General features: G+C 69.9%; 51 protein-coding genes and 1 pseudogene. 30 read left to right on the forward strand and 22 right to left on the reverse strand.

All coding sequences use genetic code 11. The features are described 5' to 3' along the window. A pseudogene (locus tag OQF71_RS01265) lies at nt 1-461 on the forward strand (dihydropteroate synthase); the annotation flags it as partial. 201 nt (nt 462-662) lie between these two features. Next, nucleotides 663-1367: a 6-hydroxymethylpterin diphosphokinase MptE-like protein gene (locus OQF71_RS01270; RefSeq protein ID WP_280585268.1), complete on the forward strand. Its 705-nt coding sequence runs from the start codon at nt 663-665 to the stop codon at nt 1365-1367. An 8-nt stretch (nt 1368-1375) separates the two neighbouring features. Here the strand turns inward: OQF71_RS01270 and OQF71_RS01275 are convergent, their stop codons facing one another. Beyond that, the gene (locus tag OQF71_RS01275) at nt 1376-2158 is read right to left on the reverse strand and encodes a creatininase family protein (RefSeq protein WP_280585269.1); all 783 of its coding nucleotides are present in this window, start codon (nt 2156-2158) and stop codon (nt 1376-1378) included. Between the two features lie 166 nt (nt 2159-2324). On the opposite strand from OQF71_RS01275, the gene OQF71_RS01280 reads away from it, so the two are divergent. From OQF71_RS01280 to OQF71_RS01310, 7 genes are all read left to right on the forward strand, one after another. Further along, nucleotides 2325-2720 (forward strand): nascent polypeptide-associated complex protein, encoded by a 396-nt coding sequence (locus OQF71_RS01280; RefSeq protein WP_280585270.1) that lies wholly within the window; start codon nt 2325-2327, stop codon nt 2718-2720. Between the two features lie 10 nt (nt 2721-2730). Then, nucleotides 2731-3471: a tRNA (adenine-N1)-methyltransferase gene (locus tag OQF71_RS01285; RefSeq protein WP_280585271.1), complete on the forward strand. Its 741-nt coding sequence runs from the start codon at nt 2731-2733 to the stop codon at nt 3469-3471. A 41-nt stretch (nt 3472-3512) separates the two neighbouring features. Continuing rightward, nucleotides 3513-4586 carry a DUF5821 family protein gene (locus OQF71_RS01290; protein WP_280585272.1) on the forward strand — a complete coding sequence of 358 codons (1074 nt, stop codon included), beginning with the start codon at nt 3513-3515 and terminating at the stop codon, nt 4584-4586. Between the two features lie 60 nt (nt 4587-4646). Next, on the forward strand, nt 4647-5768 hold the full coding sequence (locus OQF71_RS01295; protein WP_280585273.1) for a pyridoxal phosphate-dependent aminotransferase: 1122 nt from the start codon (nt 4647-4649) through the stop codon (nt 5766-5768). A 205-nt stretch (nt 5769-5973) separates the two neighbouring features. Further along, complete coding sequence (locus tag OQF71_RS01300) at nt 5974-7176, forward strand: methionine adenosyltransferase (RefSeq protein ID WP_280585274.1); 1203 nt, start codon at nt 5974-5976, stop codon at nt 7174-7176. 81 nt (nt 7177-7257) lie between these two features. After that, the gene (locus OQF71_RS01305) at nt 7258-7710 is read left to right on the forward strand and encodes a DUF5804 family protein (protein WP_280585275.1); all 453 of its coding nucleotides are present in this window, start codon (nt 7258-7260) and stop codon (nt 7708-7710) included. A gap of 420 nt (nt 7711-8130) precedes the next feature. Continuing rightward, the gene (locus tag OQF71_RS01310; protein ID WP_280585276.1) at nt 8131-8874 is read left to right on the forward strand and encodes a ThuA domain-containing protein; all 744 of its coding nucleotides are present in this window, start codon (nt 8131-8133) and stop codon (nt 8872-8874) included. Between the two features lie 261 nt (nt 8875-9135). On the opposite strand, the gene OQF71_RS01315 is transcribed toward OQF71_RS01310, so the two are convergent. The 3 genes from OQF71_RS01315 to pyrB all read right to left on the reverse strand — a co-directional run bounded on the left by OQF71_RS01315 (nt 9136) and on the right by pyrB (nt 11675). After that, entirely contained in the window at nt 9136-9996 is an 861-nt protein-coding gene (locus tag OQF71_RS01315; RefSeq protein ID WP_280585277.1) for a hypothetical protein, read from the reverse strand. A 282-nt stretch (nt 9997-10278) separates the two neighbouring features. Further along, nucleotides 10279-10737, reverse strand: a complete 459-nt coding sequence (gene pyrI, locus OQF71_RS01320; RefSeq protein WP_050026268.1) for an aspartate carbamoyltransferase regulatory subunit — start codon at nt 10735-10737, stop codon at nt 10279-10281. After that, nucleotides 10734-11675, reverse strand: coding sequence for an aspartate carbamoyltransferase (gene pyrB / locus OQF71_RS01325; protein WP_280585281.1), 942 nt, complete (start codon nt 11673-11675; stop codon nt 10734-10736). The genes pyrI and pyrB overlap by 4 nt, the downstream gene beginning before the upstream one ends. A gap of 187 nt (nt 11676-11862) precedes the next feature. On the opposite strand from pyrB, the gene OQF71_RS01330 reads away from it, so the two are divergent. Continuing rightward, complete coding sequence (locus OQF71_RS01330) at nt 11863-12183, forward strand: ASCH domain-containing protein (protein ID WP_280585283.1); 321 nt, start codon at nt 11863-11865, stop codon at nt 12181-12183. 34 nt (nt 12184-12217) lie between these two features. Here the strand turns inward: OQF71_RS01330 and OQF71_RS01335 are convergent, their stop codons facing one another. Continuing rightward, nucleotides 12218-12562 (reverse strand): 2Fe-2S iron-sulfur cluster-binding protein, encoded by a 345-nt coding sequence (locus OQF71_RS01335; RefSeq protein ID WP_280585284.1) that lies wholly within the window; start codon nt 12560-12562, stop codon nt 12218-12220. A gap of 278 nt (nt 12563-12840) precedes the next feature. Here OQF71_RS01335 and OQF71_RS01340 point away from each other — a divergent pair, with 278 nt between their 5' ends. Next, nucleotides 12841-13206: a hypothetical protein gene (locus tag OQF71_RS01340; RefSeq protein WP_280585285.1), complete on the forward strand. Its 366-nt coding sequence runs from the start codon at nt 12841-12843 to the stop codon at nt 13204-13206. A gap of 100 nt (nt 13207-13306) precedes the next feature. After that, complete coding sequence (mvaD, locus tag OQF71_RS01345; protein ID WP_280585286.1) at nt 13307-14305, forward strand: phosphomevalonate decarboxylase MvaD; 999 nt, start codon at nt 13307-13309, stop codon at nt 14303-14305. A gap of 367 nt (nt 14306-14672) precedes the next feature. Here the strand turns inward: mvaD and OQF71_RS01350 are convergent, their stop codons facing one another. The 8 genes from OQF71_RS01350 to dacZ form a co-directional block, all read right to left on the reverse strand. Continuing rightward, nucleotides 14673-16244: a deoxyribodipyrimidine photo-lyase gene (locus tag OQF71_RS01350; RefSeq protein ID WP_280585288.1), complete on the reverse strand. Its 1572-nt coding sequence runs from the start codon at nt 16242-16244 to the stop codon at nt 14673-14675. A gap of 159 nt (nt 16245-16403) precedes the next feature. After that, a complete protein-coding gene (locus tag OQF71_RS01355; RefSeq protein ID WP_280585290.1) occupies nt 16404-16850 on the reverse strand; it encodes a phosphate-starvation-inducible PsiE family protein in 447 nt (148 codons plus the stop codon). 37 nt (nt 16851-16887) lie between these two features. Then, nucleotides 16888-19335, reverse strand: a complete 2448-nt coding sequence (locus OQF71_RS01360) for a DEAD/DEAH box helicase (protein WP_280585292.1) — start codon at nt 19333-19335, stop codon at nt 16888-16890. 99 nt (nt 19336-19434) lie between these two features. Beyond that, nucleotides 19435-22341 (reverse strand): PAS domain S-box protein, encoded by a 2907-nt coding sequence (locus OQF71_RS01365; protein WP_280585293.1) that lies wholly within the window; start codon nt 22339-22341, stop codon nt 19435-19437. Between the two features lie 352 nt (nt 22342-22693). Then, complete coding sequence (locus OQF71_RS01370; RefSeq protein ID WP_280585338.1) at nt 22694-23296, reverse strand: methyl-accepting chemotaxis protein; 603 nt, start codon at nt 23294-23296, stop codon at nt 22694-22696. Between the two features lie 21 nt (nt 23297-23317). Further along, nucleotides 23318-23983, reverse strand: coding sequence for a GNAT family N-acetyltransferase (locus OQF71_RS01375; RefSeq protein ID WP_280585295.1), 666 nt, complete (start codon nt 23981-23983; stop codon nt 23318-23320). A 120-nt stretch (nt 23984-24103) separates the two neighbouring features. Further along, nucleotides 24104-24892: a mechanosensitive ion channel domain-containing protein gene (locus tag OQF71_RS01380; protein ID WP_280585297.1), complete on the reverse strand. Its 789-nt coding sequence runs from the start codon at nt 24890-24892 to the stop codon at nt 24104-24106. Nucleotides 24893-24898: 6 nt separating this feature from the next. After that, entirely contained in the window at nt 24899-25708 is an 810-nt protein-coding gene (dacZ, locus tag OQF71_RS01385; protein WP_280585299.1) for a diadenylate cyclase DacZ, read from the reverse strand. 179 nt (nt 25709-25887) lie between these two features. Between dacZ and OQF71_RS01390 the strand changes: the two genes are divergently transcribed. Continuing rightward, nucleotides 25888-27012 (forward strand): aldo/keto reductase, encoded by a 1125-nt coding sequence (locus tag OQF71_RS01390; RefSeq protein WP_280585300.1) that lies wholly within the window; start codon nt 25888-25890, stop codon nt 27010-27012. Between the two features lie 188 nt (nt 27013-27200). Here the strand turns inward: OQF71_RS01390 and OQF71_RS01395 are convergent, their stop codons facing one another. After that, complete coding sequence (locus OQF71_RS01395; protein ID WP_280585301.1) at nt 27201-27371, reverse strand: HVO_0758 family zinc finger protein; 171 nt, start codon at nt 27369-27371, stop codon at nt 27201-27203. 206 nt (nt 27372-27577) lie between these two features. On the opposite strand from OQF71_RS01395, the gene OQF71_RS01400 reads away from it, so the two are divergent. From OQF71_RS01400 to OQF71_RS01410, 3 genes are all read left to right on the forward strand, one after another. Continuing rightward, nucleotides 27578-28762 (forward strand): MFS transporter, encoded by a 1185-nt coding sequence (locus tag OQF71_RS01400; RefSeq protein ID WP_280585302.1) that lies wholly within the window; start codon nt 27578-27580, stop codon nt 28760-28762. Between the two features lie 92 nt (nt 28763-28854). Further along, on the forward strand, nt 28855-30096 hold the full coding sequence (locus tag OQF71_RS01405; protein WP_280585303.1) for a glycosyl transferase family 2: 1242 nt from the start codon (nt 28855-28857) through the stop codon (nt 30094-30096). A gap of 3 nt (nt 30097-30099) precedes the next feature. Continuing rightward, on the forward strand, nt 30100-30729 hold the full coding sequence (locus tag OQF71_RS01410) for a hypothetical protein (protein ID WP_280585304.1): 630 nt from the start codon (nt 30100-30102) through the stop codon (nt 30727-30729). 30 nt (nt 30730-30759) lie between these two features. On the opposite strand, the gene OQF71_RS01415 is transcribed toward OQF71_RS01410, so the two are convergent. Then, complete coding sequence (locus OQF71_RS01415; RefSeq protein WP_280585306.1) at nt 30760-31143, reverse strand: thioredoxin; 384 nt, start codon at nt 31141-31143, stop codon at nt 30760-30762. Nucleotides 31144-31291: 148 nt separating this feature from the next. On the opposite strand from OQF71_RS01415, the gene OQF71_RS01420 reads away from it, so the two are divergent. The 7 genes from OQF71_RS01420 (at nt 31292) to OQF71_RS01450 (ending at nt 37266) form a co-directional block, all read left to right on the forward strand. Then, complete coding sequence (locus tag OQF71_RS01420) at nt 31292-32209, forward strand: PLP-dependent cysteine synthase family protein (RefSeq protein WP_280585307.1); 918 nt, start codon at nt 31292-31294, stop codon at nt 32207-32209. A gap of 45 nt (nt 32210-32254) precedes the next feature. Beyond that, complete coding sequence (locus OQF71_RS01425) at nt 32255-32650, forward strand: hypothetical protein (protein WP_280585308.1); 396 nt, start codon at nt 32255-32257, stop codon at nt 32648-32650. Continuing rightward, on the forward strand, nt 32647-33204 hold the full coding sequence (locus tag OQF71_RS01430) for an MOSC domain-containing protein (RefSeq protein ID WP_280585309.1): 558 nt from the start codon (nt 32647-32649) through the stop codon (nt 33202-33204). The genes OQF71_RS01425 and OQF71_RS01430 overlap by 4 nt, the downstream gene beginning before the upstream one ends. Nucleotides 33205-33283: 79 nt before the next feature. After that, complete coding sequence (locus tag OQF71_RS01435) at nt 33284-34474, forward strand: DUF3179 domain-containing protein (protein WP_280585311.1); 1191 nt, start codon at nt 33284-33286, stop codon at nt 34472-34474. After that, on the forward strand, nt 34464-35102 hold the full coding sequence (locus tag OQF71_RS01440; RefSeq protein ID WP_280585312.1) for a hypothetical protein: 639 nt from the start codon (nt 34464-34466) through the stop codon (nt 35100-35102). The genes OQF71_RS01435 and OQF71_RS01440 overlap by 11 nt, the downstream gene beginning before the upstream one ends. 108 nt (nt 35103-35210) lie before the next feature. Then, on the forward strand, nt 35211-36383 hold the full coding sequence (locus tag OQF71_RS01445; protein ID WP_280585313.1) for an MFS transporter: 1173 nt from the start codon (nt 35211-35213) through the stop codon (nt 36381-36383). 97 nt (nt 36384-36480) lie between these two features. Then, nucleotides 36481-37266: a PHP domain-containing protein gene (locus tag OQF71_RS01450; RefSeq protein ID WP_280585315.1), complete on the forward strand. Its 786-nt coding sequence runs from the start codon at nt 36481-36483 to the stop codon at nt 37264-37266. A gap of 106 nt (nt 37267-37372) precedes the next feature. Here the strand turns inward: OQF71_RS01450 and OQF71_RS01455 are convergent, their stop codons facing one another. Then, a complete protein-coding gene (locus tag OQF71_RS01455; RefSeq protein WP_280585316.1) occupies nt 37373-38611 on the reverse strand; it encodes a mandelate racemase/muconate lactonizing enzyme family protein in 1239 nt (412 codons plus the stop codon). Nucleotides 38612-38759: 148 nt separating this feature from the next. Here OQF71_RS01455 and OQF71_RS01460 point away from each other — a divergent pair, with 148 nt between their 5' ends. Further along, a complete protein-coding gene (locus OQF71_RS01460; protein ID WP_280585318.1) occupies nt 38760-39221 on the forward strand; it encodes a TRAM domain-containing protein in 462 nt (153 codons plus the stop codon). A 33-nt stretch (nt 39222-39254) separates the two neighbouring features. Here OQF71_RS01460 and OQF71_RS01465 read toward each other — a convergent pair whose 3' ends face one another. From OQF71_RS01465 to OQF71_RS01475, 3 genes are read right to left on the reverse strand one after another with little or no spacing between them, the layout of a single operon-like run. Beyond that, the gene (locus OQF71_RS01465) at nt 39255-40355 is read right to left on the reverse strand and encodes a geranylgeranyl reductase family protein (RefSeq protein ID WP_280585320.1); all 1101 of its coding nucleotides are present in this window, start codon (nt 40353-40355) and stop codon (nt 39255-39257) included. 41 nt (nt 40356-40396) lie between these two features. Further along, on the reverse strand, nt 40397-41737 hold the full coding sequence (locus OQF71_RS01470) for an HAD family hydrolase (RefSeq protein WP_280585321.1): 1341 nt from the start codon (nt 41735-41737) through the stop codon (nt 40397-40399). Between the two features lie 54 nt (nt 41738-41791). Beyond that, nucleotides 41792-44023, reverse strand: coding sequence for a thioredoxin domain-containing protein (locus OQF71_RS01475; protein WP_280585323.1), 2232 nt, complete (start codon nt 44021-44023; stop codon nt 41792-41794). A gap of 143 nt (nt 44024-44166) precedes the next feature. Here OQF71_RS01475 and purD point away from each other — a divergent pair, with 143 nt between their 5' ends. Continuing rightward, nucleotides 44167-45450, forward strand: a complete 1284-nt coding sequence (purD, locus tag OQF71_RS01480) for a phosphoribosylamine--glycine ligase (RefSeq protein WP_280585325.1) — start codon at nt 44167-44169, stop codon at nt 45448-45450. A gap of 326 nt (nt 45451-45776) precedes the next feature. Next, nucleotides 45777-46367, forward strand: a complete 591-nt coding sequence (locus OQF71_RS01485; protein WP_280585340.1) for an acyltransferase — start codon at nt 45777-45779, stop codon at nt 46365-46367. A gap of 3 nt (nt 46368-46370) precedes the next feature. Here OQF71_RS01485 and OQF71_RS01490 read toward each other — a convergent pair whose 3' ends face one another. Continuing rightward, a complete protein-coding gene (locus OQF71_RS01490; protein WP_280585327.1) occupies nt 46371-46673 on the reverse strand; it encodes a DUF5798 family protein in 303 nt (100 codons plus the stop codon). Nucleotides 46674-46783: 110 nt separating this feature from the next. Between OQF71_RS01490 and OQF71_RS01495 the strand changes: the two genes are divergently transcribed. Next, nucleotides 46784-47662, forward strand: coding sequence for a 5'/3'-nucleotidase SurE (locus OQF71_RS01495; RefSeq protein ID WP_280585329.1), 879 nt, complete (start codon nt 46784-46786; stop codon nt 47660-47662). Between the two features lie 22 nt (nt 47663-47684). Here the strand turns inward: OQF71_RS01495 and OQF71_RS01500 are convergent, their stop codons facing one another. Further along, on the reverse strand, nt 47685-48374 hold the full coding sequence (locus OQF71_RS01500) for a nucleotide exchange factor GrpE (RefSeq protein ID WP_280585330.1): 690 nt from the start codon (nt 48372-48374) through the stop codon (nt 47685-47687). Nucleotides 48375-48515: 141 nt separating this feature from the next. On the opposite strand from OQF71_RS01500, the gene OQF71_RS01505 reads away from it, so the two are divergent. Both OQF71_RS01505 and menD read left to right on the forward strand, forming a co-directional pair. Further along, entirely contained in the window at nt 48516-49481 is a 966-nt protein-coding gene (locus OQF71_RS01505; protein ID WP_280585332.1) for a DUF1028 domain-containing protein, read from the forward strand. Between the two features lie 130 nt (nt 49482-49611). After that, nucleotides 49612-51465, forward strand: coding sequence for a 2-succinyl-5-enolpyruvyl-6-hydroxy-3-cyclohexene-1-carboxylic-acid synthase (menD, locus tag OQF71_RS01510; protein ID WP_280585334.1), 1854 nt, complete (start codon nt 49612-49614; stop codon nt 51463-51465). Nucleotides 51466-51490: 25 nt separating this feature from the next. Here menD and OQF71_RS01515 read toward each other — a convergent pair whose 3' ends face one another. Then, nucleotides 51491-51868, reverse strand: coding sequence for a BsuPI-related putative proteinase inhibitor (locus OQF71_RS01515; RefSeq protein WP_280585335.1), 378 nt, complete (start codon nt 51866-51868; stop codon nt 51491-51493). An 87-nt stretch (nt 51869-51955) separates the two neighbouring features. Here OQF71_RS01515 and OQF71_RS01520 point away from each other — a divergent pair, with 87 nt between their 5' ends. Continuing rightward, nucleotides 51956-52708, forward strand: a complete 753-nt coding sequence (locus tag OQF71_RS01520; RefSeq protein ID WP_280585337.1) for a DUF2797 domain-containing protein — start codon at nt 51956-51958, stop codon at nt 52706-52708. Nucleotides 52709-52712: the final 4 nt, after the last annotated feature.

The following is a 52712-nucleotide window of genomic DNA, read 5'->3' on the forward strand; positions in this document are numbered from 1 at the left end:
CGCGCGCCGCGGCGCTCGCCGGCCCCCTTTTCGCCCGCGTCTGCTCTCGATCGGGCCGCGATCCGGGCGACGTCGCCGTCGAGGAACTCGACGTGACGACCGCGCGCGAGGCCGAGCGCCATCTCGCTCGGCTCGACGCCGACCGCGACGTCGCCGGGAGCGCGGCCGTGCACACGTACGAACTCACGGACCTCCCGGAACCGGCGGTCGGCGCGCTCCGCGCCGCGACCGCGGGGGCGGACGGCGTCCATGGCGCGGCGTTCGCCCTCGCGGGAGCGGCGGCGGAAGCCGCGAACCCGCCCTCCGCGACCGACGGCGGCGCGCCCGGCGCCGACGAGACCGGTTCCGTCGGGCTCTTAGTCTGTACGCCTGCCGGCCGTTCGGCCCTCACAGACGCGGTTTCGGGCGTTTCCGCCCCGCTCGACGCCGCGCTCGAAACGATAGACGCGGGCTTGAGGTAAGAGAAAGTTTATGCCGTCGTACAGACAACCGATCGACCGGACGCCGGAGGGGCATGCGGGTAGGGGTACTCTATGCCACTCCGGTCCATACCATATTCGAACCCGCCAGCGGCGGTGCTGTCGGCCGCCCGCGGGAGGGCGGAACCGCGCCGTCGACGCAGCGAACTCGGGGGGCGAGACGGCGATCGCGGAGGCGATTCCGTGAATTTTCCGACGTTCGAGCCGATGTACGAGGCGATCCTCGCGGATTTCGGCTTCGATCGGGCCGCCGACGAACGCGCCCGGGCCGTCGCCGCCGGACTGGCGACTCCGTTCCCGCTCGACCGGCTCGGCGATTGGCGCGGCGCGACCGTCGCGGTCGCGGGCGCCGCGCCGCGTCTCGCTGACGATATCGACCTCGCCCGCGACTCCGACGTCGTCGTCGCCGCCTCCACCGCCGTCGACGTCCTCCGCGACCGCGGCGTCGCTGTCGACTGCATGGTGACCGACCTCGATAAGAACCCGGAGACCGCGGCCGCGCTGACCCGCGAGGGCGTGCCGGTCGCGGCTCACGCCCACGGCGACAACGTCCCCGCCGTCCGCGAGTGGCTCCCGCGGTTCGCCGACGAGTGGACGCTGGCGACGACGCAGGCGGCGCCGACTGGCCCGGTCGTCAACCCCGGCGGGTTCACCGACGGCGACCGCGCCGCCTTCCTCGCGGACCAGGTCGGCGCCGGCCGGTTGGTCTTTCCGGGGTGGGAGTTCGACGACCCGAATGTGAACCCGATGAAGGCCAGAAAACTCGACTGGGCCGCCCGGCTGCTGCGGTGGCTCGAACGCCGTCGCGGCGAGCGGTTCGGAGTGCTCGACGGCCGGCGGGCGGAGGCCGACGCGGCGCTCGATCTGATTTTGTCCGACAGCGACTAAGGCGACGGTTAGGGTGCCGACTCCACGCGCTCTTTCGGCAACAGCTCTTCGCGGTCGCGCGCCTCCAGCCACTCCACCAGCTGGACGAGCTGATCGGTCGCCGCCTCGAACAACCGCTCGGCCTTCTCCGGGGTCACGTCGGTCGGGTCGCCGAAGGCGCCGTTCGCGGAGTTGTCGACGGAGTCGTAGAAGGTCCGGGCGCCGTGGACCATCGCGTCGGACTCGTCGAGGTGGACCAGCCCGTCGTCGCGGGCGTTCTCGAACTGATCTTCCCGGACGAGCTCGGGGGCGATGTGGGTGATCATCGCGGTCTCTTTCGGTCCCGCGTGCGGGCCGTTATGCTCGAACAGCTCGTCGACGAGCTCCGGGATCGACTCGTCCCACATCCACTCCAAGGCGTACGTCGTCCCGCCCTCGTGGAGCCGCCGCCCGACCTCGCGGAGGTGCTGGACGTTGCCGCCGTGGGCGTTCACGTAGACGACGCGGTCGACCCCGTGGTACGCGAGGTTCCGGGTGAACCCCTCGACGTAGTCCCGGAACTCCGGGGCGTCGACCCACATCGTCCCCGGAAACTGCCGGTGGTGGGGGCTGACGCCGACGTGTATCGTCGGCGTGCGGACGACGCCGGTCTCCTCGGCGGCCGCGCTCGCGAGCGCATCGGCGATGAGGTGGTCGGTCGCCAGCGGGAGGTGCGGGCCGTGCTGCTCAGTGGAGCCGAGCGGGACGAGCGCGACGGACTCGTCAGACAGCTTCGCCCCGAGCTCCGGCCACGTCTGGTCGGCGAGATACATACCCGCAGGTGGGGTTCGGCACGTATGAACCCAGCCGTCCCGGCGCCGTTCGCCGTCTCGTGCGCGCCCCCCGCGGCGCCCGTCGCGACGGCCTCCGTCCGCCGGCCGACGAGGGCGTCGTCCCGTGTCGCCACCCTTTTTGTGTCGTCCGGCCGAACTCGCTCGTATGTTCGGAGGAGGCGGCATGAACCCGCGGAAGATGAAACAGATGATGAAACAGATGGGGATCGACGTCGAGGAGCTCGACGCCGAGCGAGTCGTCATCGAGACGGCCGACGGCGACCTCGTCTTCGACGGCGCCCAAGTCACCAAGATGGACGCGCAGGGCCAGGAGACCTACCAGATCGTCGGCTCCCCCGAGGAGGTCGCCGACGCGGGCGCCGGCGGTCCCTCGGCGGTCGAGACCGCGCCGGATGAGGACGGTGACAGCGACGACGCTGGCATCCCGGACGAGGACGTGGCGCTGGTCGCGGAGCGCGCCGGCGTCCCGCAGTCGACGGCTCGCGAGGCCCTCGAAGACAACGACGGCGACCTCGCTGCCGCGATCGCGGAGCTGGAGTGACTGATTCGGCGTGACGGACGCCGCGTATCTGCTGGTTCACGAGGACCGGGAGTACCTGCTGGAGCCCGGCGAGGAGTTCGGCACCGACCTCGGCGTCCTTGAGGTCCCCGAGGACGTCGCGGGCGGCGACACGGTCGAGACGCACCTCGGCACCGCCTTCGCAGTCCGCGAGCTCCGCGGACCGGATCTCTTCAACCACCTCGAACGCACCGGCGCGCCGATGATGCCCCGCGACGTTGGGCTCGTGATGGGTCACACCGGCGCGTCAGGCGGCGACCGCGTCCTCGACGCCGGTACCGGAACGGGGATCCTCGCCGCCTACCTCGGCCGGGCCGGCGCCGACGTGACCACCTACGAGGTCGACGCCGAGTTCGCCGACGTCGCCCGCGCCAACATGACGACCGCGGGCGTTTCCGACCGCGTCGAGGTCCGGACCGGCGACCTCACCGAGGAGCTGGACGCGCTCGCCGAGGAGGAGCCGTTCGACGCCGTCACGCTCGACACCGGCGACGCGCCGGCCGCCGTCGAGCGCGCCGACGAACTGCTCGTCCCCGGCGGCTGTCTCGCCGTCTACTCTCCGTTCGTCGAGGGCACCCGCGAGGCCGTTTTCGCCGCCCGCGAGGCGGGGCTCGGCGGGATCGAGACGCTGGAGACGATCCAGCGCGAGATGGACTTCTCCGACCGCGGCTCCCGCCCCTCCACCGCGGGCGTCGGCCACACCGGGTACCTCGTCTTCGCGCGGGCCCCCTGAGCCGGCGCAACGTTCTTTCCGGTTCCGCCGCCACTGAGCGTATGGCTCCCCCGACGGGCGAGGACAGCGCTGACAGGGACGACCCCGACGACGACGGCGAGATCGGCGATCTCCCGACCGAACCCTCCGAGGTCTCCGTCGCGATCGACGAGTACGGCGAGGCGCTCGCCGACGCGCTGGAGTCGGCGCTCGCGGGGCGGTCCGGCGTCGTCGCGGTCGGCGTCCCGCTCGGACTCCTTCCGCCGGTCCTCTCGGCTCGGGAGCGAACGACCGACGGCGCGCCGTGGCGGATCGCCTGTCGGCCTGACGCCGTCGATGCGCTCGGACGAGCGTTTTCCCTCGGCACCGCCGTCGCCGAGGCGGTCGCGGAGGGGACGATAGCGCTCCGGACGGTCGCGGGCGACGCGTCGGACGATGCGCCCGCCGACGACTCGGGCGCCGATCCCGCGGCTCGCTCGCTCGTGTTCGCGACGCGGGACCGTGTCGACGCCGTCGCGGGGCCGCGTGCGGACCGAACGCTCGTCTCGGAGACGGGGGACGCGACCGCCGCCGCGACGCTCCGCGCGGCGGCGGCGCGGTTCGAGGCGGCGACGCCCGCGACCCTCGGGATGCCGTCGCGTGACCGCTTACTGAGGGCGGCGAGCGAGACCCTCGACGACCGGTTCGCCGGCGACCTCGCAGCGATCCTCGACGGGCTCGACTACGGGGCGGTCGGACGGACCGGGACGGTCACCGATCAGACTCTGCTGGTCGCGCTGGCCGCCCGCCACGACCACCTGTTCCGGGATCTCAGGCGGTGGGTCGACGGCGAGGGGAGCGACGGTGAGGTCGCTCCCGCCGCCGACCGCGTCGCCGTCGCTCCCGGTCAGGAGCTCACGGCCGACCGACGCGCGCTCGTGGAGCGGGAGCTGATCGAGTCGATCAAAGTCCCGATGGGGCCGGGTCGGCCCAAGTTCCGGCTCAGGGCGGTCGACGAGGCGCTCCTCCGGGCCACGCCGACCGAGATGCTCAGCGTGCTCCGCGGGCGGTTCGCGCTCCCGGTCGACGAGGACGGGAGGCTCCGGCGGGGCCCCGGCGGCGGAGGCCGTCGACCGGTGTGGGACCGGAAGCGGTGACCCCCGAACAGAAGCGCCGACGTGACAAGAACTAACTCCCGGCGGCGCCCCCGAACGGGTATGCCGAACTTCTCCGACAGGGTCGAGCGGATCTCCATCAGCGGGATCCGCGAGGTGTTCGAGGCGGCCGGCGACGACGCGATCAACCTCGGGCTCGGGCAGCCCGACTTCCCGACGCCGGCGCACGCGAGACAAGCTGCGATCGACGCGATCGAGGACGGGAAGGCGGACGCCTATACCGAGAACAAGGGGATACGGTCGCTTCGGGAGGCGATCGCGGAGAAACACCGCGCTGACCAAGGGATCGACCTGGACCCCGGAAACGTGATCGCCACCGCGGGCGGGAGCGAGGCGCTCCACGTCGCGATGGAGGCGCACGTGAGCGAGGGCGACGAGGTCGTGATCCCGGACCCGGGGTTCGTCTCGTACGACGCGCTGACGAAGCTGGCGGGCGGCGAACCCGTCCCCGCCCCGCTGCGCGACGACCTCACGATCGACCCGGCCGCGATCGAGGACGCCATCACTGACGACACCGCGGCGTTCGTGGTGAACTCGCCCGGCAACCCCACCGGCGCCGTCTCCTCCGAGGCCGACGTGCGGGAGTTCGCGCGGATCGCGGACGAGCACGACGCCCTCTGCATCTCCGACGAGGTGTACGAGTACACCGTCTTCGACGGCGAGCACTACTCGCCGATGGAGTTCGCGGAGACGGACAGCGTCGTCGTCGTCAACTCCGCCTCGAAGCTGTTCTCGATGACGGGCTGGCGGCTCGGCTGGGTGTACGGCTCCGACGACCGCGTTGAGCGCATGCTGCGCGTCCACCAGTACGCGCAGGCCTGCGCGTCGGCCCCGGCCCAGTACGCGGCCGAGGGCGCCCTGCGCGGCGACCGCGGGATCGTCGACGAGATGACCGCCTCCTTCGAGCGTCGTCGGGACCTCGTCCTCGACAGCCTCGACGAGATCGGCCTCGACTGCCCCACGCCGCAGGGCGCCTTCTACGCGATGCCGCGGGTCCCCGAGGGGTTCGTCGACGAGTGTCTCGACCGCGGCGTGATCGTCGTCCCGGGCGAGGCGTTCGGCGAGCACGGGCGGGGCCACGCGCGCATCTCGTACGCGACCGACGAGAGCGAGCTCCGCGAGGCGCTGGACGTGATGGGCGAGGCGTACGAGACCGTCCGCTAAGCGCGGACGGTCATAGGGATGACCGGTAAGGCGAGCGAGGGGGCGACCGATAGACGAGCGAGAGGGCGACCGGTAAGACGAGCGGGCGGTCGCGCGGTCGACCGCAGAGTAGCGTCAACTTCTGCCAACCTATAACCTATGAGCATTACCAGCGCTCAGGAGGTTTCCGCAAGTTATACTGCGACCGACGGAGTACCGGGATGTAATGGACCGGAACATTCAGGTCAGCCGCCTCGACCGGCGGGCCGTCGAGGACCAGGAGGTCGAGATCGTCGAGCGGAAGGGTATCGGACACCCTGATTCGATCTGCGACGGTATCGCCGAGTCGGTGTCGCGGGCGCTCTCGCAGCTCTACTTGGACCGCGTCGGGAAGGTGCTCCACTACAACACCGACGAGACCCAGCTCGTCGCCGGGCGCGCCGCGCCAGCCTACGGCGGCGGCGAGGTCGTCGAGCCGATCTACGTGCTCATCGTCGGCCGCGCGACGAAGGAGTACGAGGGCGAGCAGCTCCCGGTCGACTCGACCGCGCTGGCGGCCGCCCGCGACTACCTCAGCGAGGCGATCCCGGAGCTGGAGTACGGCACCGACGTCGTCGTCGACGCCAAGCTCGGCGAGGGCTCCGGCGACCTGCAAGACGTCTTCGGCGAGGAGACCCAGCAGGTGCCGATGGCGAACGACACCTCCTTCGGCGTCGGCCACGCGCCGCTCACGGAGACGGAGACGATCGTTCGCGAGGCCGAGCGCGCGCTCAACGGCCGGTACCACGACGATCACCCCGAGCTGGGCCCCGACGTGAAGATCATGGGCAAACGCGAGGGCGACCGGATCGACATCACCGTCGCGGCCGCGATGGTCGACGCCTACGTCGACGGGATCGAGGCGTACGACGACGCGGTCGAGGACGTGCGCGAGTTCGTCACCGGCCTCGCCGAGGACCACACCGACCGCGAGGTCCACGTCGACGTCAACACCGCCGACGACTACGACGAGGGGTCGGTGTACCTCACCGTCACCGGCACCTCGGCCGAGCAGGGCGACGACGGCTCGGTCGGGCGCGGGAACCGCGCGAACGGGCTCATCACGCCGAATCGACCGATGTCGATGGAGGCGACCTCCGGGAAGAACCCCGTCAACCACATCGGGAAGATATACAACCTCCTGTCGACGCGGATCGCCGAGTCGGTCACCGACGAGGTCGACGGGATCCGCGACCTGCAGGTCCGCCTGCTCTCGCAGATCGGCCGGCCGATCGACGAGCCGCACGTCGCGGACGCGCAGCTCGTCACCGAGGAGGGCGTGGCGATCGGCGATATCGAGCCGGAAGTCCTCGAGATCGTCGACCGCGAGCTGGCCGACGTCACCGACGTGACCCGCAGCGTCATTAACGGCGACGTCTCGACGTTCTGAACCGACGGCGAGGGGTCCGCGAGCCGCGTCGACGCCCCGACGACCGCAACCGATTTGAGGAGCGGGCGAATCCGATCAGCCGTGACGCGGGTGTGTCTCCTCGGCGATCCGGACGTCAACCTCACCTACGAGCTGCTGTCGCGGGAGACCGCCCGCGACGCGCTCGCGACGTACGACATCGAGGAGCCGTTCGCGAACAGCCTCGCCGTCGACACGGTGAGCCTCGGCGCCGCGGTGTCCCTTTTAAACGACCTCAACTGGTACCTCGTGCGCTTCGTCGACGAGGCGCTCGTCCGCGAGCCGTCGGTCTCGACCGACGAGTGGCTCTCCCGGGACCTCGCCCGGGAGGTGCGCGACGGCGCGGTCCCGCCAGAGGAGACCGACCAGCGCCTGAAGCTGTTCGGCCTCGTTGACGGCCGCCCGGTCGAGCCGCTGTACGTCCGGCGGAAACAGGGCGAGACGCCCGAGTACGACCTCCGCGACGTGGAGGAGACGGTTATCGTCCGGGTGAGCGAGTCGGAATTCTCGGGGTAAGCGGGAGTCGGAGATTTATGTCATGTATCAATGACTGCTGTCCGGGCGACTACTGTCTACTTATATATTGGTAGCTACTGATCGACAGAGAATACTTTCAAAGCCCCAGCCGCGACGGCTCGCGCGCTTTGCTGCGCTCCTCGGTCGCTCACTTCGTTCGCTCCCTGTGGTGCTTGCTGCAGCGTGCTTCGCCCTCGCGGCTGCCCCTTAGAATCCCACCCTGCACCGCGACCGCACCTCACGCCTCCCCAGCCTCGTCGCTCGCTCGGGGCTCCCTTCGGTCGCCCACAGCGCTCGCGACTCCCTCGCACGCGCTCCTCGCGGCCGTTTAAAAACGGCCGCTCGGAGGCGCGCGCCGCCGCATCGATCGTTTTCGCTCCGGACACGATCCTACAAGTCGGTTCGGAGCGCAAGGCGCGTATGGCACGCGTCACGGTCTGGAACGAGTACCGCCACGAGCGCGAGAGCGACGTCGTCGCCGACCTCTACCCCGACGGGATCCACGCGGTCCTCGCGGAGGTGTTCGAGGAAGCGGGCCACGAGGTCCGCACCGCCACGCTCGACGAGGGGCCGGAGCACGGGCTCACCGAGGAGGTCTTGGCCGACACCGACGTGCTCACCTGGTGGGGCCACGCCGCCCACGACGAGGTGCGCGACGAGGTCGTCGACCGAGTCCGCGAGCGCGTGCTCGACGGGATGGGGCTCTTGGTGCTCCACTCCGCGCACTACTCGAAGGTTTTCAAGAAGCTCATGGGCACGAGCTGCTCGCTGAAGTGGCGCGAGGCCGCCGAGACGGAGCGGCTGTGGACGATCGAACCGGGCCACCCGATCGCCGACGGGATCGGCGAGTACATCGAGGTCGAGGAGGCGGAGATGTACGGCGAGCGGTTCGATATTCCCGCCCCGGACACGCTCGTGTTCAACTCCTGGTTCGCCGGCGGCGAGACGTTCCGCTCCGGCTGCTGTTACCGCCGCGGCAACGGGAAGGTGTTCTACTTCCGCCCGGGCCACGAGACGTACCCGGTGTACTACAACGACGACGTCCGGCGGGTGCTCCGCAACGCGGTCGGCTGGGCGGAACCGGGCGACGGCCCAACGCCTGAGTTCGGCAACGCCGACCCGATCGAAGAGATAGACACGAGCGACGACCGGACGGTTCACTGACCGGGCGCGAGCGAGGTCGTCGGCAGAATCAATATCGACGGCGGCCGCCCGCACGTGACGCGCCGAGCCGGCGGCTCACGACTGTAGGGCGACCGCCGCTACGGCGCGGACGTTGAAAGGCGACCGCCTCGCGCGAACGCGAGACGACCGGTGTGTCGCACGCCGGCGGCCGGTCGAGTAGCCGTCGGCCGCGGCGGTATATAAACCCTCGTTCGTGGGGACGGGGAGGGCGGACCGGCGGGGCGAGACCGGCGGCTCCCGTCAGTCGGGGCGGTGGACCTCGCCGTCGCGTCCGTCGGCGTCCTTCCGGCGGAGCGCGGCGGCCGCGTTGTTGGCGTCGTAGCCGAAGAAGACGTCCTTCGCGTACGTCTCTGCGACCTCGGTCGCGTGGATCAGGTCGTCGACGGCGACGTCGACCGCGTACAGCTCCAGTGAGAACGGCGTCTCCGGCGGCGCGCCGTGGACGTCGTAGTCGCCGCCGAGCCGCGTCCGGAAGCCGCGGGCGATGGTCTCCAGCCAGTAGGTCGTCGCGTACTCGGTGTCGTACAGGGGGACGACGAACTCGTCGACGTGCTCCGAGAGCCGGTCGAGGTCGAGCCCGGCGCGCGCCCGGAGGTGGCCCGGATACGGGTCGGGATACAGCGTGAGCAGCAGGCGGCCGGGGACCAGCTCGGCGGCGTCGGCGACGAACTCGGTGATGACGTCGGCGCGCCAGTCGCTCCACCGCTCGCGGTCGCTCTCGGCGAACAGCCGCTCGCAGCGGTCACACCGACAGAACCCCTCGCGCGGGAACCCCACGTCGTCGAGGCGCACGTCGTCGCTCTCGGCGGCGCAGTCCTCGATTATCTCCGAGAGCCCCGCCCGGTACTCCGGGTGGGTCGGGCAGATGTACGCCCAGTCGAAGTAGTCGCGGTCGCGGGTCGCCGGCTCGCCGCGCTCGTCGACGGGGACGAGGTCGGGGTTCTCGGCCGCCGCGGCGTTGTCCCCGAAACACGACACCATGTTCACCGCGTTCGGGAGCGGCTCGGCCGCGCGCCCCGTGACGTCTTTCACCTCGTAGAAGCCGAGGTCGAACGGCTCCATCTCGACCTCGTCGGCGTTGCGCGTGACGACCCCGTACATACCCGTCGCTACGCGAGTGACGAATAAAAACTGCGGGCATCCGCCCGCAGGGAGACGGTCGGGGATCGATACGGCTCAGTCCGGAGTCGGTCGCTACTCGACGGTCACCGGCTCCTTGTCGCCGGCGAACATGAAGTACGCGAGCGCGACGAGCGACAGGACCAGGACGAGCTTCACTTTCTTGCTCATGTCAGACATCTCGGGCGGCGGGCGCTAAAACCTACCGGAGCGTCGGACGCATCGCGGAGGCGGTCAGGGATGAACCGGGCGACTCCGCGGGCCTCACACGTCGATGTGGTCGGCGATGTCGGCGCGCAGGATGGTCGAGCAGTAGTCGCAGCGGACGCCGTCGGCGACGACGTCGAACCGGGTATCGACGGGTTCGTCGGCGTTCGTGATGCAGTTCCGGTTCGGACACGAGAGCACGCCGGTCACCGAGTCGGGACGCGTCACCCGGTTCTTCTCGACGACCTCGAAGTCGCGGACGATGTTGATCGTCGCCTCGGGCGCGATGAGCGAGAGCACGTCGACCTCGGACTGCGAGAGCTCCCGCTCCTCGACTTTCACGATGTCCTTCCGGCCGAGACGGTCAGAGGGGACGTTCATTCCGACGGAGACGCCGAATCCCTCGGAGCCGTCGATACCCAAAATCGCGAGCACGTTGAGCGCCTGCCCGCCCTCGACGTGGTCGATCACGGTGCCGTCGCGGATCTTCGAGACGCGGAGCTCGTGCTCGCTCATCGGTCCACCTCCATGCCCTCGGCGGCCTCGGCGTTCTCCATGAGCGTGTCGAGCAGCGCCATCCGTACCGGGATTCCGTTGTGCGCCTGCTCGAAGTAGCGGGCGTGGTCGGTCTCGTCGACATCGGGCGCGATCTCGTCGACGCGCGGGAGCGGATGCATCACGGTGAGGTCCTCGGACGCGTCTTCGAGCGTCTCGGCGTCGATCCGATACTCGCCGGCGACGCGGTGATACTCGTTCTCGTCGGGGAACCGCTCCTTCTGGATCCGGGTGACGTATAACACGTCGAGTTCGCCGATCACGTCCTCTAAATCGGTGTGCTCGCGCATCTGTGCGCCGGTTTCGTGGAGGTCGAACCGGACCGACCGCGGAAGCCGCAGCGACTCCGGACTGATGAAGTGCTGGTTGGCGTCGAAGTTCGTGAGCGCCGCGGCCAGCGAGTGAACCGTGCGGCCGTACTTCAGGTCGCCCATGATTCCGACGGTGAGGTCGTCGAGCCCGTGGTTCTCTCGGATCGTGTGGAGGTCGAGGAGGGTCTGTGAGGGGTGTTGTCCGGCGCCATCGCCCGCGTTGACGACGGGGACGGAGACGTTCTCGGCAGCCAGCGTCGCGGCGCCCTCGCTCGGGTGTCTGAGGACGAGCGCGTCCGCGTAGCCCTCGATGACGCGGACGGTGTCCGAGAGCGACTCCCCCTTCGACACGGACGAGGAGTCGACGTCGCCCATGCCGACGGTGTTCATGCCGAGGCGTTTGGCCGCGCTGTCGAAGCTCATCCGGGTGCGCGTGCTCGGCTCGAAGAAACAGAGCGCGAGCACGCGCCCGGCGTGCCGGTCCGCGTAGGCGGCGGGGTCGTCGGCGACCGCCCGGGCCCGGTCGAGCACCGCCTCGATGTCATCCCGCGAGAGCTGCGTCGCGGTGATGAGGTGGTCCTGACGCATCGTCGGAGAAGGGGGTTGGCACGGTCTTGAATCCCTCGGCTTGGCCACCAACGAAGGTGTTCACGTCCGTGGGGATCGATGCGAGCAACGGCTTCGAGATTCGCAGAACGCGGTGTGCGTTCGCACGGTCCACGTCCCCGCGACTGGCGGCCGCACTTATAAAACGATCCGTACCTAACCACGCCCTATGAGCGAGAGCGATCCGGCCGACCTGCTTCCGAACGACCGCGTGAAGCAGGCGGCGCTCGACGGCGACGTGACGCAGCTCCACCGCGGGAATCAGTACGGCCATGCGGGCGACACGTTCGAGATCGACGGGGTGTCCTTCGAGCTCACCGAGGTCGCCGAGCGCACACTCGGCGACATGACCGACGCCGACGCGAAGCGGGAGGGGTCGCCGTCGCTGGAGGCGTACAAAGAGCGGATGGTCCGCGCGCACGGCGGGAACTTCGACTGGGACGACGACGCCGACGTGGTGCGGCACCAGTTCGAGCGCGTCGACGAATAGGGAGTCTGAGAGAGAAGAGCGAGACCGAGACGGCTCAGTCGTCGTCCGCGGTCGCGCTGTCGTCCGCGCCGCGCCCGTCGGTCGCCGCGTCGTCTTCGATGCTCGGCGGGTACTTCCCGCGGTCCAGTTTCAGGTCGGACTGCGGGCGCGCCATGCAGGTGAGCGCGTACTCCTCGGCCTCCTCGTCGGTGAGCCCGCGGGCCGCCGGCTGGGTCACCTCGCCCTCGACGATCTCGGCGGAGCAGGCGAGGCACATCCCGACGCGGCAGGAGTACTCCTGGGCGATCCCCTCCTCGATGCAGGAGCTGAGGATCGTCTCCGTGTCGGCCACCTCGATCGTCTCGCCGGTGCCGACGAACTCGACGGCGTACTCGGTCATGGCGCGGAGTACCAGCCGACCAATAAAAAAGGGTTCCCCTCGATCGCGTCGTCGTCGCGGGGACGGAAGATAGAAGCGGGAGAGAGACCCGTAGACCGATCGAACAGAAATGCCGTGTGATAGAACAACAATATCGCTCACTGTGATACCGACGCCATCTAGTAGTTGAACGGCATAATTGAGGCCTATATGGCTCTAAATAAGTGAATTACGTTCCAACAACAGGCCTTATACGTCGTCTAGTATAATGCTATATTGTCACAAGTATGCAAGACACAGTGACAGACGAACGAGAGTCACTCAGCCGGCTCCAGTGGCTGGCGGTTTCGTTGGTCGTTATTACCGGCGTTCTCCACGTGTACGCTGGCGTCATCGAGGGTCGGATCCCCGTTGCGCTCGCGGGCTTCGGCTACGCCGGCGCGCTCGCGTTGTTCTTCGTCGGCTATCGGCGGCGACTGCTGTACTTGATCGGGGTACCGTACACGGCCGTCCAGATCCCGATCTGGCTCGTGGCCAAGTCGGAATACGGCGTCGTCGATTACGTCGATAAGGCCACTCAAGTCGTCCTGATACTCGTGTTGGGGTACCTCTATCTGAGCGCGCGGTTCGGACCTGCCGACGCCTCGGCGACAGCAGCGAACTGACCGGCAGCATCGTCGGGGTCGAGTCAGACGCCCGTCTGGACCGTCCCGCTCTATTCTGTGCATCGCAACGACTAATCCCCCGCCGGACGCTTCCCGAGGTATGACCGAGAAGGCCACCGCGCGAGCCCACCCGATTCAGGGGCTCGTCAAGTACCACGGAATGCGCGACCCGGAGCTCCGGCTCCCGTACCACGACAGCATCAGCCTCTGTACCGCGCCGACCGCGACGACGACGACGGTCGAGTGGCAGCCCGACGCGAGCGAGGACACGTACGTCATCGGCGGTGAGGAAGTCGACGGGCGCGCCGAGGAGCGCATCGACATGGTCGTCGACCACGTCCGCGAGCGCGCCGGGACCGACGCCGCGGTCCGGCTGGAGAGCGAGAACTCCTTCCCGTCGAACATCGGCTTCGGCTCCTCGTCGTCCGGGTTCGCGGCCGCCGCGCTCGCGCTCGTCGAGGCCGCCGGTCTCGACCTCTCGCTCCCCGAGGTCTCTACGATCGCCCGCCGCGGCTCCTCCTCCGCGGCCCGCTCCGTGACGGGCGCGTACTCCCGTCTCGACGCCGGTCTCAACGACGAGGACTGCCGCTCGCACCGACTCGACGTGGGCGTGAGCGAGGACGGCTTCGACCCCGAGGAGGACCTCCGGATCGTCGCCGCACACGTTCCCGCGTACAAGGAGACGGAAGAGGCCCACCGCGAGGCCGCCGCGAGCCACATGATGCAGGCGCGGACCGCCCACGTCCAGGACCAACTGGTCGAGATGACCGACGCGCTCCGCGAGGGCGACTTCGACCGGATCTTCGGGACCGCCGAGCACGACTCGCTCTCGCTGACGGCCACCACCATGACCGGACCCGCGGGGTGGGTGTACTGGCAGCCCGAGACGATCGCCGTCTTCAACGCGGTCCGCGAACTCCGAGAGGACGGCGTCCCCGTCTACTTCTCGACGGACACCGGCGCCTCGGTGTACGTGAACACGCTGGCCGACCACGCCGAGGAAGTCGAGAGTCGAATCGCCGAGGTCGGCATCGACACCGACGTCTGGGCGGTCGGCGGCCCGGCGCGCGTCCTCGACGAGAGCGAGGCGCTGTTTTAAATAGAAGCCGCAGTGCGGTGGCGCGTGCCGATGAGCGCCCGAAGGGCGCGAATCGCACGCGCGAGGGAGTCGGTCGCCCGAGCGAGGCGATGGGCGACCGACGAGGCTGGGGAGGCCGTGAGGTGCGGTGCTGTTGCGGGCGGGCGGGACGCAAAGGGGCAGCCGTGAGGACGAAGCCTGACGACGAAAGCACCGCAGGAACGAGCAACGCGAGTGACGAGGAGCGCAGCGAGTCACCCGAGTCCTCGCGACTGGGGCTTTGAAGGCCTTCACCGCCGATCCTCAATCAGCCGTTTAAAAAACGGGCGCAGTGGGCTTTGGCGGTGTTCGCCGCCACGGTCCCGACGCGCACGCCGACACCGTTCAATTACTCGTCCGGATCCTCGCCCCGCGCCCGCTTGTACATCGCGAGGGCCTCCTCGCGGCGCTCGGAGTGGTCGACGATCGGCGACGGATACTCAGGCGCCGCGTTCGCGCGCTGGGTGGGCGACAGCTCGTGCCACTCGTGGATCAGGTCGGCATCGACCCCCCGTAGCTCCGGCACGTATTCTTTTATGTACTCCGCGTCGGGGTCGTAGCGCTCCCCCTGCGTCATCGGGTTGAAGATGCGGAAGTAGGGCTGCGCGTCGGTCCCGGTGGAGGCTGCCCACTGCCACCCGCCGTTGTCGTTGGCGGTGTCGTGGTCGGCGAGCTTCTCCCGGAAGTGGTCGTAGCCGTGGCGCCAGTCGGCGAGCAGGTCCTTCGTGAGGAAGGAGGCGACGATCATCCGAACGCGGTTGTGCATGAACGCCTCCTCGCGCAGCTGGCGCATCCCGGCGTCGACGATGGGATACCCCGTCTCCCCGCGCTTCCACGCCGCGATCTCATCGGGGTCGTCGCGCCACTCGATACCCTCCTCGTACACCTTGTAGTTCTCCGACACCACCTCGGGGTTGTGGTACAGCACCTGCGTGTAGAACTCCCGCCACGCCAGCTGCTGCTGGTACTCTTCGACCGCGGCGACCGGGCCGTTGTCGTCGCCGTCACCCCCATCGTCGTCTTCGCCCGCTGCCCCGTCGCCCGCTGCGGCCCGCTCCTCCGCCGCGGCCATCGCCCGTTCCGTCGCCTCGTAGGCCTCGCGCACCCCGATCTCGCCGTACTTCAAAAACGCCGACATTCGAGATGTCGACCCGCGGGCGGGGTAGTCTCGCTCGGCGTCGTACGAGAACACCGCCTCCGAGAGGAACGCGTCGAGCCGCTCGCGGGCGGCCGCCGTCCCTGCGGGACCGATATCGGTATCAGGCTCCGCGAAGCCCAACTCCGCGGGCGACGGGAGGTCGCCGACGGCGACGCGGCCGGTCTCGACGCCGCCGTCGGAGCGGGTGTCCCCCTGCCGGCCGCCGTCAGCGAGGGCGCCGCCGTCACCACCCACCGCCGCCGCCAGCGCGTCGGCGTCGACGAGGTCGTCCGATTCCGGGGTCGGCGCCGGCGGGTCGGTCTCGCGGTCGGTCCACTTCCGCCAGTAGTAGGTGTACACCGAGTACGGGTCGCCGGCGTTCGTGCGGATCGAGTCCGGGGTGTGCAACACCGCGTCGTGGTGCGCCTCGCGCTCGATCCCGGCCTCGTTGAGCGCCTTGCGGACCGCCGCGTCGCGCTCGCTCGCGAGCCCCGAGTAGTCGCGGTTCCAGACGACGCGGTCGGCGTCGAGGCTCGCGGCCAGTTCGGGGAGCGCGGTCTCCGGGTCGCCGCGGGCGATGAGGAGGTCGCTGTCGCGATCGCGGTAGTCGTCTCGCAGCGCCGCCATCCCGTCGAGCAGGCGACGCACTCGCACGTCGCTGGCGTGCGCGAGCACGTCGTCGTCGAAGACGAAGACGCCGGCGACCTCGCCCCTGTCGGCGGCGGCGGCCAGCCCGACGTTGTCGGCGACTCTGAGGTCCCGTCGGTGCCAGAACAGTTCCATGGGATCGCCACGGGTGCGATCACCGTGAAACCACCGGCGGCCGTCGCTCGGTCGCGGAGCGCGACCCCCGTCTCCCGGGAGGTCGTCGGCGCCGAGGGTCAGATGTCAAGTGTCAAGGGCCGATCGTCGAGCATCGGGGGTCGAGCGTCGACCGCCGCGTTACAGCTCCGGGCGGTCGGGGATATCCACCCGATCGAGCAGGAAGTACCCGAGCGTGAGCGCGAGCACCAACACCGCGATCGCGATCGCCGCGAGGACCGTCTCCTGGCCCGTGTCGTAATCCTCCAGCCGGAAGCTGATCGCCCGCCGGGCGACGGCGATGATCGACGCGCTGACGACGATCCGGAGCACGGGTTCGCCCTTGGCGTACGCCAACAGCGTCCGGTGGACCTCGACGATGACCAATAGGAGGAGCACGCTGTCGAGGAGGCCGACCACCTCGTTCGGGTCGGTGAAGTTCCCGGCGACGAGGAGCTGATACAGCGATAAGAACAGGTCGAAGACGCCGATGAGGAACAGCAGGAGGAGGAAGTACGCGGCCCCGAGCACCAGCCATTCCATCGACACCGCGGCCGGCTTCGTCGCGTCTTCGAGGTCGAAGGCCATACCTCGATTGGAGGCGGCGGCGCCAAGTCGCTTGCGCCTACTCGTCGGGGGTCAACGCCTCCAGCAGGTGGACCGCCGGCGCCTTCGCCAAGGGGTCGTTTGCGTTGCCGCAGTGCGGCGACTGGACGCACGCCGGGCAGCCGCCCTCGCAGTCGCAGCCGTCGATGAGCCGCGCGGTCCGGGCCATCAGCTCCTCGATCCGCTCGTGACCGCGTCGCGTGAGCCCGACGCCGCCCGGGTAGCCGTCGTAGACGAACACCGCGGGCGCGTCGGTGTGGGGGTGGTACGGCGTCGAGATTCCCCCCACGTCGGCGCGGTCACAGAGCAGGTGGAACGGGAACAGCGAGATGATCCCGTGTTCGGCGGCGTGGATCCCGCCGTTGAAGGCGTACTCGCCGCCGAGCGAACTTTCGCTCTCCCCGCCCTCGGTAGTCCCCTCTCCGCCGTCGGTCACCTTTTCGGCATCGTCGGCGTCGGCCGTGTCCTCTGCGCCGCCGCCCCCAGCGCGGCTCCCGAGCGCGCGAATCTCCGACTCCAGGTCGGCTGGAACCGGGAAGTAGAGGGCCTTCGTCCGCAGCGTCGTCTCCGGGAGGTCCAGCGCCGCCTCCCCGAGCGACTCGCCGGTTTTGGCGTCCTTCCGGACGAATCCCGTAATCCGCTCCGTGACCGTCACGTCGGCGAATCTGACGGGGACGTCCGGGCGCGCCGACAGCTCCCGCGCCGCGAGGTCCTCGTTCACGACGATGTCCTTCTCGGTGAGCGGCTGGGTGTAGTAGTCGGCCCACGAGGACTGCAGTTCGGCGACGTCGCGGTCGAGGTCCAGTTCGGTCACCTCGTAGGTGCGCCCCTGCTGGTGGTATATCGCGCCGGGATGAGCGTCGCGGAGCGCGTCCGCGAACCCGAGCGAGGCGACCGTCTCGTTCCGCGACGAGTCGATCAGGTCGACCTCGCGGTCCCCGACCGTCCGGAGGCTCACGGACTGCTGCGGGCTCGACGAGCCGGCGTGGGTCCATCGCAGCCCGTCGGCGGTCTCCCGCCTGTCGAGGACGCCCTCGTCGGTCAGGTCGGCGACGACGCTCGGAAACGTCTCGCCCAAGAAGCGCTCGTCCACCGGCGAGAGCCAGCTCTCGTCCGCCGCGCAAGCGACGTGCCCCGGAAGCAGCTGGCCGTTCTCGGGGTCGCAGATCGCGTCCTCCGACGGCGCCTCGAAGAAGTCGGTCGGGTTGCGCATGAGGTACTGGTCGAGCTGGTCCTCGCCGCCGACCATCACCACGAGCGCGGGGTCGTCGCCGCGACCCGCGCGTCCCGCGCGCTGGTACGCCGACATCCGCGTGCCGGGGTAGCCGTCCAAGATGACGGCGTCGAGTCCACCGACGTCGACGCCGAGCTCCAGGGCGCTCGTCGACCAGACGCCCCGCAGCTCGCCGGCGTGGAGGTCGGCCTCTATCTCCCGCCGACGCTCGTTCGTCAGGGCGGCTTGGTACGCGCCGACCTTCCCCGCGAGCTCGCGCTCCCCGCGCTCTCGGAGGTCGCTCGCGCTGTCGGTCGCGTACTGCTCCGCGGTCTGGCGCGCCCGCGTGAACGCCAGCGTCTGCGCGCCGCCGGTCACGAGGTCACAGAAGAGCCGTTTGGTCTCGGTGTGGCTCGACTTCCGGCGGCCGCTCCCGCGCTCCTGCCAGTCGTCGTCGTACTCGGGTGGATTCCACAGCACCCAGTCGCGGGGTCCCCTCCCCGACGCGTCCTCGTCGACGAGGGCGATACCTGAGGGGTCGCGGCCGGTCACGCTCGCGACGTGCTCGACGGGATTGTTGATCGTGGCCGAACAGCAGACGAACCGCGGGTCGGACCCGAACCGCTCGCAGGTCCGCGCGAGCCGGCGCATCGTCATGGCGACCTGCGAGCCGAACACGCCGCGGTAGCTGTGGACCTCGTCGATGACGACGTACTCCAGCGACGAGAAGAACCACTCCCACAGGCGCCCGGCGTACGGGAGCAGCGCGTAGTGAAGCATGTCCGGATTCGACAGCAGCACCGTCGGCTCGCGGTCACGTACGTCGCGTTTCTCGCTCCGAGAGAGCCGGCCGGTGTACGAGTCGACCGTGACGCCGCTGCCGAAGCCGAGTCCGTGAGCGAGGTCGCTCAGACTCGCCTCCTGATCGGCGATCAGGGCGTTCTGGGGGCCGATGTACAGCGTCCGTCCCCCGTGGTCCATCGCGGCCTCGAAGGCGGGGACGGTGTACGCGAGCGACTTCCCGCTCGCTGTCTCGGTGGCGAGGACGACGTCGTCGCCGTCGCGGACCGCCTCGATCGCGTCGGCCTGATGGCGATACAGTCGGTCGATCCCCTGTTTCGCCAGCGCGTCGGCCATCCGCGGTGTGAGGTCGACGTCGCCGTACGCCGGCTCGCGGGCGGGGAGGCGGCGGTGCTCCGCGATTTGTCCCTCGTAGAACGGTCGGTTCCGCAGCCACTCGATGGCGTCCTCCACGGCTACCGATCCGTGAGGAGCGACCGGGCCTAACGGTTGTGGTCGTGGGAGCCCGTGACGAACTGTCTCGGTTCGACATGCTCCGCTGGAGAGTACGGGTTAGACGGTCGGGAGAAAAACCGCGACGGTACTCCCCTCAGAATCGTTCTTTTCGAGGGCCACGCGGCCGTCCGACTGGCGAACGATCTCGTGGACGAGCCAGAGTCCGAGCCCGCTCCCGTGGTATAAGGGTTCGATCTCCGCCTGTTGTGTCAGGATGTTCGATTCCATTTCCGGGATCTCGGGGCCCGTATCGATTACCCGGATCTCTGCGCTTCCGTCGTTGTGTCGAACATCGACGGTAACGGTCGGATGCTCCGCCTCCGAGTGCACCACCGCGTTCCGGATCAACTCTCCGAGTGCTTCGTCGATGTCGTACGTCGCTCTAACCTGGAACTCGGCAGGGAGTGTCGCGTCCACCTCGGCCGCCGGATAGAGGTCTGCAATTTCGGCAACGATAGATTCCACCGTCGACACGACGTCGCGGGAGGCGATCTCGGGTGGGTCAGTGAGCACCGAGGTTATCTTCCGTTGTTTCTCCGCCGTGTCGACGAACTTTCGGCTGACCTCAAGGATCGTGTCGATGTCCGGCTGAATCTCGGTCGAACCATTTGCTTGGACCATCTCCGCCCGGCCCATGAGGACGTTCATCGAGTTTCTGATATTGTGCCTGAGGATGCGGTCGACGACCTGTATCTGTTGCCGGTTCTTCCGGCGCTCCGAGATGTCACGGATGTGATTCACGACACCGACGACAGTTCCCTCGTGATCGCGGAATCGGGAGACGGTTGACTCGCCGGGAAACTCGTCTCCGCACTTCGTTCGATACTCGACCTCCAGTTTGCTATCGAGCGGTTCCACGTTGTCATTGCCCACTTCCAGCAAGGCGGTTTCATCGCCGACGTCTGCGAGGAGCCGCCGCAGAGGTGCTCCTTTGATATCGTCAAGTTCGTACCCGAACCGCTCGGTAAATCCGGGATTACAGTTCGTAACCCGGCCGTCCGTGTCCGTCACCGCGATCGGATCGCGAATGCTGTTAAACAGCGACACGTACCGCCGTCGCTGTCCGTTTATCTCGCGTTCGCGCTCAACTTGCTCGGTGATGTCTCGCACGACGCCGATACCGCTGATAGCCTCGCCGTCATCGTCGAATTCGACCTCCGCCCGCTCGTGGACCCACTTGGTTTCGCCGTCTACGACGATGCGGTGTTCGAAGTCATACGTCTCACCCTCCAACGCTGCAGCCCACTCTTCAGTAACCAATTCCGTATCGGCAGGGTGGACCGCGTCCAGGAACCGCTGGTACGTCATCGGCTGTTCTCGTCCGATCCCGAAGATCCGATACGCCTCCTCCGACCAGTGGAGATCCTCGGTTTCGAGATCGAGATGCCAACTCCCGACGTTCCCGATCTCCTGTGCTTGGACGAGATGCGTCTGGATCTCCTCTTCTTTCTGTTTCCGTTCCGTGATGTCTCTGGAAATGATCGCAACACCGCGCGATCCGTCGTAGAGTTCGACCGGAACGAACCGCTGTTCGGCGTTAACGTATCCGACAGAGTCGAGGGAGAGATCGAACTCGAGGCTCAACGTTTCCGTTCCGGAGGGGCTTTGCACCCATTCGCCGACGTCCGGCGTGGTTCCCTCCAAGATCGCGTCGAGCGCGTCCAGAAACCGCCGTGGATCGGAATTGGGAGCAGCCATCTCCTCGGTGACCGGTTCGATCGGCATCCCCTTGATCGCCGACAACGAGATATCCGCAAACTCCTGTGCCGCCTCGTTGGCAAACTGGATCCGTTTTTCTTCATCCACGAGGAACGCCACTTCGTTCATCGATTGGATGATGACCTCCTGCGTCCGGAGGCGTTGTTCGCGCTCTTTCTGATCGGTGATGTCGTCGTAGATCGCCACGAAGTTCGTCACGTCACCCGCGTCGTTCGTCACGGGGGCGATGGTGTGTTTTGAGACGAACTGTGTCCCGTCACGCCGTTCGTTGACGATCTCGCCGGTCCAAACCTCCCCGTTCAGGATCGTCTCCCAGAGTTCGGTGAAGAACTCGTCGTCGTGTTCTCCGGAGCGGAGGAAACTCGGCTGTCGCCCGACCGCAGCCGCGCTCGTGTAGCCAGTCATTCGCTCGAACGCCGGATTCACGTACTGGATCACGCCATCTACATCGGTGAAAAAGACCGCGTGACCGCTTGCAGTTACCATCTGCTCAAACTTGCGCAACTGTTTTTCGCGTTCCTTCCGTTGGGTTATTTTGCGCGTGGATCCGACGAGTTGCACGACTTCATCCTCGACGATAACGGGGGCGATGCTCGTTTCCCACCACGACTCGTGGCCGAAAATCGATATCTGCTCCTCGTACGTCTGTTCCGTTCGATCGGCCACACACTTCCGGTACTTCTCACGGACAATCGCGCCGTCAGTCTCGCCCGCGATCTCACGAACCGTTTTACCCCGAAGATCGTCGATCGACGCCTCGGTGAGCGACTCGTAGGCTCGGTTGACTCGATTCATACGGAACGTCTCGCCGTCGTCTTCGACGTCGATGACGAACAACCCGTCCTGTGCGTTCTGAAACACCGTCTCCGCTCGATTCAGATCCCGCTCTCCCTCCGTTAGTTTCGTTGTCTCGCAGATACAGACCGTGACCCCCGTCTCGTCGGGATAGATCCGGATCTCGTACCGCCCGTCTCGCTCTCGGTTGTACCGCTCGAAACTCGTTGGCCGACCAGTCTCGATCGCCTGCTCGACGGCGTTTCGTGCCGCGGATCCCCACGACTCGGGAAACGCGTCCCAGATGGACGTGTCAAGGAGGGCTTCGGGGTCAGAATCGAGAAGTTGAGCGGCTCCGTCGTCGGCGTACGTGCACCGATGCTCATCATCGAACGCGAGTACGTCATCTGCGACCCGTGACAGTGCGTCGTGCCGATTGCGGTTTAGACCGTTGGGGTCTGAGCTTGCCATGGGCGAGTTACTGGTTATTCGCTTCGGTGATGATCGCCGTCATACTACGTTAGTCGAGAGATGCGTCAAAAAGTGTGTGCCAACCTCTCAGTGGGTTGGGTACTTCCCGCCCAGTAAGTCAGTTGGGACACGTATTCGTCCTGATCCGAGACGTCGAACGACACACTGGACAGATCGCTCTGGAGTGTCGCTTCGGTTGCTGACCGCTCCGCGTTCGCTCCCCGTGATCGATTGGCGTGCCGGTCATTCAGGTGGGACCGATGTCTGGATGGAGAGTGGACTGACGGCGGCGTATGCGCGACAGCGACGCCGGAGCGGCGGTGCGCTGACCTGTCACCGATTGCCGAACCGGTCATTCGTCGTCCACCAACTTCTCGATAGTCCGCTGGATTTCGTTGACGGATTCTGCTTGCCGCTCGTTCGAGGCGACGACATCTTTCACCTGGTCCCGCACCTCCTCGGCTTGGTCCGTTGCTTCCGAGAGGATGCTTGCGACTTCTTCGGTGCTTGCCGCCTGATCATCGGCTGCATTGGCCACCTCTGCGATCCCTTCGGACGTCTCTGCGACCGCCTCGACGATATCGTCGAGGTTGGCCATCGCGGCTTCGACGCGATCGACGCCGTCGTCGATCTGGGCGGTCGCCGACGTGAGGCTCTCGACCGTGGCTGCCGTTTCCCGTTGGATCTCGTCGATCATCTCCTCGATTCGTCGAGCCTGTTCCTGTGAGTCCTCTGCGAGCGCCTTGACTTCGTCGGCGACGACGGCGAATCCGGAGCCGGCTTCACCGGCTCGGGCGGCTTCGATCGACGCGTTGAGCGCCAACAGATTCGTCTGGTCCGCGATGTCGTTGATGACGGAGACGATCTCGTCGATCTGTTCGATCCTATCATCGAGCTGTTCGACGTCGTTACTGGCCTCGTCAGCGGCCGTCTTGACATCCTCGAGAACCGAAATCGGTCCGGAAAATGGCCCCGGTCAGTCGTCGGCGGGCGGGCGGGAACGAGCGGCGACGGGCGGCTCCTCCGTTTCCGGCTCGGACGGCCCGAGGCGCGCCAGCGGCGGCCAGCGCACCTCGGTCGCGATCGGGTCGTCGAGGTCGAGCTCCATCCGGAGGTCGCCGCGACGGTCGACGAGCTCGAACCCGACCGTTCGGTACACTCGGCGCGCGATGCGATTCCCGCTCTCGACGTGGAGTTCGAGCCCGTCGCGGCCCGCGGCGGCGGCGTCGGCGATCACGTGGCGGCAGAGCTCGGTCCCGACGCCGCGCCCCTGCATCGTCGGGTGGACGAACACCGCGAGCTCCGGGCGGTCCGCGTCGGTCGGCGTGTACATCGCGTGGCCGAACAGCTCGCCGTCCCGCTCGGCGACCACGTTGCTCCCCTCCCGCAGCATCGACTCGATCCACTCCGCCCGACGGTTCCGCGTCACCGGGGGAAGGCCCTGCGCGCGATCCGCGGTCTCGAACCCCTCGTACATCTCGGCGAGCGGTGCGGCGTCCTCCCTGACGGCCGGCCGAATCGTCCACCGGGCACCCTCCTTGTCGACGAACCGCGGACACCGCGGCGGGCAGTGGACCGTGCCCTCACACTCGCTCCCGTCCCATCCGTCGCAGGCGACGGCGTCGGTGTCGTCGTGGCTCATGGTCGTCCATACGTCTCCGCGCGGGTTATACTGTGATAGCTGCTCCCACAGCGTGGGAACGGTCGAGCGATCGGAGCGGGCCGAGAGGGGAGACGGAACGGACGGAGCCCGCGTCGAACGTCACTCCCGGATCAGGACGATTCCGTCGCGGAACACCGAGTGGTTCGGGATCACGTGGTCCTCCCCGCCGGCCTCGATATGCGTGACGAACAGGTCGACCTCTTGGACGATGCCGCGCTCCCCGGCGACCTTCACCTCGTCGCCGATGCCGTAGGGCTGCCGGAGGAGGAGGAACACCCCGGCGGCCGCGCTGGCGACGAGGTCCTTCGTCGCCAGCGCGGCGAACAGCACGACCGCGAACGCGTACGCCGCGAGCAACACGACCAACGCGAGCGTCTGCACGCCGACCTGTCCGAGCGCGACCAGCGCGGCGACGTACACGACGCTGTATTTCACGATCGGGGGTAACACGCCGAGTTCGGGCAGCTTGATCCCGCGGAGCCGCTCGGCGACGAGCAGCTCCGCCTTGTCGCCGACGACGACGCCGACGATCATCACGACGGCGGCGATGAACAGGCGCGGGAGGAAGGAGGCGACCGACGACCAGAACCGGTCGAGGTAGTTGACTTCGGCGACGGTCAGGGCGACGATGACCGCGACGGCGACGATGAAGTAGCTGGACAGCTGTGCGAGGATTCGCACGGTCGACGTGTCGAACTCCCGGGCGGTGCGCTCGAAGGCGGTTCCCTCGATCGCCTCGGGCACGCCGGCTCTGGTCAGCAGCCGCCGGTTGACGACCCCGACGAGATACGCCGCGATCAGGCCGAGGACGAGCACGAACAGGGCGAGCCACAGCCGCTCTGGGACCCTCACCACGAACTCCCTGAGCGCGTTCGGTACCGCGAGCATGGGTTGTCAGTACTCCTCCGGATCGATCTCTAAGACGAGCTCACCCGCCTTGAACGCCCGCACTAACCCGTCCGACTCGGAGAGGACGATCGCGGTCGCGTTCGTGTCCCGCGTGATCGCGCCGCCGGCCATGTGGCGCGCGCCGAGCCCCTTAGGGATGTCGACGCCCTCCGCGCCAGGTTCGAGATAGCGGTACGCGGAGACGATCTTCCCGGAGTCGGAGACGACGAACGCGCCGTCGAGTCGCGAGAACTCCTTGACCATGACGTTGACGATGGGGTCGCCGACGTGGACGTGCGACTTCTCGAAGGGGTTGTACGACAGCGGGCGAGACTTGTTCATCACCTTCCCCGCGTCGCCGACGACGAACAGCGCGCCCACCGGCTTCCCCTTCTGTCCCTTCTGCCCGAGCTCGATCGCGACCTCGAACACGTCGCGGATGACGCTCGGCTCCGCCCGGGAGTTGACGAAGAGGTCGTAAATCCCGGTGTGAATCGTCTCGTCGACGGTGACGCGGACCACCGCGTCCGACCCCCCGTCGAAGATGGAAGCGATACAGACCGCCTCGTCGCCCGCGGAGACGAGCTCGGCGTCCATCGCGCCCTCGATCCCGAACCGGATCCGGTCTTTGACGTCGTCGAACGGGAGGGGGAGCTCGACGAATGTGTCGGCGTCGACGTCGTTATCCGGAGCGACGACGACTATTTCCGTGTCGTCGTCCTCGAACCGGTCGTAAAAGGAGCTCGTCGGCGAGAACAACAGGACCGCGTCCGCGTCCTCGACGAGATCGGACAGGTGGTCGGTGAGCGAGGCCATTACCGGATTCGACTCTCGGACGACGTATAGTCGTTGCGTCGCTGTCGGTCGGGCGTCCGACGGGTTACACGCGCCCGAAACGAACTCACTGCTCACCGTCGATCGGCCCGACGCCGTCACCGCCGATCGGCCCGACGCCGCGCGACTTTTCCCCCCGCGGCGCCACCGGTCAGACGACCATGGCGACTCGCGACGCGCTCTGGGCCTACCGCGATCGGTTCGGCGACGCCTTCGGGCGGACCTACTTTCGCCGTTTCGGCCCGGGAGTGGCCTCCAGCGTCGGGATTGGAACGTATCTCGGTGAGCCGACCGCCGCGGTCGACGACGCCGCCCGCGAGGCGATCGGGCTCGCGCTCCGCTCCGGCGTGAACCACGTCGACACCGCGGTCAACTACCGGTGCGGGCGGGCCGAGCGCGTCGTCGGTGAGGCGGTCCGGGACTCGCCGATCGACCGCGACGCGATCGTCGTCGCGACGAAGGGCGGATTCCTCCCGTTCGACGGCGACCGTCCCGACGACCCCGCGGCGTCCGTCCGCGATCGCTTCCTCGCGACCGGGATCGTCGACGCCGACGAGCTCGCGAACGGCGCGCACGCGATCGACCCCGACTACGTGGAGTGGTCGCTCGACCGATCGCTCGATCGGCTCGGGCTCGATACGGTCGACCTCTTCTACGTCCACAACCCGGAGACCCAACTCGCGGCTCGCTCCCGCGAGGCGGTGTACGACCGACTGGAGGGGGCGTTCGAAGTCTTAGAGCGTCGACGAGCGGCCGGCGACGTCGGGGCCTACGGCGTCGCCACGTGGGACGCCTTCCGGGTCCCCGAGGAGCACGAGCGGTACCTCTCGCTCGCCGAGGTCCTCGCGCGGGCCGAGGCCGCCGGCGAGGCGGTCGGTCCCGACGGCGACCACGGGTTCGAAGCGATCCAGCTCCCCTTCAACGTCGCGATGGCGGACGCGTTCACGCGACGGAACCAGCGTTCCCCCGGAGGTGACGCCGGCAGCGACGCCGACGTCGAACCGGTCTCGACGCTGGAGTTCGCCCACGAGGCGGGACTTTCCGTGGTGACGAGCGCGAGCATCGGTCAGGGAGAACTCGCGAACGCGGGCGCGATACCGGCCGATGTCGACGCGGTGCTCGCCGGCGAGACGCCGGCCCAGCGCGCGCTCAACTTCGCTCGGAGCGCGCCGGGCGTCACCGCCTCGCTCGTCGGCACGAGCGACCCGGATCACGTCAGCGAGAACGTCGCCGCCGGCACCTTCGACCCCCTCGGCGCCTCGGCGTTCGACGCGGTCTTCGAGTGAGCGCGCCGCTCTCCGGTCGCGATTCGAACGGAGAACGACCGTGGCGAGAAAGAACGACCGTGGCGAGAAAGAACGGCCGCGGCGAGAAAGAACGACCGTGGCGAGAAAGAACGGACGGGGGCGGAGGGGAACGCGCGCGGGCACCGGCGATGGATTCGTCAGCTGCGCAGCGACGGCGGCGTGTCGCCTCAGCGCAGCTCTTTAAACCTGACTCCGCACTCGGGGCAGACCCGCACCGAGAACACCTCGTCGGGATCGTTTTTCTTTTTCAGGACCTGCTCGCAGTCGGCGCAGTTCAGTCGCTCGTAGGTGTCTTTGAATAAGTCGCCGTCGCGGAGTCCCTTGCGCGTCGATTTCATGTGTTGCGGTTGATCGCGTGAGGGTATAAAAACCCCGTACGACGCGAGTCGGACGGCGGTCGTGTCCCCGGCTGTCTGGTCCCTGACACTCTCGTCTCCGGCTGTCTGGTCTCCGGCTGCCTGATCCCCGACCGCACGACACGCGATGACCTCTCCCGGCACCGCGCTTTCGCAACGCTTGTCTCCGGGCGTCGTGAAGACCGTCCGTGTCACGGACCCGGCTGTTCGGATCGCTGTGTGCCCTCGTCTTCCTCGTCAACTTCGCGCGCGTCGTGTTCGCGCCCCTGGTGGGGCAGTTCATCGGCGAGTTCGCGATCGCCGAGGGGACCGCCGGGCTCATCGTCACGCTCGCGTGGCTCGGCTCGGCCGCCCCGCGGATCCCCGCCGGGTGGGCGCTCACGCGGTTCTCCCGACGGCTGGTGATCGTGGTCTCCGGGGCGATACTGACCATCGGCGCGCTCGGCGTCGCGCTCGCGCCCGGCGTGCCGACGCTGATGACGGCCGCGTTCGCGATCGGCTTGGCCTCCGGCGTCTACTTCGTCGCCGCGAACCCGTTCGTCTCCGAGCTGTTCCCCGAGCGCGTCGGGCGCGCGATGGGTGTCCACGGGATGGCGAGCCAGCTCGCCGCGGTCGCCGCCGCCCCGGTCGTTACGGTCGCGCTGTGGTACGACTGGCGGCTCGCCTTCTTCGGGCTCGCGGTGGCCGCGGCCGCGACGACACTCACCTTCGTCCTCCTCGCCTCGCGGACGGACCTCCCCGACGCCGGCGCGGGCGACACCGACTTCGTCGGCGGCGCGCTCTCCGAGTGGAAGCTCGTCCTGTCGGGCGTCGTGCTGGTGGGTCTCACGGGCTTTCTCTGGCAGGGGCTGTTCAACTTCTACGAGCTGTACATGATCGATAAGGGGCTTCCGTCGGCGACCGCTCGGAACCTCCTGACGGTGATCTTCGCGGCCGGCGTCCCCGCCTTCCTCGTCTCCGGCTACCTCGCCGACCGGCTCCCGCACGTGCCGTACCTGCTCGGCATCGTCTCGGCGTTCGTCGCCAGCGTCGCCCTCGTGGTCGCCGCCTCCGGGGTCGTCGCCGTCGTCCTCGCCAGCCTCGCCGTCGGCTTCGCCATTCACATGCTTTTCCCCGCGGCCGACACGTACCTGCTGGCGTCGCTGCCTGACGCGTCCCGAGCGTCGGCGTACGCCGTCTACTCCGCCGGGATGATGTCGACGCAGGCGGCCGGCTCGTGGGCCGTCGGCGAGGCGATCGAAGCGGGCCTCACCTACGACACCGTCTTCCTCGGGCTCGCGGGCGGGCTCGCGGCCGTCGTCGTCGCCTACGCCGTCTTGGAGCGCATGGGTCGCGTTCCGGGCGACGCGGCGGGCGCAGAGCCGGCGGCGTGACCGGTGAGAGCGAACGCTGACGCGCTCCCTCCTGTCGGCACGGACCACGGGTATCGCACCTGTTTAGGGCGTCCCGCCCCTGTACAGTGATAATGGAGTACGTCCAAGAGCGCGTGACGACGCTGCACGCGTTGACCGACCACCGGCCGGACGCCCCCACCGGTCGAGCGGCGGTCGTGGTGCCGATGACGGAACGCGAGTACGGAACGCTCGCGGCCGAACGCGTCCTCTCGGCGCTAGAGACGGTCGCTCCCGCTCGGGTGATCGTCCCCCTCCGAGCCTCGTCCGATCGCGTCGGCCCCTTCGCCCGGTGGCTCACCGGCTTCGACCTCGACGTGGAGACGCTGTGGTGCGGCGGCCCCCGACTGAACGGACTGCTCGCGGACCGCGGACTCGACGGGAAACGCGGGAAGGGACGTGACGTGTGGCTCGGCCTAGGTCGCGCCCTCCAAGAGAAGTACGTCGTCGTCCACGACGCCGACACGAAGACGTACTCGCCGGGGTTCGTCGACCGACTGCTGTTCCCGGTCGCGAACGGGCACTCGTTCTCGAAGGGGTACTACGCCCGCGTCGAGGACGGGGCGCTGTACGGTCGCCTGTTCCGGCTGTTCTTCCGGCCGCTCGTCCGCGCGCTCGCCGACGCCACCGAGCGCCGCGAGCCGAGCGTCATCGAGTACCTCGACGCCTTCCGCTACGCGCTCGCCGGGGAGTTCGCGGCGACGACGGACCTCGTCTCGAAGCTCCGCGTCCAGCGCGGCTGGGGCCTGGAAGTCGGAATCCTCGGCGAGGCGCACGCGCACGCCGGCTTCGCGGGGAGCGCGCAGGTCGATCTCGGTCGCTACGAACACGACCACCGCTCCGTCGACGGGCCGACCGGGCTCGCCGACATGAGCCGGGCGGTCGGGGAGGCGACCCTCCGCGCGGTCGAGGACGCCGGCGTCGCCGTCGACTACGACGGGCTCACCGACCGCTACCGCGAGGCGGCCGAGGGGCTGATCGACGGCTACGAGACCGACGCCGCGTTCAACGGCCTCGACTACGACCGCGACGACGAGCGCTCGCAGGCGGCGACGTACGCCGACGCCCTCGGCCGGCCGGGCCCGGACACCCGCCTCCCGCCGTGGCGCGACGCGCCGGTCACGCCGGCCGAGGTGGCCGAGGCGGCCCGAGCGGACCTCGCGGAGGCGACCCGCGAGGAGCCGGCGGAGGCGGCCGGAGACGGGGTCGACGAAGCGAACAGTACCGGCGCCGGAACCGGCGATGCCGACGCCCGCGGGAACGGTCACCACCCGCCGGCGGACCCGCCATCCGATCCCGTGTCGGGGGAGGACTGAACGATGGCAGAGGAGGGCGGTTCGGACGGCTCCGCGGCGGACGGCCCCGCAGCGGAGGGCTCCGGGACCGACGCGCCGAGCGTCGCCGCGCGCGACGACCTCGCGGGCGTCGTCGACCTGTTCGGCTGGCTCACCCGGGCGGAGCTCTCGCACGCGCTCTCGGAGCTCGCGTTTAAACGGCGGACCGAAGTCGACGACGACGCCATCGCCGCCGCGATCGACGTCGCCGTCGCGGAGTACGCGCTGGTGCCGGCGCCGCCCGCGGCGCTCGACGGGTTCGGCGATAGCGCGGGGACGACCGCGGGCGCCGTCCCCGAGGAGGTCGCCGACCCCGACGGGGGCCTCGACGCCGACGCCGTCGCGCTCGCTGTCGGGCCCGCCGCGTTCCCGTCGCTACCCGACGGCGCGGCGGACCTCCCGCACATCCTCGACGTACCCGAGCGCGACGTGGACCGTGAGAGGCTCTCGGATGCGGTTCTAGAGCGACTCTCCGAGGACGCGGCGGCGGCGATCAGCGAGGGCGACGACGACCGGTTGGCGGTCCTCGCGGACGTGACCTACGACGTCGAGGCGTGGGCGCCGGTCGACGCCGAAGATATCCGGGAGCGGATCGTCGTCGAACTGGACGCGTGATCGGCCGGCGGCGGGAACACGTTCGCCGTCTCAGACGTTCGCCTCGGCTTCGCCGAGCTCGCGCGCGAGGAACTCGGCGATAGAGACGTCCGCCTCCTCGACGAACCGGGCGATCTCTTCGCCGTCGCCGTTCTCGACCACGACGGTCGGGATCAGCTCGATCCCGTACTCGTCGACGCCCTCGCCCTCCTTGCCGTCCGGTCCCTTCGTCACCGGGAAGTCCTCGATCCGGTCGTCTGGGACGCCGGCGGCGTCGAGCGCGGCAGCGAACGCCGGGAGCTGTCGCTGACAGTCGCCGCACCAGTCGCCGCCCCACACGTTGAAGCGGTAGTCGCCTGCCCCGAGCGCGTTCAGGACCTCGTCGTCGAGCGCGTCGCCGTCGGCCCCGTCGGGCGCGAGCGTTTCGAGCGTCATGCCGTCCGATACGCCGGGAGACCTTGTAAACGGCGCGACGGCGGCATTTCCGGCGGACTGCGCGACTGCGGCAACGGCGGCGGGCGCCGCGAACACGTCTTGCCGCGGTCCGTCGGGCATTTGAGTGCCGGTCCCGTCCGGTCGCGTAATGGACGACGACGTGTTGGAGGGGCTCGGCTCGCCGCTGGTGCGAGTCGACGCGCCGCCGGAGACGACGGTGGCCGCGAAGGTCGAATCGCGCAACCCGGGCGGCTCCGCGAAGGACCGCCCCGCGCTGTACATGGTCGAGGCCGCGGAGGAGTCGGGCGACCTCGAACCGGGCGACGGAATCGTCGAGCCCACCTCTGGTAACACGGGGATCGGGCTGGCGATGGTCGGCGCCGTGAAGGACTACGACGTGACGCTCGTGATGCCGGACGGGAAGTCGATGGAGCGCCGCCGGCTCATGCGCGCGTACGGCGCCGACGTCGAGCTCGTCGACGGCGACATCTCCGCGGCCAAGGACCGGGCGGACGAGCTGGAGGCCGAGGGCGGGATGGTCCAGCTCCGCCAGTTCGAGAACCCCGCGAACCCGCGGTCCCACTACGAGACGACCGGATCGGAGGTCGTCGAGCAGGTCGGCGACCGGACCGTCGACGCGCTCGTCGCCGGCGTCGGGACCGGCGGGACCGTCTCCGGAATCGGTCGACGACTCCGCGAGGCGTTCCCCGACGTGCGGATCGACGCGGTCGAGCCGAGCGACAACGCCGTCCTCTCCGGCGGCGACCCCGGTGTCGACGAATTTCAGGGGATGGGACCCGGATTTGTCGCTCCGAACCTCGACGTCGACCTCATCGGCGAGGTTCACGCGGTCGACATCGAGGACGCCGAGGCCGAGTGCCGTCGGCTCGCGCGGGAGGAGGGGATTCTCGTGGGACAGTCCTCCGGCGCCTCGAACCTCGCGGCGAAAGACGTCGCTGCGGCGCTCCGCGAGTCGGGCGCGTACGCCGGCGACGAGCCGCTCGTCGTCACCGTGTTCTGGGACAGCGGCGAGCGTTACCTCTCGGCCGGCACGTTCGACGAGTAGGTCGTCGACCCGAACGTTGAGTATCGTCGGGCCCGCAGTTCCCCCGTGACCACGCACGCCGCACTCCCCGACGACGACTCCGACGGGTCGGCCGTCGAACCGTCCGAGCAACGGTTCGACGGCCCGTGGCTCCTCGTCCTCGCCCTCGCCGCCGGCGGGTGGAGCGTCTTCTACGCGCTCGACTGGGCGCTGCTCTCGGCCGGCACCCCGGCTGGCGCCGCCGTCGCCTTCGCCCACGGCTACCTCCTCGCGCCGCTCGCGACCGCCGCGATCCTCCTCGACGCGCTGTCGCTCGACGAACGGGGGGTCGCCGACTTCGGCCTTTTTAAATGGATGTACGCGCTGGTCTCGCTGGTGGCGCCCCCGGTGGGTGCCGTCTACTACGCGCACCGCGAGTGGCTGAAGCCGGGCGACCCGGCGCTGCTCGGAGCCCCGCGATGACGGATAATGCGACGACCGGCTCGGTCCGGGGCCTCGTCACCGCCGCCGAGAGCGGCGCGCCGCCAGCACTCCGCGAGTCCGTCGAAGTCCGCCCCGGCGGTCTCGCGGGAGACCGGTACCGAAACGGCGACGGGCGCTTCCAGCTCGACGGCTGCGCCGTCACCGTCGTCGCCGCCGAGGCGCTCGACGCGGTCCGCGCGGAGACCGGAATCGGCGTCTCAGACGGCCGTCACCGACGGAACGTCGTCGTCGAGGGGTTCGGTGCGACGATGGACGGCCTGCTGGAGGCGACCGTCGCGGTCGGCGACGCGCGCCTGCGACCGACCCGGCGGCGCCCGCCCTGCGCGCACGTCGAATCGCTGGCCGGCGAGGCGGGGCTCGCGTCGGCGCTGCGGAACCGCGGCGGACTCTGCTGTGGCGTCGTCGAGCCCGGGCGCGTCGCCGTCGGCGACCCCGTCACCGTCGCGGATCCGGACCCGCGCACCGCGGGCGCCGCCATCGCGGACCGGCTTCGCGAACGCTCGGCGGGCGGAGATAACCGACGAGACGGCTGACACGGTCGTTCCTTCCGGATGTGTGTAATTCACACACCTTCGCTTTGGTCTTTATATCGTCGAGTCCGGAGCTTTCACCATGGATCGCACTCGTCGATCGGCGCTGGCCGGGCTCGCCGCGGTCGGAGTCGGCGGCGTCACCGGCTGTCTCGGCGGCTTTCCCGACTCGTTCGCCGGCGACGGCGAGGGGGGAGCCGGAGGCGAATCCGACGGCGGCGACGACTCTGGCGACGACGACTCTGGCGACGACGGCTCCGGCGGAGACGACTCCGGCAACGGGGTGCGCCCGCCCACCGTCGACGGCGGGTACCACGTCCCGCATGACGCGGAGGACCTCGTCGCGGAGTCGCTCGACGGGGGGGTCGGGAAGGACGGGATCCCCTCGATCGACGACCCCTCGTTCCGACCGATCGCGGAGGTGACCTACGCCGAGGGGGTGCCGGTGTTCGGCGTCGCTCGAAACGGGGAGACGAAGGCGTACCCCCAACACGTCCTCTCCCACCACGAGATCGTCAACGACGAGATCGGCGGCGAGCCGGTCGCGGTCACCTACTGTCCGCTCACCGGTACGGCGCAGGGGTTCCGCCGCGGCGAGGCGACGTTCGGGGTGTCGGGGCAACTCGTCAACTCGAACCTGATCATGTACGACCGCGGGACCGACAGCTGGTGGCCCCAGATGATCGCCACCGGAATCGACGGACCGATGACCGGCGAGACCCTCGACGAGTTCCGCGTCGTCTGGACGACGGCGGCGGCGTGGGCCGAGCGCCACCCGGACTCGCTCGTCATGACCGACGACACCGGGTACGTGCGCCGGTACGAGAACGACCCGTACGGGAGCTACGCGCCGCTCGGGGGCTACTACGCTCGGGACCGGACGATGTTCCGACCGTTGTCGTCGCCCGACGAGGGCCACGCGAAGTCGGTCGTCATCGGGGCGCGAACGGTGAGCGGCGCGGTCGCGTTCGACAAGGAGACGCTGCTCGCGGACCGGGTGCTGACCGGCTCGGTCGGCGGAGGGGGCGCCGACGTCGTCGCCGTCGCGGACTCGATCCTCTCGACCGGTCGCGTCTACCGAAACCCCGAGGGACTGGCGGTCGAGCCGGACGGTGACGCCTACCGAGTCGACGGCGAAGGCGGCGGGATCGGGGCGGGCGACCTGCCGCTGGAGCCGGTGGTAGCGCTCGACGCGATGTGGTTCGCCTGGGCGGGGTTCTATCCCGACACCGCGTTCGTCGGCGAGCACACGGGGGCGGGGGATGGCGGCTGAGTCCGTCTCTCCGACCGAGGCGCCGGCCGCGTGGGTCGGCGGGCTGATCCGCCGGACCGGGTTCGCCGTCCGCGCGGCGCTCGGTCGGCGCGACGGTCGGACGACGGCTGGGGTCGTCGCGGTCGCGTACTTCCTCGCGTACAGCGCCGGGCTCCGCCACCTCGGCCTCCGCGACGGCGGGCGCGGCGGAACCGGCTCGGGGCTCGCGCCCGACGTCACCGTCGCGAGCGACCCGCTCGCGCTCCTGACGCGCCGAGTCGGACCGTTCCAGTACGAGCCCGTCGCGCTGGTCGCGGCCGGTTCGGTCGAGTACCTGTTCGCGCCCGTCAACGCCGCCATCGGGCTGGGACTCGCCGCGCTCGTCGGGGTCACGCTCGCGGTCTCCGTCGTCGCGTGGCGCGGCCCCGCGGCGTGCCGGATCGGGGCCGGAGCCGGCGCCGCCGCGGGGCTCCCCGGGCTCCTGTCGGGATTCGCCTGCTGCGGTCCGACGCTCCTCGTGGTGATCGGGGTCCAAGCCTCCGCGGGGTTACTCGCGGTCGTGCAGTGGTTCCTGCCGGTCGCGGTCCTCGGACTGCTCGCCACGCTGCTGTGGGTCGGGAGTCGCGTCGATCCGGCCGCCGTCGGGTGACGACGAGCGGCGCGTCCGCGGCCGACAGAGGGGAAGCCGGGAGGGGTTCCGGACGGAACCGAAAGCGTTGAGCCCCGACCGGACCCACATCCCGTCAGTGACAGCGGGATGAGCTGGCAGTACCGGCACACGGTGCTGTCGCTGTGCATGCTCGCGTTCCTGGTGACGTACTTCGCGAGGCTGGCGATCAGCCCGGTCGTCCCGCTGATCGTCGACGACTTCTCGGTGTCGAACACCGCCATCGGGGTCGCGCTCTCCGGGATGTGGCTGGCGTACGGCGCCGCCCAGTTCCCGAGCGGCGTGCTCGCGGACCGCCACGGCGAGCGGAAGGTCATCCTCGTCGCCGTCGGCGGCACGACGGCGATGAGCATCGTGTTGGGGCTCGCGCCTGTCTTCCCCCTGTTCGTGCTGGCGGCGGTGCTGCTGGGGCTCGTCGCCGGCCTCCACTACGCGGTGGCGACGACGCTGCTCTCGCGCACCTTCGACGACCTCGGGACGGCCATCGGGCTCCACTCGGTCGGCGGCCCCCTCGCCGGGCTCGTGGCGCCCGTCGCCGCGGCGTGGGTCGGGGTCCGGTACGGGTGGCGTCCCGCGGTCGCGCTGGCCGCGCTCGTCGGCGCGCCGGTGTTCCTGCTGTTCGCGTGGCGCGTCGGCCCGACCGAGCCGCGGCGCCCCGACCAGCCGATGCGGGAGCGGTTCGCGCTCGCGCCGCTCGTCGAGCTCCTCTCGCGGCCGAGCGTCCTCCTCCCGCTGTTCGTCGCGATGATCGGTACGTACGTGGTGCAGGGCGTGATGTCGTTCCTCCCGACGTTCCTCGTCGAGTTCCGCGGGTACTCGCCGTCTGCCGCCGCCGGGGTGTTCTCGGCGTTCTTCGTCGTCCGCGCCGCCGCGCAGGTGGGGCTCGGCCGGCTCTCGGACCGGGCGGGCCGCGACGTCGCCATCGGCGCGGCGATGCTGGCGGGCGCGGTCGGCACCGCCGCCTTCGTCCTCGGACCCGGACTCGTCGGCGTCGCCGTCGCGGTGCTGCTCGCCGGCTCCGGCGCGAGCTTCTTCTCGGCGATCGACCCGCGGTTCATGGACGCGCTCGGCGACGCGGAGCGTGGCGCCGGCTTCGGACTCGTTCGGACCGTCTACACGGTCATCGGTTCCGCGGGCTCCGTCGGCGTCGGGCTCGCGGCCGACCTGTTCGGCTGGGGCGTCTCCTTCGCGATCCTGGCGGCCCTGTTCGGCGTCACGTTCGCCGTGCTCGTCGCGAACTCTGCGCTGGGCACGGGGTACTGAGCCGCCGCCGGCACGGGTCCGTTACCGGGGGCGGCGCGCGCGTCCGCGATCCCAGACGACCCGAAGCTACGAGTCGGTGCGCGACCTACGACCTGGCGTGTACGATTATCACGCCCACACGAACTACTCGGACGGGGCGTTCCTGCGGTGGATGGTGGACGCGGCCGCGGACGCTGGCCTCGACGGGATCGGGTTCGCGGACCACTGCAACGTCTCGCCCGAGCCCGGTGCGGAGCGGTACAAGCGGGCGCTCGGATTCAACCTCGACCTGACGTACGAGCGGCGCCGGGAGGCGATCGAAGCGGTCCGCGAGGACGCCGCCGTCGACGTGTTCGACGCCGTGGAGATGGATTACGACCCCACACACGAGGCGGCGATCGCCGACTTCCTCGCCGAGGCCGGCTTCGACTACGCGGTCGGGAGCGTCCACGAACTGGACGGCGCGAACGTCCACGCTCGCTCGCACTTCGCGGACAAGCCCGAGTCGGAGCGGCGCGCGCTCGTCGACCGGTACTTCGAGAAGCTGGTCGCGCTTGCCGACTCGGAGCTGTTCGCGGTCGCCGCGCACCCGGACCTGATCGAGCGGAACCCGCACCTCCGCGGGTTCGCGACCGAGGACCACTACGCCGCGGTCGCCGACGCCTTCCGGGAGTCGCGGACCGTTCCCGAGATCAACGCCGGTCGACTGCTCGACGACTACGGGACGTTCCATCCGGCTCCGGCGTTCCTCGACCGACTCGTCGACGCCGGCGCACGCGTGACCGTCGGGACCGACAGCCACGAGCCTGACGAGATCGCGCCCCGGATCCGCGAGATCGACGCGGAACTGGACCGGCGGGGACTCGACCCGATCCGGCTGGACGAGGCCGTCGCGGACGTCTGAACTCGGCTTACGCCCTCGTCGAACGACACGAATCGGAGATTCGCCTGCTCGACTTCGCTTCGCTCAGTCGAACACCGGCCGACGTAGTCGGCCGAGCCTGACCCGGCTACGCCGGGTCAAACAACGTCTCGCCGTCGACCATGTGCGCCTCGACGGCGTCCATGTCGAGCGTGACGCCGAGGCCCGGCTTCTCTGGGACCTCGATGTAGCCGTCCTCGATGACGTCCTCCTCGACGAGGTCCGCCCACCAGCCGAGCTCGTAGGAGTGGTACTCGATCGCCAGCGAGTTCGGGATGGCGGCGCCGACGTGTGCCGCCGCCATGGTCGCAACCGGCGAGGCGACGTTGTGCATCGCGACCGGGACGTAGTACTGGTTCGCCACGTCGGCGATCTTGCGGGTCTCGCGCATCCCGCCGACCTTCGGCAGGTCGGGCGCGACGATGTCGACCGCCTGGCTCTCGATGAGCCGGCGCAGCTCGGTGACGCGGTAGCGGTTCTCGCCGACCGCGATCGGCGTGGTCGTGTTCTTGGTGACCTCCTCCTGCACTTCGAGGTTCTCCGGCGGCACGGGGTCTTCGAGCCACCACACGTCGTACTCCTCGATGGCGTCCGCGAGGCGCTTCGCGGAGCCGCCCGAGAACGTCCAGTGGCAGTCGAAGGCGACGTCGGCCTTGTCCTTCACGCGCTCGGTGACCTTCTCCACGATCTCCGCCTTGTGGCGGATCTCGCCGGGGCGGAGGTGACGGTTCGCGCGGTCCTTCTCCAGCCCCGAGGGGACGTCGAGGTCGAACTTCAGCGCGTCGTAGCCGAGCTCGTCGACGACGCGCTCGGCCTCGTCGGCGCACGCGTCGGGGTCGGCCTCCGCCTCGGTGTGGCAGTCGCAGTAGACGCGCATCCGGTCGCGGTACTTCCCGCCGAGCAGCTGGTAGGCGGGCACGTCGAGGATCTTGCCGGCGAGGTCGTGGAGCGCGACCTCGATCCCGGAGATCGCGGTGACGGTGACGCCCTCGACCGAGCCCTCGCCCGACATCTTCTGGATCAGGTGCTCGTACAGCCGGTCGATGTCGAGCGGGTTCTCGCCGACGACGAACGGCTTCATGCGCTCGATGAGTTCCGGCACGCCGGCTCCCCAGTAGGCCTCGCCGGTGCCGACGACGCCCGCGTCGGTGTACACGCGGACGAGCGTCCACGGGAAGTTCCCGTCGACCATCGTCGTCTGGACGTCCGTGATCTCGATGTCGCGGTCGCCGCCGCGCGACCCCGTGACCTCCATCGTCTCGGCGGAGAGTTCCCGCATCGTGTACTCCGCGTTCGGATCGTGGAGCGACTCGTAGTTTCGGCTCATGCTCGGCGGTTAATTCGGAACAGGGTAAACGTTTATGTTCGACGGGTGTTACGGGCGGGGTTCCGCGGGTCAGCGACCGGCCTCGAACGACGTCTTCGCCGCGGGTAATAATAGGGACCTTTTCATTACCGGGTTCGCAACATCACTCATGGTCGAGATCACCGATTCGCTCGCATGTCTGTTTACCGGAGAAGTCGAGGAGCGCGACGGCGACCACGTCGTCGCCGTTCCGTCCTCGGAGATCGAACACGGGACCGTCGCTCCCGACGAGACGTACCGCGTCGCCCTAATAACGCGCGACGGGGGAGACGGCGGCACCGAGTCGACCGAGTCCCCGACCGACGCGTCGGCGAACCGAGGCGTCGCGGGCAGCGCCGTCAGCGGGTCCGCGGCGCGCTCCCCCCCGGAGGACGCCGCCGGGCCGCCGGTCTCCGAGGGCGACGTCCGCGAGGTCACGATCGAGACGCTCGGCGACAAGGGCGACGGCATCGCGAAGATCGAGCGCGGCTACGTCGTCATCGTCCCGGACTCCAAGCCGGGCGACGAGCCGACCGTCGAGATCACGAGCGTTCGCGAGAACGTCTCGTTCGCCGAGGTCGTCGCGGAGTAGGGTTCGCCGTCGAGTCCGTCGATTACCTCACGGTCACTCGGGGGGGTCGCTCCGCGAGAACAGCCGCCGGAGGTGCGCCGGCGAGAAGAAGGAGCTCGGGCGGTCCATGTGGACGCCGATCTCGCCCGAGAGCGCCCACAGCCCGAGCCGCTGGACCGGTTCCGGCAGCGAGTAGCACCGACGGATCCCCTTTCCGAGCAGAATCTCGCGGCCGATCTCGTCGCGCCAGCCGGACTCGTAGTCGGCGAGCGTCGCCGGGTCCGCGGGGTCGACGACGTCCGCTGCCACGTCGGCCGCGGTCATCCCGTAGAGAATTCCGCCGCCGGTGAACGGCTTCGTCTGCGCGGCCGCGTCGCCGATCAGGAACGCGCGGTCGGCGGTGACTCGGTCCGGCGGACCGATCGGGATCGCCCCGGAGCAGAACCGGTCGGTCGTCGCGCCGTACGCGTCGGTGAGCCGGTCGAACATCGCCGTGACGTCGTCGCTCGGCGGGGCCGCGAGCCCGTACTCGACGCCGGCGTCGCCCCGCGGGATCCGCCACGCGAAGAACGTCGGCGCGGTGAGGTGGACGTCGACGAGGTCGCCGTCGTCGGGCGCGTCGTCGAACGCGAGCACGCCGTGGAGCAGCTCGTCCGGCTCGGGGAGGCCGAGCGACCGGCGCACGCGGGAGGTGGGACCGTCGCAGCCTGCGACCATCCGGGCCTCGACCGTCTCCACGTCCCCGCCGGGGGTCCGGACCTCGACGGCGACCCGGTCCGACCGCTCGTCGACGTCGAGGACGGTGTGGCCCTCGCGGACCTCGGCGCCGGCTTCACGGGCGCAGTCGGCGAGCGTCCGGTCGAGCCCGACGCGGTCGATGACGTTCGACACGGGCCGATCCTTGTAAAACGGGTGCGCCGTCGAGCCGGGGCCGCCGACGTGGAACCGCGCCCCGTACACGCGGTTCTGGAGGAGTCGGTCGCGGGACTCCTCTGGGACGTACCCCCAGACGTCGTCGGAGACGTGACCCGAGCAGGCCAGCGGCTCGCCGACCGTCCCCTTCTCGAAGACGACCACGTCGCGGTCGGCTTCCGCCGCGCGCCGGGCGAATCTGGAGCCCGGCGGGCCCGCGCCCACGACGATGAAATCGTACATACGGGAACGGTCGTGACGGACGCTTATAATTACGACGCGACTTACTCCAGCCGCGCGAGCAGGTTGAGGATGTGAGCGGTCCGGAGCATCCGCGCGGAGGTCCCGCGGTCGAACACCAGCTCGTCGCGGTCGAGCACGTGCGAGAGCACGTCCGCCGAGGCGTGCTCGGGTGCGGCGGCGATCCCCCAGTCGCGCTCGGCGATCCACTCCATCACCCGCAGGTCAGACTTGCTGTCGCCCATTACCAGCAGGAACGGGTCCCGTACGTCGAGCACGTCGAGTGCGGCCTCGACGCCGGCGACCTTGTCCAGCTCCAGCGAGCTGATCTCCGCCGCGTCGCCGCGGTAGTAGCCGACGGCAATCTGATCGAACAGCGCGGCGACCGGCTCCGGGATGTCCGCGAGCGCGGCCGGAGCGGGCGCCGCTTCTCCCCCGTCGGCGCTCGCCTCAAGCACCTCGCGGATCTCGGGGTCGGCGGCCGCGTAGTGGGCCCGGGCCCACGCGGCGCCGCGCTCGGCGGGTGCGGGGTCTTCCGCCCGGCGACCGCCCTCGCCGCCTTCGGCCGGTCCGTCGCCATCTCCGTTACCCTCACCGCCGACCGCCACGTCCGCCCGCTCGACGACGACCACCCCGAGCAGGTCGATCAGGTGGACGAGTCCGTCGTCGATCACGGCCTCTGCGTCCGCGCTCCCGGTCTCGAAGTTCGGCTTCAGGGTGACGTTGAACTCGTTGCCTTGGAGGTGACTGCCCCGGCGGATGTCCTGCGAGGCCTCGGGCAGGACGCGGGAGCGAACGGCGTCGAAGATGCCCCGAACCGACTCGTCGAGTTCCTCGTAGAGGAGCCGCTTCGTCCTGGAGCCGTGGCCGGGCGTGAACACGCCGTTGCCCGACTCGTAGACGATCGAAAAGGAGCCGGAGTGGACCAGTTCGTTCCCGAGCCCCTGGATCATGAACCCCTTCACGTTCTCTAACGTCTGACCGGTACAGATGACAATCGGCACCCTCGCGTCGTGGAGCTCCGTCAGCACGTGCAGCGTCTCGCGGGGGATCTCGTTGTCGGTTCCGCCGGCCGACCGGAGCGTCTCGTCGACGTCCAACACCAGCGCGTTGACGGCGCGGCCGTACCGGGCGTGGAGGTCGAGCGCGGTGAACGCCGTCTCGCGGTCGGCGTGGGCCGCGATCTCCGCGAACGTGGCGCCGCCCGGGAGCGCGTCGCGGATCTCCGATTTCAACAGGGTCAGCTCGTCGCTCGCCTCCTCCCAGTGTTCCAGCGCCACGCGCGAATCGACCGGCGGAAACAGGTCCACGAACGACTGGTGCTCGCGGAGGGTCTCGACGTCGAACTCGTCGTACAGCCGATAGAGGAGATCGTACCGCTCCATGCGCGCCCCTCAGATCCGGGGTCCGTAAAGCGTGCCGACTCGGTGATGCCCCCGCTAGGCCGACCGCCGCTCCGCCAGCCACGCCAGCGCCGCGTCGAGATCGGTCTCCGGCGGCGAGCAGGTCCGGTTCTCACAGACGTAGGCGGTCGGCTCGCCGTCGACCGCGTCGCGCCCGGCCCAGATCGGCGGCGCCTCGTCCATCCCGAGCCGGTCAAGCCACGCGTCGAGTCCCGCCTCCGTCGGGGGACGCGGCGCGACGAACGCGCCGGGGAGGTACCGCTCGCCGAGGGTCTCCCGCCACGCGGTCGGCACCGCGTCGGCGGCGATCGTCGCCTCGATGCCGCCGGTCTCGACGCGCTCGGCCGCCCGCACCAGCGAGACGTGCTCGAGCGGGCTCGCACGGATCCGGTCGGCGTGGGTCGTCACGACCGCCTCAGCGATGTCGGCGAACTCGCGGTCGGTCCGGAACCCATCGAGCAGCGCCAGCGTCTCGGCCGCCACGCCGAGGCTCGACGGCGTCGATCGGTCGGTGAACTCCTGCGGGCGGGCGAAGAGGGCGCCGTCGCCGGAGGCGTTCCCGTCCGTCCCGCCCGCTCCCTTCGCCTCCGGATCCCGCGTGAAGTAGATCGTCCCGTCGTCGGCGTCGTAAAAGTCCGCGACGATCGTCTCGGCCAGCTCCAGCGCGAACCCGAGCTGTTCCGGGTCTCCCGTGGCGGCGTAGACGTCGAGCGCGCTGCGCGCGAGGAACGCGTGGTCGTCGAGGTACCCCGGGCCGCGGACGTCGCCGTCGAGCCACCGGCGTGCGAGATCGCCGGACTCGGCATCGTACAGCCGATCGCGACAGAAGTCGAGCGCCTCGCTGGCGATCTCGGCGTACGGCTCCCCGAGGACGCCTCCCGCGTTCGCGAACGCGGAGATCGCCCGGCCGTTCCACGCCGCGAGCACCTTCTCGTCGCGAGCGGGCCGCGGGCGCGACTCCCGCGCCTCGAACAGCGCGACGCGGGCGTCGGTCAGGACTTCCCGGACCTCCTCGGTCGAGAGGTCTCGGCCCTCTGCGAGCCCCTCGATCGACGCCGCGACTGTCGGCACGGTCATGCCGCGCTCGAAGTTCCCGCCCGACTCGATCCCGTACCGCTCTTTCGCCAGCGACGCGGCCGGCTCGTCGAGGACCGCGTCGACCTCGGCGGGCGTCCAGACGTAGAAGGCGCCCTCGACGTCCGCGGCGTGGCCGCTGCCGTTGTCGCTCGCCTCTCCTCGCCGGCTCTCAGACGGTGCGGACCGCGCGTCGAGCGTGCTGAAGAAGCCCCCCGCCTCGTGGCGGAGCTCGCGGTCGAGGAACCCCAGCGTCTCGCTCGCGACGCGGGCGTACGCCGGGTCGCCGGTCACGCGGTACCCGTCGAGGTACACCAGCGGGAGCTCCGCGTTGTCGTACAGCATCTTCTCGAAGTGCGGGACAGTCCAGCTCCGGTCGACCGCGTACCGGTGGAACCCGCCGCCGATCTGGTCGTACATCCCGCCGCGGGCCATCCCGTCGAGCGTGCCGGTCGCGGCCGTGAGCGCGGCGTCGCGACCGCTCCGGTCGTACGCGCGCAGGAGCAGGTCGATCCGGCCCGGCATCGGGAACTTCGCGCCGCCGCTCCCGAACCCGCCGTACTCGTCGTCGTACCCGCGGATCGCGGCGGCGGCGGCCCCGTCGAGGAGGTCGGCGCCGGGTGGATCGGCGTCGCTCGCGTCCCTCGCGGCGTCCGTGTCGGGGACCGACTCCAGCTCGTCGCGGGCGCTCGTCGTCCACTGCTCGGCGCGCCGCTTCATCTCCTCGCGCTGTTCGGGGTCCGCCCACGAGTCGGCGATGCGCTCGCACAGGTCGCGGAACCCCGGCTGGTTCCGGCGCGGCTCGGGCGGGAAGTAGGTCCCGACGTAGAACGGTTTGCCTTCGGGCGTACACCACGCGGAGAGCGGCCAGCCGCCCCCGCCGGTGACGAGCTGCGAGACGGTCATGAACGTGCTGTCGACGTCGGGTCGCTCCTCGCGGTCGACTTTGACCGGCACGAACGACTCGTTGAGGACCTCCGCGACCCCCTCGTTCTCGAAGCTCTCCTCGGCCATCACGTGACACCAGTGGCAGGAGGAGTAGCCGATGGAGACGAACACCGGTACGTCGTGTTCGCGGGCGCGCTCGAACGCCTCGTCGCCCCACGGCTGCCAGTGGACCGGGTTGTCGGCGTGCTGCTGGAGGTACGGACTCGCCTCGTCTGCGAGGCGGTTCCGCTCCGTCGGCTGTGACATACCCCCGCTTGGCCCCCGCGAGGCAAAAAGCCGTCACACGAGCGGCGGATCCGCGGCCCGCCTCGGAATTCGATCCACGTGTGTGTCGATCTCAGTGTGAGAGGAAAGTAAAGCTTACACTACCGTGTACTTATCCGTCGAATATGACCGAGACCGTACTCCTCGTCGGCGGCGGCGGCCGCGAGCACTCGATCGCCCGAGCGGTGGCCGACGACTGCGCGCTGTACGCCTGCGCGAGCAACCGGAACCCGGGTATCCGCCGGCTGACCGACGGCTTCGACTCGATCGACGAGACGGACGCCGACGCCGTGGCCGACTACGCGACCGACGTGGGCGCGGACCTCGCGGTGATCGGCCCGGAGTCCGCGCTCGCGGCGGGCGTCGCGGACGCGCTCGACGACGCCGGGGTGTACGCGTTCGGCCCGCAGGCGGAGGAGGCGCGTCTGGAGACGGACAAGGCGTACCAGCGTGAGTTCATGGAAGAGGCCGACGTGCCCGGCTGTCCGGACTACGCGGTGTTCGACGAGATGGACGCCGCCTGCGACTACATCGACGCGTACGACGGCGACCTCGCGGTGAAGCCGGCCGGGCTCACGGGCGGGAAGGGAGTGAAGGTGATCGGCGACCAGGTGACCGCCGAGGAGGCGAAGGCGTACCTCCGCGACTCCGACTACGACCGCGTCGTGTTGGAGGAGCGGCTCGTCGGGGAGGAGTTCACGATCCAGGCGTTCGTCGCGAACGGCGACGTCCGGACGACGCCGGCGGTCCAGGACCACAAACGCGCCTACGAGGGCGACGAGGGGCCGAACACGGGCGGGATGGGCTCGTACTCGGACACGGAACGCTCGCTCCCGTTCATGGACGACGGCGACTACGCGGCCGCCGTCGGCGTGCTGGAGGCGGTCGTCGAGGCGCTCCCAGACTACAAAGGCGTCCTCTACGGCCAGTTCATGCTCGCGGACGAGGGCCCGAAGGTCGTGGAGTTCAACGCGCGCTTCGGCGACCCCGAGGCGATGAACACGCTGCCGGTGTTGGAGACGCCGTTCATAAACGTGCTCACCGCCGCCCGCGACGGGAACGCGCTCCCCGAGCTGGCCTTCTCCGGCGAGGCGACCGTCTGTAAGTACGCCGTGCCGGACGGCTACCCGGTCGATCCCGACTCGGGCGCGGAGATCGCGGTGGACGAGGAGAGCGTCGGCGACGCGCTGCTCTACTACGCCAGCGTCGACGAGCGCGACGACGGTCTGTACACGACCACCTCGCGGTCGTTCGCCGTGGTCGGCCGAGGCGACTCGATCGCCGCCGCGGAGCGACAGGCAGAGGACGGGCTCTCGGCGGCCGGCGGTGGGCTCCGAATCCGGCACGACGTCGGGAAGGCCGACCTCGTCGAGCGGCGCGTCGAACACATGAACGAGCTGCGGGAGTAGGGCGGCTCGCCGGTGACACGAGACGGGCGCACGGCTCGGGAGCGCCGTGGCGAACAGGCGGTCGTCGATCGCGTCCGCACGGCGGTCGACCGCGCACCCGTCTCGGCCGGCCGTGGGCCCTCGTCAGGTCGTGGGGGGCGCTGGGCGCGGGATCCGAGTTTAACCTTCGCGTCGAGATCGAAGCCGACCGGCCGTTTCATGTTTCATAATCGAGCGACCGTCTCATAATCGAGCGACCGCTTCATCTGATCTTTCCCTCGCGCGCTTCAGCGGGCCTTTTACGCGTGCCGTCCGAACGTCCACTCGTGACACACGAGGACGTCGACGTGGCGGCGGGGACGGCGGAGCGTGCAGGGGGGCACGCGGACGGCGACGCCGCCGGCTCTCGGACCGACCGGCTGGACCGCCACCCGACCCCCGGGTCGCGCAACTCGCTGTGGTCGTGGCCGGACGCGAAGTCGCCGCTCGTCGTCGTCCGCAACTACGTCGTGATCGTGCTCGCACGGATCTGTCCGAGCCTCCGGCTGAAGAACTGGCTGCTGCGGCGAATCGGCGTCACGGTCGGCGCCGGCGTCGCCTGGGGCTTGGAGTCGACGCCGGACGTGTTCTGGCCCGAGCGGATCACCGTCGGCGACGACGCCATCGTCGGATACGACGCAACGCTGCTGTGCCACGAGTTCCTCCGCGACGAGTACCGCCTCGGCGACGTCGTCGTCGAGGAGGGCGCGATGATCGGGGCCGGCGCGGTCGTCCTGCCGGGCGTCACGGTCGGCGAGGGCGCACGGGTCGCCGCCAACTCGCTCGTCGCCGCGGACGTGCCGCCGGAGACGACGGTAGCGGGCGTGCCGGCCGAAGTGGTATCGCGGGCGGACGAGGGAGGGAAAACTGTCGACGCGACCGCCGAGGCGACCGAATAGGAGCTACGCCGCGTCGTCGCTCTCGGGCTCGCCGCCGTCGCTCTCCTCGGCGACGCGCTCCGCCTCGGTGATGTGCGCCTCGGTGCTGACGCTCTCCAAGTCGACGCCGACCTCGCGCGCGACCGCGTCGAGGACGGCTCGCTGTTCCGCCATCTCGTTTTCGAGCTGTTGGACGCGCTCGGAGGTGTCGAGCACGGTCGTCTGAGTCTCCTCGACCTCGCTGCGGAGCTCGTTGATCTTCTGGTACGTGCGCTCGGCCTTGTCGGCGAGCGTCTGGATCTTCTTCGCCGTGTCCCCGAATCCCATGCCCGTCGGTGAGGCCCCGGGATACGTGGGCCTTTCCGTTCGTCACGGCCGGACCGGCTCCCCCGGTGAGCCGACGGTGGGCTTTTGTCCGAACCGCCCGATGTAGCGGTATGAGCGTCGAGCGGATCCTGTTGACGAACGACGACGGCATCGACGCCGTCGGCTTCCGCGCCCTGTACGACGCCCTCGCGGTCGATTACGACGTGGTCGCGGTCGCGCCCACCGGGGACCGGTCGTCGATCGGCCGCGCCATCTCCGCCGACGTGGCGGTCGCCGACCACGAACTGGGCTACGCCGTCGACGGGACCCCCGTCGACTGCGTCGTCGCCGGCCTCGACGAGCTCGTCCCCGACGCGGACCTCGTGGTCGCCGGCTGCAACGAGGGCGCCAACCTCGGCGCGTACACTCTCGGGCGGTCCGGGACCGTCTCGGCGGTCGTCGAGGGGTCCTTCTTCGGCGTCCCCGGGGTCGCGACGTCGATGTACGTCCCGGGCGGCGACGACTGGTGGAAGCGGGAGCTCCCGCCCGCGTCGTTCGCACACGCCGTCCGCGCCACGCGGTTCCTCGTGGACGAGGCCGGCGCTGCGGGCGTGTTCGATCGGGCCGACTACCTCAACGTCAACGCGCCGATGGCGGAGCCCGTCGAGGGCGACGGCGGTCGAGAGAAAGCCCCGAGCGACGGCGGTCGAGAGAAATCCCCGAGCGACGGCGTCCCGCGTGCGGCCGCGGTCGACCCCGCGGCGATGCGCGTCACCACGCCCTCGGAGTGGTACGGAATGGAGGCGAGCTCCGACGGAAACGGCGGCGTCAACATCTCCGACCCGATCTGGGGCCGGATGACGCCAGCGGACGTACCCGACTCGATCGGCACCGACCGGCGCGCGGTCGTCGACGGCGAGGTGTCGGTCTCGCCGCTGTCGGTGCCGCACGCCGCGGAGCCGGACGCGGGGCTCGACGAACTCGCGAACCGGTACGGGGACGCGGAGTAGAACCGAAATCCGGAAACGCCGACTACGACTCGTCGGCGCTGACGGTGACCTTCGCCTCGCTGACGACGCGGTCGCCCATCTCGTAGCCGGGCTCGTACACCTCGTGGACAGTACCGTCTGGCTGGTCGCTCTCGACGCGCAGCATTACCTGGTGGCGCGCCGGATCGACCTCCTCGCCCGGTTCGGGATCGATCGATTCGACGCCCTCCTCGGCGAGCACCTCGTCGAACTTCTCCAGCGTCGACTCGACGCCGGGGCGGAGGTCGCTCCCCTCCTCCTGATCGAGCGCGCGCAAGAGGTCGTTGCGGACGGGGGCGATCCGCTCGACGAGCGACTCGGAGGCGCGCTCGCGGATCTCCTCTTGCTTGCGCTTGGCGCGCTGCTTGTAGTTGCTGAAGTCCGCCTTCACGCGGGCGAGTTTGCTCGTCAGCTCCTCCGCCTCCTCCTCGGCCGCGAGCAGCTCCTCGCGCGTCTCCGCGAGCTCCGCCTCCAGTTCCGCGACCTCCCGGGCGAGCGCCTCGTCGTGCTCGGCGACGGCGGCGGCCAGCGCCTCGCCGTCACCGCCGCCGTCGCGGGCCTCGCCGTCCGCGCCGGCCGACTCGCCGCTCGTTCCCTCGGCGGTCGCCTCCGCCGTGCCGCTCGCTCTCGCCGCGTCGCCCTCGGCGTCGTCGGGGGACTCGACCTCGACGTCGACGGCGTCGTCGTCGCTCATACCCGATCGAAGTCGGTCGGCGTGCATAAGCGTTGCAGAACGCGGTCGCGAGCGCCGGCGCGGAGTGCGAGATCGGCCGTCGTTAGTCGCCGCCACGACCCCGACCGGATTTATGAGGTCGGCCGCCGATCCGTCGATCGCATGCCACCCCGTCCCTCGACGTTCTCGATCGCCGCACGCGACCCGGAGACCGACGCCGTCGGCGTCGCCGTCCAGTCGAAGTTCGTCAGCGTCGGCGCGGTCGTCCCGTTCGTGAGCGCGAACGCCGGCGCGGTCGCGACGCAGAGCTTCGCGAACGTCGCCTACGGCCCCGACGGGCTCGACCTCCTCCGCGGGGGGCGCGACCCGGCGGCGGTCGTCGACGAACTCACGAGCGACGACGACGAGGCGCCCTCGCGACAGGTCGGCGTCGTCGGCCTCGACGGCGAGCCGGCCGCGTTCACCGGCGACGAGTGCCACGACTACGCCGGCGACCTGCAGGGCGACCACTACACCGTCCAGGGCAACATCTTGGAGAACGCCGAGACCCTGACCGCGATGGCGGCGGCGTTCGAGGAGATCGACGAGGGACTTCCGGAGCGGCTGCTCGCCGCGCTCCACGCCGGTAACGCGGCCGGCGGCGACAAGCGCGGCGAGCAGTCGGCGGCGCTGTACGTCGCCAAGCCCGAGGGCGGCTACGACGGCCGCAACGACCGATGGATCGACGTGCGCGTCGACGACCACGACAGCCCGATCGACGAGCTGGAGCGCGTGTTCAAGCTGTACGACGTGACGCTCTTGGAGCGCGAGGCGCCCGACGAGACCCGGGAGCTGACGGGCGACGCGGCCGCGGCGGTCGCGGAGGTGTTCTCCGACCTCGGCTTCCTCGACGAGGGCGATTCGGCCGAGGGCGACGTGGCCGAGACGGACGCGGCCGAGGGCGACGCCTTCGGCGATCCCCACCGCGAGGCGCTGGAGACGTTCCGCGGGATGAACAACTTCGAGAACCACCCCGTGCCGGTGCTGGAGGACGCCATCGCTCGGGGCTGGGAAGACGCGGAGGGCGAGGGGGAGGACCGCCTCGTCGACGCGGTGTGGCACGGGCTCTCCCGACTCGATCGGGTTTAAAAGGGCCGCCGAGACGGACGCCGACCCCGAACCACGGCGCCGCCGACCCCGAACCACGGCGCCGCCGACCCCGAACCACGGCGCCGCCGACCCGCGGGAGTATTTAAATATCGACCACCAAGCGGTGGCAATGACCGCGCCGAACCGGAACGCGCTGTGGGCGGGGGCCCTCGTGGACGAGCTCGTCGCCGCGGGCGTCGACGCCGTCGTCGTCTCGCCCGGCAGCCGTTCGACGCCGCTGACGATGGCCGCCGCGCGCCGCGACGACCTCCACGTCTTCTCGCAGCTGGACGAGCGCTCCGCCGCCTACTTCGCGCTGGGCCGCGCCCGGCGGACGGGGAGCGTCACACCGCTGATCTGCACGTCCGGCACCGCCGCCGCCAACTATCATCCCGCCGTGATGGAAGCGAGCAACGCTCGCGTCCCCGTGCTCGCGCTCACGGCCGACCGCCCGCCGGAGCTACGCGACTCGGGCGCCAACCAGACCGCCGACCAAGAGAAGCTGTACGGCGACGCCGTCCGGTTTTATAAGGATCTCCCCGAGCCGGCGCCGAACGACCGCGCGCTCCGCTCGCTGCGGACTACCGTGAGCCGAGCGGTCGCGGCCGCCGAGGGCGCCGACCCCGGGCCCGTCCATCTCAACGTCCCGTTCAAGAAGCCGCTGGAGCCGACGCCGATTCAGGACGACGTGCCCGAGGGCCTCGACCCGGTCGCGGAGGCAGGCCGCGACGCCCCCTACGTCGACGTGACACCGGGGTCGCCGGAGCCGGGCGACGACGAGCTCCGCGCGCTCGCGAACGAGCTCGCGACGGTCGACCGCGGGCTGATCGTCGCCGGGCCCGCGGACCCGCCCGGGCTCGACGCCGAGTCGGTCACGGCGCTGTCGCACGCGACCGGGTTCCCGATCCTCGCCGACCCGCTCTCGGGCGTCCGGTACGGCGGCCACACCCGGGTCGCGCCCGTCATCGGCGCGTACGACGCGTACCTCTCGTCGGCGGTCGCCGGGGGCTCAGAGTCCTCGACCGAGTGGACCGACCCCGAGGTCGTCATCCGGCTCGGCGCGTCGCCCACCTCGAAGAACCTCCGCAAGTACCTCGCCGGCACCGGCGCCGACCAGTACCAGGTCGACCCCGCGGGGCGCTGGCGCGAGGCGGAGTTCGCCGCGACCGACCTCGTCGTCGCCGAGCCCAGTCGCCTCTGCGCACGGCTCTCGCGGCTCGGCGGCGGAGGCGGCGGCGACCCGGACTGGCGGGCGCAGTGGGAGGAGGCCGACGGCGTCGCGCGGGCGGTCCACGGCCGAGAGGGAGACGGAAGCGGGGACGCCCCGACGGCCGACGAGCCGGCCGGCTTCCACGAGGGGGACGCGATCCGAGCCGTGGCCGGAGCGCTCCCCGATCCCGCGACGCTGTTCGTCTCCAACTCCATGCCCGTCCGCGACCTCGATCGGTTCGTCGGGCCGACGACGACGAGCGTCACCGCGCTCGGCAACCGCGGAGTGAGCGGGATCGACGGGATCGTCTCCAGCGCGCTCGGGGCCGGCTCGGCGACGACGGACGGTCTCACCCTCGTCGTCGGCGACCTCGCCTTATACCACGACACCAACGGCCTGCTCGCGATCGACCGGTGCGACGTCGACGCGACGGTCGTCCTGATCAACAACGACGGCGGCGGGATCTTCCACGCGCTCCCGATCGAGTCGTTCGAGCCGGAGTTCACGGAGTCGTTCAAGACGCCGCACGGAATCGAGTTCGAGCCGGTGGCCGACCTCCACGGGCTGGAGTACGCGCGGGTCGACGCGCGGCCCGAAGCGGTCGCGGACCCCGCCGAAACCGCCGCGGAACTCGAATCGGCGTGCGAGCGGGCCCGCGAGGCCGACGGCTCCCACCTGATCGAGGTCCGGACCGACGCCGAGTCCAGTCACCGGACGCGCGAGCGGCTCGCGGCGGCGGTCGAGGACGCGGTCCACGGCGGCGGCTCGGACTGAGACCCCGACCGGGACCGGCGCCGACTCACTCGACCGCGACCGTCGCGGTCGCCCGCGCGTCCTGTCTCTCCCCGGTCAGCGATCCGACGATCAGGTACTCGCCGGGCGGCGGGTCGGACCACGTCCCCTCGTACGTCGCCGACTCGCCCGGTACGAGCGTCTCGCTGCCGAGCGCCTGCGTGAACAGCCGTCCCGCGGCGTGTCGCCAGACGGGGTCGGCGTCTCGGTCGCGAGCGTCGGCGGCGGCGGCGAGCCCGCCGTCGGCTCCCTCGTAGGCCGCGAAGTCGACGCGCTGGCCGGTCCGGAACCGAAGCGCGACCGGATCGTCGCCGTCGTTCGTCACGGTGAGCGCGAGGTCGAGCCCTTCGTCGCCGTCGGTGGTCGTCAGCGCGGCGGTGAGCATGCGTTCGGCTCGCGCGCATGTCGAGTTAAAAACCGGGGCGCACCGGACGACGACGCGCATAAGTCCCGGCTCCGCCTACGTAGACGCGTGCAAGTCGTGGGCTACGAGTCGGGAGCGGGGCTCTACGTCGCCAGCGGCGGCGCGGTCGAGTTCGTCGAGGCCGACGCCGGGACGGAGCTCGCCTACGGGCTCGGCGACCGCCGCTGCGCGGGGACCGTCCACGACGGCGAGCACGTCGCCTGCGACGACTCCGACGCGCCCTACTGCGACGCCCACGGGAGCGTCTGGGTGTGCGCGCGGTGTACGGGGACCTGTTTGAAAGACGAGATGGACTGTCACGAGGAGCACGCGCTGTACCTCGCCGCGTTCGCGCCCGACGTGCTGAAGGTCGGCGTGACGCGCCTGTGGCGGCTGGAGACGCGGCTCCGCGAGCAGGGTGCGGACCGAGCCGCCCACGTCCGGACCTTCCCCGACGGACGGATCGCCCGGCGGGTGGAGGCCGAGCTGGCCGAGGCCGACGATCTCGTCGACCGCGTCCGGGTGCCGACGAAGCTCGCCGGGTTCGGCCGCGACGTGGACGAGTCGGCGTGGGAGGCGCTGTTGGAGCGGTTCGACCCGATCGCGCGCTTCCCGTTCGACGACGGGCTCGACCTCGACGAGCGGCCCGTCGCGGAGACGATGGCGGCGGGAACGGTGCGCGGCTGGAAGGGTCGGGTGCTGGTGCTCGACCGCGGCGGGTCGACGTACGGGGTCGACGCCCGCGAGCTTGTCGGCCACGAGCTCACCGACGAGGTGCCGGGCCGCGAGCTGCAGTCGAGCCTGGGGGCGTTCGGGGAGTGACGGG

Origin of the sequence: Halorubrum sp. Boch-26 (assembly GCF_029889805.1) — an archaeon.
Taxonomy (GTDB): Archaea; Halobacteriota; Halobacteria; order Halobacteriales; family Haloferacaceae; genus Halorubrum.

Excerpts from the sequence above, each read along its gene's own strand:
- OQF71_RS01275 (WP_280585269.1), bottom strand. The coding sequence starts at position 2,158 with ATGTATCTCGCCGACCAGACGTGGCCGGAGCTCGGGGCGAAGCTGTCT.
- OQF71_RS01280 (WP_280585270.1), top strand. The coding sequence starts at position 2,325 with ATGTTCGGAGGAGGCGGCATGAACCCGCGGAAGATGAAACAGATGATG.
- OQF71_RS01290 (WP_280585272.1), top strand. The coding sequence starts at position 3,513 with ATGGCTCCCCCGACGGGCGAGGACAGCGCTGACAGGGACGACCCCGAC.
- OQF71_RS01295 (WP_280585273.1), top strand. The coding sequence starts at position 4,647 with ATGCCGAACTTCTCCGACAGGGTCGAGCGGATCTCCATCAGCGGGATC.
- OQF71_RS01300 (WP_280585274.1), top strand. The coding sequence starts at position 5,974 with ATGGACCGGAACATTCAGGTCAGCCGCCTCGACCGGCGGGCCGTCGAG.
- OQF71_RS01310 (WP_280585276.1), top strand. The coding sequence starts at position 8,131 with ATGGCACGCGTCACGGTCTGGAACGAGTACCGCCACGAGCGCGAGAGC.
- OQF71_RS01315 (WP_280585277.1), bottom strand. The coding sequence starts at position 9,996 with ATGTACGGGGTCGTCACGCGCAACGCCGACGAGGTCGAGATGGAGCCG.
- pyrI (WP_050026268.1), bottom strand. The coding sequence starts at position 10,737 with ATGAGCGAGCACGAGCTCCGCGTCTCGAAGATCCGCGACGGCACCGTG.
- pyrB (WP_280585281.1), bottom strand. The coding sequence starts at position 11,675 with ATGCGTCAGGACCACCTCATCACCGCGACGCAGCTCTCGCGGGATGAC.
- OQF71_RS01330 (WP_280585283.1), top strand. The coding sequence starts at position 11,863 with ATGAGCGAGAGCGATCCGGCCGACCTGCTTCCGAACGACCGCGTGAAG.
- OQF71_RS01335 (WP_280585284.1), bottom strand. The coding sequence starts at position 12,562 with ATGACCGAGTACGCCGTCGAGTTCGTCGGCACCGGCGAGACGATCGAG.
- mvaD (WP_280585286.1), top strand. The coding sequence starts at position 13,307 with ATGACCGAGAAGGCCACCGCGCGAGCCCACCCGATTCAGGGGCTCGTC.
- OQF71_RS01350 (WP_280585288.1), bottom strand. The coding sequence starts at position 16,244 with ATGGAACTGTTCTGGCACCGACGGGACCTCAGAGTCGCCGACAACGTC.
- OQF71_RS01355 (WP_280585290.1), bottom strand. The coding sequence starts at position 16,850 with ATGGCCTTCGACCTCGAAGACGCGACGAAGCCGGCCGCGGTGTCGATG.
- OQF71_RS01365 (WP_280585293.1), bottom strand. The coding sequence starts at position 22,341 with ATGGCAAGCTCAGACCCCAACGGTCTAAACCGCAATCGGCACGACGCA.
- OQF71_RS01375 (WP_280585295.1), bottom strand. The coding sequence starts at position 23,983 with ATGAGCCACGACGACACCGACGCCGTCGCCTGCGACGGATGGGACGGG.
- OQF71_RS01380 (WP_280585297.1), bottom strand. The coding sequence starts at position 24,892 with ATGCTCGCGGTACCGAACGCGCTCAGGGAGTTCGTGGTGAGGGTCCCA.
- dacZ (WP_280585299.1), bottom strand. The coding sequence starts at position 25,708 with ATGGCCTCGCTCACCGACCACCTGTCCGATCTCGTCGAGGACGCGGAC.
- OQF71_RS01390 (WP_280585300.1), top strand. The coding sequence starts at position 25,888 with ATGGCGACTCGCGACGCGCTCTGGGCCTACCGCGATCGGTTCGGCGAC.
- OQF71_RS01395 (WP_280585301.1), bottom strand. The coding sequence starts at position 27,371 with ATGAAATCGACGCGCAAGGGACTCCGCGACGGCGACTTATTCAAAGAC.
- OQF71_RS01405 (WP_280585303.1), top strand. The coding sequence starts at position 28,855 with ATGGAGTACGTCCAAGAGCGCGTGACGACGCTGCACGCGTTGACCGAC.
- OQF71_RS01410 (WP_280585304.1), top strand. The coding sequence starts at position 30,100 with ATGGCAGAGGAGGGCGGTTCGGACGGCTCCGCGGCGGACGGCCCCGCA.
- OQF71_RS01415 (WP_280585306.1), bottom strand. The coding sequence starts at position 31,143 with ATGACGCTCGAAACGCTCGCGCCCGACGGGGCCGACGGCGACGCGCTC.
- OQF71_RS01420 (WP_280585307.1), top strand. The coding sequence starts at position 31,292 with ATGGACGACGACGTGTTGGAGGGGCTCGGCTCGCCGCTGGTGCGAGTC.
- OQF71_RS01430 (WP_280585309.1), top strand. The coding sequence starts at position 32,647 with ATGACGGATAATGCGACGACCGGCTCGGTCCGGGGCCTCGTCACCGCC.
- OQF71_RS01435 (WP_280585311.1), top strand. The coding sequence starts at position 33,284 with ATGGATCGCACTCGTCGATCGGCGCTGGCCGGGCTCGCCGCGGTCGGA.
- OQF71_RS01440 (WP_280585312.1), top strand. The coding sequence starts at position 34,464 with ATGGCGGCTGAGTCCGTCTCTCCGACCGAGGCGCCGGCCGCGTGGGTC.
- OQF71_RS01445 (WP_280585313.1), top strand. The coding sequence starts at position 35,211 with ATGAGCTGGCAGTACCGGCACACGGTGCTGTCGCTGTGCATGCTCGCG.
- OQF71_RS01455 (WP_280585316.1), bottom strand. The coding sequence starts at position 38,611 with ATGAGCCGAAACTACGAGTCGCTCCACGATCCGAACGCGGAGTACACG.
- OQF71_RS01460 (WP_280585318.1), top strand. The coding sequence starts at position 38,760 with ATGGTCGAGATCACCGATTCGCTCGCATGTCTGTTTACCGGAGAAGTC.
- OQF71_RS01465 (WP_280585320.1), bottom strand. The coding sequence starts at position 40,355 with ATGTACGATTTCATCGTCGTGGGCGCGGGCCCGCCGGGCTCCAGATTC.
- OQF71_RS01470 (WP_280585321.1), bottom strand. The coding sequence starts at position 41,737 with ATGGAGCGGTACGATCTCCTCTATCGGCTGTACGACGAGTTCGACGTC.
- OQF71_RS01475 (WP_280585323.1), bottom strand. The coding sequence starts at position 44,023 with ATGTCACAGCCGACGGAGCGGAACCGCCTCGCAGACGAGGCGAGTCCG.
- purD (WP_280585325.1), top strand. The coding sequence starts at position 44,167 with ATGACCGAGACCGTACTCCTCGTCGGCGGCGGCGGCCGCGAGCACTCG.
- OQF71_RS01490 (WP_280585327.1), bottom strand. The coding sequence starts at position 46,673 with ATGGGATTCGGGGACACGGCGAAGAAGATCCAGACGCTCGCCGACAAG.
- OQF71_RS01495 (WP_280585329.1), top strand. The coding sequence starts at position 46,784 with ATGAGCGTCGAGCGGATCCTGTTGACGAACGACGACGGCATCGACGCC.
- OQF71_RS01500 (WP_280585330.1), bottom strand. The coding sequence starts at position 48,374 with ATGAGCGACGACGACGCCGTCGACGTCGAGGTCGAGTCCCCCGACGAC.
- OQF71_RS01505 (WP_280585332.1), top strand. The coding sequence starts at position 48,516 with ATGCCACCCCGTCCCTCGACGTTCTCGATCGCCGCACGCGACCCGGAG.
- menD (WP_280585334.1), top strand. The coding sequence starts at position 49,612 with ATGACCGCGCCGAACCGGAACGCGCTGTGGGCGGGGGCCCTCGTGGAC.
- OQF71_RS01515 (WP_280585335.1), bottom strand. The coding sequence starts at position 51,868 with ATGCTCACCGCCGCGCTGACGACCACCGACGGCGACGAAGGGCTCGAC.